The 55516-nt window shown below is 62.2% G+C and carries 57 protein-coding genes and 1 other RNA gene (2 of these 58 only partly in view); 19 read left to right on the plus strand and 39 right to left on the minus strand.

Going from position 1 to position 55516, the window contains the following annotated elements; all coding sequences use genetic code 11:
- The 3 genes from rsmH to rnpB all read right to left on the minus strand — a co-directional run.
- Positions 1-721, minus strand: the 5' portion of a protein-coding gene (gene rsmH / locus JAB6_RS26360) for a 16S rRNA (cytosine(1402)-N(4))-methyltransferase RsmH (RefSeq protein ID WP_070305671.1). Its footprint begins 257 nt before the window's first position; only the first 721 of its 978 coding nucleotides appear in the window; its start codon is at positions 719-721; the stop codon falls past the left edge of the window.
- A gap of 9 nt (positions 722-730) precedes the next feature.
- Complete coding sequence (mraZ, locus tag JAB6_RS26365; RefSeq protein WP_034748899.1) at positions 731-1159, minus strand: division/cell wall cluster transcriptional repressor MraZ; 429 nt, start codon at positions 1157-1159, stop codon at positions 731-733.
- A gap of 662 nt (positions 1160-1821) precedes the next feature.
- An RNA gene (gene rnpB, locus JAB6_RS26370) (RNase P RNA component class A) lies at positions 1822-2161 on the minus strand.
- Positions 2162-2359: 198 nt separating this feature from the next.
- On the opposite strand from rnpB, the gene JAB6_RS26375 reads away from it, so the two are divergent.
- Entirely contained in the window at positions 2360-4063 is a 1704-nt protein-coding gene (locus tag JAB6_RS26375) for a thiamine pyrophosphate-binding protein (RefSeq protein WP_070305673.1), read from the plus strand.
- A gap of 73 nt (positions 4064-4136) precedes the next feature.
- Here JAB6_RS26375 and JAB6_RS26380 read toward each other — a convergent pair whose 3' ends face one another.
- The 10 genes from JAB6_RS26380 to JAB6_RS26425 form a co-directional block, all read right to left on the minus strand.
- The gene (locus tag JAB6_RS26380; protein WP_070305675.1) at positions 4137-4679 is read right to left on the minus strand and encodes a hypothetical protein; all 543 of its coding nucleotides are present in this window, start codon (positions 4677-4679) and stop codon (positions 4137-4139) included.
- A gap of 151 nt (positions 4680-4830) precedes the next feature.
- Positions 4831-5895 carry a porin gene (locus JAB6_RS26385; protein ID WP_034748905.1) on the minus strand — a complete coding sequence of 355 codons (1065 nt, stop codon included), beginning with the start codon at positions 5893-5895 and terminating at the stop codon, positions 4831-4833.
- Positions 5896-6869: 974 nt separating this feature from the next.
- On the minus strand, positions 6870-7328 hold the full coding sequence (locus JAB6_RS26390; protein WP_139143507.1) for a nuclear transport factor 2 family protein: 459 nt from the start codon (positions 7326-7328) through the stop codon (positions 6870-6872).
- Entirely contained in the window at positions 7325-8092 is a 768-nt protein-coding gene (locus tag JAB6_RS26395; RefSeq protein WP_034748911.1) for an SDR family oxidoreductase, read from the minus strand. The genes JAB6_RS26390 and JAB6_RS26395 overlap by 4 nt, the downstream gene beginning before the upstream one ends.
- Positions 8089-8649, minus strand: coding sequence for a DUF3833 domain-containing protein (locus tag JAB6_RS26400; protein WP_175444619.1), 561 nt, complete (start codon positions 8647-8649; stop codon positions 8089-8091). Before JAB6_RS26400 ends, JAB6_RS26395 begins: the two co-directional genes overlap by 4 nt.
- Positions 8640-9920: an MFS transporter gene (locus tag JAB6_RS26405; protein ID WP_070305679.1), complete on the minus strand. Its 1281-nt coding sequence runs from the start codon at positions 9918-9920 to the stop codon at positions 8640-8642. Before JAB6_RS26405 ends, JAB6_RS26400 begins: the two co-directional genes overlap by 10 nt.
- Positions 9917-10465, minus strand: coding sequence for a chalcone isomerase family protein (locus JAB6_RS26410; protein ID WP_070305681.1), 549 nt, complete (start codon positions 10463-10465; stop codon positions 9917-9919). The genes JAB6_RS26405 and JAB6_RS26410 overlap by 4 nt, the downstream gene beginning before the upstream one ends.
- Before the next feature lie 2 nt (positions 10466-10467).
- Entirely contained in the window at positions 10468-11715 is a 1248-nt protein-coding gene (locus JAB6_RS26415) for a cyclopropane-fatty-acyl-phospholipid synthase family protein (RefSeq protein WP_254671810.1), read from the minus strand.
- A complete protein-coding gene (locus tag JAB6_RS26420) occupies positions 11712-12509 on the minus strand; it encodes a DUF1365 domain-containing protein (protein ID WP_070305683.1) in 798 nt (265 codons plus the stop codon). The genes JAB6_RS26415 and JAB6_RS26420 overlap by 4 nt, the downstream gene beginning before the upstream one ends.
- The gene (locus JAB6_RS26425) at positions 12499-13809 is read right to left on the minus strand and encodes an NAD(P)/FAD-dependent oxidoreductase (RefSeq protein ID WP_070305684.1); all 1311 of its coding nucleotides are present in this window, start codon (positions 13807-13809) and stop codon (positions 12499-12501) included. The genes JAB6_RS26420 and JAB6_RS26425 overlap by 11 nt, the downstream gene beginning before the upstream one ends.
- A 203-nt stretch (positions 13810-14012) precedes the next feature.
- On the opposite strand from JAB6_RS26425, the gene JAB6_RS26430 reads away from it, so the two are divergent.
- From JAB6_RS26430 to rpoH, 5 genes are all read left to right on the plus strand, one after another.
- Positions 14013-14954 carry a MerR family transcriptional regulator gene (locus tag JAB6_RS26430; RefSeq protein WP_070305686.1) on the plus strand — a complete coding sequence of 314 codons (942 nt, stop codon included), beginning with the start codon at positions 14013-14015 and terminating at the stop codon, positions 14952-14954.
- A gap of 164 nt (positions 14955-15118) precedes the next feature.
- Positions 15119-16186 (plus strand): signal recognition particle-docking protein FtsY, encoded by a 1068-nt coding sequence (ftsY, locus tag JAB6_RS26435; protein ID WP_070305688.1) that lies wholly within the window; start codon positions 15119-15121, stop codon positions 16184-16186.
- Positions 16187-16196: 10 nt separating this feature from the next.
- Positions 16197-16940, plus strand: a complete 744-nt coding sequence (locus tag JAB6_RS26440; protein WP_070305690.1) for a cell division ATP-binding protein FtsE — start codon at positions 16197-16199, stop codon at positions 16938-16940.
- Complete coding sequence (gene ftsX, locus JAB6_RS26445; RefSeq protein ID WP_070305692.1) at positions 16937-17857, plus strand: permease-like cell division protein FtsX; 921 nt, start codon at positions 16937-16939, stop codon at positions 17855-17857. Before JAB6_RS26440 ends, ftsX begins: the two co-directional genes overlap by 4 nt.
- 393 nt (positions 17858-18250) lie before the next feature.
- On the plus strand, positions 18251-19150 hold the full coding sequence (gene rpoH, locus JAB6_RS26450) for an RNA polymerase sigma factor RpoH (protein WP_175444620.1): 900 nt from the start codon (positions 18251-18253) through the stop codon (positions 19148-19150).
- 90 nt (positions 19151-19240) lie between these two features.
- On the opposite strand, the gene JAB6_RS26455 is transcribed toward rpoH, so the two are convergent.
- Positions 19241-19507: a hypothetical protein gene (locus JAB6_RS26455; protein ID WP_070305694.1), complete on the minus strand. Its 267-nt coding sequence runs from the start codon at positions 19505-19507 to the stop codon at positions 19241-19243.
- Between the two features lie 178 nt (positions 19508-19685).
- Here JAB6_RS26455 and JAB6_RS26460 point away from each other — a divergent pair, with 178 nt between their 5' ends.
- On the plus strand, positions 19686-20138 hold the full coding sequence (locus tag JAB6_RS26460) for a hypothetical protein (protein WP_070305695.1): 453 nt from the start codon (positions 19686-19688) through the stop codon (positions 20136-20138).
- 3 nt (positions 20139-20141) lie between these two features.
- Here JAB6_RS26460 and JAB6_RS26465 read toward each other — a convergent pair whose 3' ends face one another.
- The gene (locus JAB6_RS26465) at positions 20142-20489 is read right to left on the minus strand and encodes an antibiotic biosynthesis monooxygenase (protein ID WP_046683373.1); all 348 of its coding nucleotides are present in this window, start codon (positions 20487-20489) and stop codon (positions 20142-20144) included.
- On the minus strand, positions 20486-21589 hold the full coding sequence (locus JAB6_RS26470) for a cytochrome P450 (RefSeq protein WP_070305831.1): 1104 nt from the start codon (positions 21587-21589) through the stop codon (positions 20486-20488). The genes JAB6_RS26465 and JAB6_RS26470 overlap by 4 nt, the downstream gene beginning before the upstream one ends.
- 76 nt (positions 21590-21665) lie before the next feature.
- On the opposite strand from JAB6_RS26470, the gene JAB6_RS26475 reads away from it, so the two are divergent.
- The 4 genes from JAB6_RS26475 to JAB6_RS26490 all read left to right on the plus strand — a co-directional run bounded on the left by JAB6_RS26475 (position 21666) and on the right by JAB6_RS26490 (position 27150).
- Positions 21666-22358, plus strand: coding sequence for a helix-turn-helix transcriptional regulator (locus tag JAB6_RS26475; RefSeq protein ID WP_070305697.1), 693 nt, complete (start codon positions 21666-21668; stop codon positions 22356-22358).
- Between the two features lie 10 nt (positions 22359-22368).
- A complete protein-coding gene (locus JAB6_RS26480) occupies positions 22369-23100 on the plus strand; it encodes an ABC transporter ATP-binding protein (protein WP_070305698.1) in 732 nt (243 codons plus the stop codon).
- Positions 23100-25418 (plus strand): CPBP family intramembrane glutamic endopeptidase, encoded by a 2319-nt coding sequence (locus JAB6_RS26485; RefSeq protein WP_070305701.1) that lies wholly within the window; start codon positions 23100-23102, stop codon positions 25416-25418. Before JAB6_RS26480 ends, JAB6_RS26485 begins: the two co-directional genes overlap by 1 nt.
- A gap of 79 nt (positions 25419-25497) precedes the next feature.
- Complete coding sequence (locus JAB6_RS26490) at positions 25498-27150, plus strand: patatin-like phospholipase family protein (protein WP_070305703.1); 1653 nt, start codon at positions 25498-25500, stop codon at positions 27148-27150.
- A gap of 70 nt (positions 27151-27220) precedes the next feature.
- Here JAB6_RS26490 and JAB6_RS26495 read toward each other — a convergent pair whose 3' ends face one another.
- From JAB6_RS26495 to JAB6_RS26515, 5 genes are all read right to left on the minus strand, one after another.
- Complete coding sequence (locus JAB6_RS26495) at positions 27221-27439, minus strand: hypothetical protein (protein ID WP_034748958.1); 219 nt, start codon at positions 27437-27439, stop codon at positions 27221-27223.
- 80 nt (positions 27440-27519) lie between these two features.
- Positions 27520-28101: a TerD family protein gene (locus JAB6_RS26500; RefSeq protein WP_034748960.1), complete on the minus strand. Its 582-nt coding sequence runs from the start codon at positions 28099-28101 to the stop codon at positions 27520-27522.
- Between the two features lie 39 nt (positions 28102-28140).
- Positions 28141-28836 carry a TIGR00266 family protein gene (locus JAB6_RS26505; protein WP_070305705.1) on the minus strand — a complete coding sequence of 232 codons (696 nt, stop codon included), beginning with the start codon at positions 28834-28836 and terminating at the stop codon, positions 28141-28143.
- 72 nt (positions 28837-28908) lie between these two features.
- Positions 28909-29484, minus strand: a complete 576-nt coding sequence (locus JAB6_RS26510; RefSeq protein ID WP_070305707.1) for a TerD family protein — start codon at positions 29482-29484, stop codon at positions 28909-28911.
- Positions 29485-29631: 147 nt separating this feature from the next.
- The gene (locus tag JAB6_RS26515) at positions 29632-30714 is read right to left on the minus strand and encodes a DUF475 domain-containing protein (RefSeq protein ID WP_034748969.1); all 1083 of its coding nucleotides are present in this window, start codon (positions 30712-30714) and stop codon (positions 29632-29634) included.
- Between the two features lie 117 nt (positions 30715-30831).
- Here JAB6_RS26515 and nhaR point away from each other — a divergent pair, with 117 nt between their 5' ends.
- The 4 genes from nhaR (at position 30832) to JAB6_RS26535 (ending at position 35405) form a co-directional block, all read left to right on the plus strand.
- Complete coding sequence (gene nhaR, locus JAB6_RS26520; protein WP_070305709.1) at positions 30832-31746, plus strand: transcriptional activator NhaR; 915 nt, start codon at positions 30832-30834, stop codon at positions 31744-31746.
- Positions 31747-31869: 123 nt separating this feature from the next.
- Positions 31870-33213, plus strand: a complete 1344-nt coding sequence (locus tag JAB6_RS26525) for an MFS transporter (protein WP_070305711.1) — start codon at positions 31870-31872, stop codon at positions 33211-33213.
- Positions 33214-33299: 86 nt separating this feature from the next.
- Positions 33300-33977 (plus strand): suppressor of fused domain protein, encoded by a 678-nt coding sequence (locus tag JAB6_RS26530; protein ID WP_070305713.1) that lies wholly within the window; start codon positions 33300-33302, stop codon positions 33975-33977.
- Positions 33978-34064: 87 nt separating this feature from the next.
- Complete coding sequence (locus tag JAB6_RS26535; protein ID WP_034749482.1) at positions 34065-35405, plus strand: hemolysin family protein; 1341 nt, start codon at positions 34065-34067, stop codon at positions 35403-35405.
- On the opposite strand, the gene JAB6_RS26540 is transcribed toward JAB6_RS26535, so the two are convergent.
- From JAB6_RS26540 to JAB6_RS26565, 6 genes are read right to left on the minus strand one after another with little or no spacing between them, the layout of a single operon-like run.
- Complete coding sequence (locus JAB6_RS26540) at positions 35406-36482, minus strand: AI-2E family transporter (protein ID WP_034748981.1); 1077 nt, start codon at positions 36480-36482, stop codon at positions 35406-35408. It lies immediately after the preceding gene.
- A 42-nt stretch (positions 36483-36524) separates the two neighbouring features.
- Positions 36525-37118, minus strand: coding sequence for an SCO family protein (locus JAB6_RS26545; RefSeq protein ID WP_070305715.1), 594 nt, complete (start codon positions 37116-37118; stop codon positions 36525-36527).
- On the minus strand, positions 37115-38014 hold the full coding sequence (gene cyoE, locus JAB6_RS26550; protein WP_034748987.1) for a heme o synthase: 900 nt from the start codon (positions 38012-38014) through the stop codon (positions 37115-37117). The genes JAB6_RS26545 and cyoE overlap by 4 nt, the downstream gene beginning before the upstream one ends.
- A complete protein-coding gene (locus JAB6_RS26555; protein WP_070305833.1) occupies positions 38015-39184 on the minus strand; it encodes a heme A synthase in 1170 nt (389 codons plus the stop codon). It lies immediately after the preceding gene.
- Positions 39185-39202: 18 nt separating this feature from the next.
- Positions 39203-39832, minus strand: coding sequence for a cytochrome C oxidase subunit I (locus JAB6_RS26560; protein WP_070305717.1), 630 nt, complete (start codon positions 39830-39832; stop codon positions 39203-39205).
- Positions 39813-40559, minus strand: coding sequence for an SURF1 family protein (locus JAB6_RS26565; RefSeq protein ID WP_070305719.1), 747 nt, complete (start codon positions 40557-40559; stop codon positions 39813-39815). Before JAB6_RS26565 ends, JAB6_RS26560 begins: the two co-directional genes overlap by 20 nt.
- 36 nt (positions 40560-40595) lie before the next feature.
- Between JAB6_RS26565 and JAB6_RS26570 the strand changes: the two genes are divergently transcribed.
- Positions 40596-40796, plus strand: a complete 201-nt coding sequence (locus JAB6_RS26570) for a twin transmembrane helix small protein (protein WP_046683386.1) — start codon at positions 40596-40598, stop codon at positions 40794-40796.
- Positions 40797-40993: 197 nt separating this feature from the next.
- On the opposite strand, the gene JAB6_RS26575 is transcribed toward JAB6_RS26570, so the two are convergent.
- Genes JAB6_RS26575 through coxB form a run of 6 tightly spaced genes read right to left on the minus strand, consistent with a single transcriptional unit; the run spans position 40994 to position 45673 of the window.
- Positions 40994-41854: a cytochrome c oxidase subunit 3 gene (locus tag JAB6_RS26575; protein WP_070305721.1), complete on the minus strand. Its 861-nt coding sequence runs from the start codon at positions 41852-41854 to the stop codon at positions 40994-40996.
- Positions 41855-41894: 40 nt separating this feature from the next.
- Positions 41895-42101 carry a DUF2970 domain-containing protein gene (locus tag JAB6_RS26580; protein WP_034749002.1) on the minus strand — a complete coding sequence of 69 codons (207 nt, stop codon included), beginning with the start codon at positions 42099-42101 and terminating at the stop codon, positions 41895-41897.
- Between the two features lie 9 nt (positions 42102-42110).
- A complete protein-coding gene (locus tag JAB6_RS26585; protein WP_083293044.1) occupies positions 42111-42683 on the minus strand; it encodes a cytochrome c oxidase assembly protein in 573 nt (190 codons plus the stop codon).
- A 1-nt stretch (position 42684) separates the two neighbouring features.
- A complete protein-coding gene (locus tag JAB6_RS29600; protein WP_217494662.1) occupies positions 42685-42801 on the minus strand; it encodes a cytochrome oxidase small assembly protein in 117 nt (38 codons plus the stop codon).
- A gap of 51 nt (positions 42802-42852) precedes the next feature.
- The gene (ctaD, locus tag JAB6_RS26590) at positions 42853-44451 is read right to left on the minus strand and encodes a cytochrome c oxidase subunit I (RefSeq protein WP_034749009.1); all 1599 of its coding nucleotides are present in this window, start codon (positions 44449-44451) and stop codon (positions 42853-42855) included.
- Positions 44452-44464: 13 nt separating this feature from the next.
- Positions 44465-45673 carry a cytochrome c oxidase subunit II gene (gene coxB / locus JAB6_RS26595; protein ID WP_034749012.1) on the minus strand — a complete coding sequence of 403 codons (1209 nt, stop codon included), beginning with the start codon at positions 45671-45673 and terminating at the stop codon, positions 44465-44467.
- A 79-nt stretch (positions 45674-45752) separates the two neighbouring features.
- On the opposite strand from coxB, the gene JAB6_RS29165 reads away from it, so the two are divergent.
- A complete protein-coding gene (locus tag JAB6_RS29165; protein ID WP_128141319.1) occupies positions 45753-45980 on the plus strand; it encodes a hypothetical protein in 228 nt (75 codons plus the stop codon).
- 159 nt (positions 45981-46139) lie between these two features.
- On the opposite strand, the gene JAB6_RS26600 is transcribed toward JAB6_RS29165, so the two are convergent.
- Positions 46140-47063: a methyltransferase domain-containing protein gene (locus JAB6_RS26600; protein WP_254671811.1), complete on the minus strand. Its 924-nt coding sequence runs from the start codon at positions 47061-47063 to the stop codon at positions 46140-46142.
- A gap of 57 nt (positions 47064-47120) precedes the next feature.
- On the opposite strand from JAB6_RS26600, the gene JAB6_RS26605 reads away from it, so the two are divergent.
- Both JAB6_RS26605 and trmL read left to right on the plus strand, forming a co-directional pair.
- The gene (locus JAB6_RS26605) at positions 47121-47870 is read left to right on the plus strand and encodes a ComF family protein (RefSeq protein ID WP_070305725.1); all 750 of its coding nucleotides are present in this window, start codon (positions 47121-47123) and stop codon (positions 47868-47870) included.
- Positions 47871-47894: 24 nt separating this feature from the next.
- Positions 47895-48365: a tRNA (uridine(34)/cytosine(34)/5-carboxymethylaminomethyluridine(34)-2'-O)-methyltransferase TrmL gene (gene trmL, locus JAB6_RS26610; protein ID WP_034749018.1), complete on the plus strand. Its 471-nt coding sequence runs from the start codon at positions 47895-47897 to the stop codon at positions 48363-48365.
- 113 nt (positions 48366-48478) lie between these two features.
- Here the strand turns inward: trmL and JAB6_RS26615 are convergent, their stop codons facing one another.
- The 5 genes in view from JAB6_RS26615 to JAB6_RS26635 are tightly spaced (at most 45 nt apart) and all read right to left on the minus strand, a layout consistent with a single transcriptional unit that may run on beyond the window.
- Positions 48479-49228: a hypothetical protein gene (locus tag JAB6_RS26615; RefSeq protein WP_070305727.1), complete on the minus strand. Its 750-nt coding sequence runs from the start codon at positions 49226-49228 to the stop codon at positions 48479-48481.
- A gap of 16 nt (positions 49229-49244) precedes the next feature.
- Positions 49245-50435, minus strand: coding sequence for a hypothetical protein (locus tag JAB6_RS26620; RefSeq protein ID WP_139143508.1), 1191 nt, complete (start codon positions 50433-50435; stop codon positions 49245-49247).
- A gap of 33 nt (positions 50436-50468) precedes the next feature.
- Positions 50469-54167, minus strand: coding sequence for a tubulin-like doman-containing protein (locus JAB6_RS26625; RefSeq protein ID WP_083293046.1), 3699 nt, complete (start codon positions 54165-54167; stop codon positions 50469-50471).
- A gap of 34 nt (positions 54168-54201) precedes the next feature.
- The gene (locus JAB6_RS26630; protein WP_070305732.1) at positions 54202-54642 is read right to left on the minus strand and encodes a hypothetical protein; all 441 of its coding nucleotides are present in this window, start codon (positions 54640-54642) and stop codon (positions 54202-54204) included.
- A 45-nt stretch (positions 54643-54687) separates the two neighbouring features.
- Positions 54688-55516: the 3' portion of a hypothetical protein gene (locus tag JAB6_RS26635; RefSeq protein WP_070305734.1), read on the minus strand. The gene runs 641 nt beyond the window's last position; 829 of the gene's 1470 nt are visible here — the last part of the coding sequence; the start codon falls outside the window, past its right edge — the gene reads right to left on this strand; its stop codon occupies positions 54688-54690.

Raw genomic sequence — 55516 nt, forward strand, 5'->3', positions numbered from 1 at the left:
GCGCGCCAGGCGCCAGGCAGGCATACGCCTGGTTCAGGCCGATCTCGAGATCCTCGAGCTCTTTGTTAATGAAAATGCGTATGGCCTGAAAGGTGCGGGTAGCGGGGTCCTTACCCTTCTCGCGGGTCTTGACGGCGCCTGCCACGATGCCGGCAAGCTGTCGTGTGCTTGAAATTGGCTGGACTGCCCGGCCAGCAACAATCGCCTTTGCAATCTGAAAAGCAAACCGTTCTTCCCCATAATCGCGTATCACTTTCTCTAAATTCTGCTCGGTTTCCACCGCCAGCCATTCGGCCGCGGAGATGCCGCGCGTGGTATCCATGCGCATGTCCAGCGGTCCGTCGTTGCGGAAGCTGAAACCGCGCGCCGCGTCGTCGACCTGCGGCGACGAGATGCCCAGGTCGAGCAAAATGCCGTCCACCTGCCGCACGCCGCGTTCGGCCAGGCTGGCCGTCATGGTGGCAAAGCTGTCATGGACGATCTGGAAACGGGGGTCGGCGATCTGCTCGGCCGTGGCAATCGCTTGCAAATCCTTGTCGAAACCGATCAGGCGCGCGTCATCGGCCAGGCGCGACAAAATCAAGCGGCTATGGCCGCCGCGGCCAAACGTGCCATCGACGTAAACGCCGTGCGCGCGGTCGCCCGTCAGGTCGAGGGCATCGACCGCTTCATCGAGCAGCACCGTGCGATGCTGAAATTCCGGCACCGTGAGTTGTGTCATTACGGAGCCTTAGAAAGAAAAATTGGAAAGTACATCGGGGGTGCCGGCATCGATCGCCTGCTGTTCTTTGTCGGCCAATTTGGCGGCATCCCATATTTCAAAGTGGCTGCCCATGCCGATCATCATCACTTCGCGCGCCAGCCCGACGGCGTTGCGCAATTCGGGCGAGATCAGCACACGGCCGGCCGAGTCCAGCTCGACGTCGACGGCGTTGCCGAGGAAGATGCGCTGCCAGGCGCGCGCCGACATGGGCCAGGCGGCGATTTGCTGGCGGTGGCTTTCCCACACGGGACGGGGGAAAAACAGCAGGCAGCCATCGGGGTGTTTGGTCAGGGTCAAACGGCCTTCGCATTGAATCGCCAGCGCGTCACGGTGCTTGGCAGGGATAGACATCCTGCCTTTGGCATCGAGATTGATTGCGGACGCGCCTTGAAACACGGAAGACCTTTTTTGAGCTTGGGTTGCGATGCTTGCGCATCACGATAAAAAGGGAAAATTTCCCACAAAAACACACTTTTTCACACAGTTGCCCACTTTAGAGGAAGCAAAGATAGTGGTCAAGCGGTTTCCGATTGGCAAAACAGGAATTTTATTAATGAAATTAAGGACTTAGCGCATATCGTTGAAGGAGTCTCAAATAAAAATATATCGATAAATTAGATACTTATGAAAGATAGTGAATGTGCTACCTCATCTGCACACATGTGTTTTCCTACCGTAAACATCGAAAAAAACGAAATCAAATAATTGAATTTTTTACAGTTAGTTGACACATGACAATAATTTCCTTATCCAGGCACAACAGCAATCCAGCGCAGTGAAAGACTTGGTTTAAAGCAAAAAATAATCGTCCACGGCGCGTACCGGCCCTGTTTTCAGGGGCTGGCCTGACGCGGGAAAACTATTTTTGCAATGCAGCAATTAATTAGAACCAAGAAACTTTAACCAATTGTTCACTTTAGTTGTATATACAACTTTATCTTCCCCGCACTATTTTTAGAAACAAAAAAAGCCCCGTTGCGGGGGCTTTTTGGTTGGCGCGCAGCAGGCAAAGCTGCTGCGTCCGAGATGCCCCCTGGCAGACCAGGGAGCAGGAATTCAAGTGAAGCAGGCCGATAGGCCGGATTTTGTTACGGCGCCTTCCCTTGCAGGTCGGCGCTATGACAGTCATTCCTCTAGGCGCCAGATTACTCGGGCGCTCAAGCTTTCTACCCGCACGCTCCGCGAGCAGCATCATCGCGTGCCTATTTGAAATTGCACCAGGTGGAGGTTACCGCGTTTCACCGTAACTTAATACGCTCGTCTCTGTGGCCCTATTCCTCGCCTTATACCTTGCGGCTTTCAGCGGACGGCCGTTAACCGTCACCCCGCTCTATGGAGTCCGGACCTTCCTCCCGCCAGCGCATTACTGCGCCGGCCAGCGACTGTCTGGCCTGCTTCACCCGCCATTGTACCGCGCCGCAGCATGTTTCTGCAAAAGCGCGCCGCACCGGCCGGGGGATTGTGTAATTCGGTGTCGCCATTTCAAAAGCCGGGCCAAATCGGCTCACATAGAATGAGGCAAGCTGCTTGCATGCAGGCGCATGCGTACCGCTTGCCCCATTTCTTTGCCACCCACTAGAATATAAAGAGCCGAACATGACGCAACAATCCCGTACCGGCGGCCAGATCCTGGTCGATGCCCTGCAGATCCACGGTGTCGACACCGCTTTTGGCGTGCCTGGCGAAAGCTACCTGGACGTGCTCGACGCCCTGCACGACTCGGGCATCCGCTTCATCATCAACCGCCAGGAAGGCGGCGCCGCCTTCATGGCCGAAGCCTACGGCAAGCTGACGGGCAAGCCGGGTATCTGCTTCGTCACGCGCGGACCGGGCGCCACCAATGCCTCGATCGGCGTGCACACGGCTTACCAGGATTCCACGCCGATGATCCTGTTCATCGGCCAGGTGGGCAACGATTTCGTCGACCGCGAAGCGTTCCAGGAAATCGACTACCGCCGCATGTATGGCCAGATGGCCAAGTGGGTGGCGCAGATCGACCGCGCCGAACGCATCCCCGAATACCTGGCGCGCGCCTTCCAGGTGGCCACCAGCGGGCGTCCCGGTCCCGTCGTGCTGGCCCTGCCGGAAGACATGCTGATCTCGCTGGCCACGGTGGCCGACACGCGCGCCTACCAGCCGGTGCAAGCGGCGCCGTCCGGCGCCCAATTGCAGCAGTTGCGCGGCATGCTGGCCACCGCGAAGCAGCCGCTGGTCTTGCTGGGCGGCACCACCTGGACGCCGCAAGCGTGCGCCGACCTGCAGCAGTTCGCGGAAAACAATCAGCTGCCCGTCGCCTGCGCCTTCCGCTTCCAGGACTTGCTCGACAATGCGCACCCGAACTACATCGGCGACGTCGGCATCGGCATCAACCCGAAACTGGCCGCGCGCGTGAAAAATGCCGACCTGGTGATCGCCATCGGCCCGCGCCTGGGCGAGATGACGACGGGCGGCTACACCCTGTTCGATTCGCCCGTGCCGCGCCAGCGCCTCGTGCACATCCATACGGATGCCGAGGAACTGGGCAGCGTCTACCAGGCCGAACTGATGATCAACAGCGGCATGCCGCAAGTGTGCGCCATGCTGGCCGCCATGGCCCCCGTCGATGCTTCCGCATGGAAACATACGCCGGCCGAAGCCAAGGCCGAGCTGGCCGCCTACCAGGAGCAGCCGCCCATCTTCCAGGATGGCCAGGCGCCGCTGAACCTGTGGCAAGTGACGCAAGAGATCATGGCGCAAGTGCCGGCCGACACGATCCTGACGAACGGCGCCGGCAATTACGCTTCGTGGGCCCACCGTTTCTACCGCTACGGCGGCATGCGCACCCAGCTGGCGCCAACCAACGGCGCCATGGGCTACGGCGTGCCATCGGGCGTGGCGGCCAAGATCATCCATCCGGAACGCACCGTGATCACGTTTGCCGGCGATGGCGAATACATGATGAATGGCCAGGAACTGGCCACGGCCGTGCAATACCAGGCGGGCGTGGTCATCATCGTCTTCAATAACCAGATGTTCGGCACCATCCGCATGCACCAGGAGCGCGACTACCCGGGCCGCGTATCGGGCACGACCCTGCACAACCCGGATTTCGCGGCGCTGGCGCAAGCGTACGGCGCGCATGGCGAAGTGGTGAATACGACGGAAGAGTTCGCCCCGGCCCTGCAACGGGCGCTGGCGCACGCCAAGGCGCACAACTTGCCGGCCCTGATCGAGCTGCGCTACGACGGCAACCTGATCACGCCGAATGCGACCCTGGCCACCATCCGCGCCACGGCGGAAAAGGCGCAGGCGGCCAAATAAGCTCCTTGCAACGCTGCAAATAACAAAGGCCCGGTCGATACCGGGCCTTTTTCTTTTTGACAGCGGCAATCGCTCAGGCTGCGGGCACAGTCGCGCTTTCCTCGGCAGGCACTGGCTCGGCCGGCGCTTGCGGCATCGGCGGGCATGGCGTGCAGTTTTTCAGGGGACGGCCGAAATCGCGCACGCGGCTCAGTTTCATCGGCATGCGCACGTTGCCGCCGCAGTAATCGCCTTCCAGGGTCAGGGTCTGGCCATCCTTGGAAAACTTGCCGACGATGGTACGCTCTTCGCTGTCGGCGCCGGCGATGGTGAAGTCGAAAACGCCCGTGGCGGCGTCCAGGTTGACGTCGTTGGCCACGATGGGCCAGCTCAGCGCGCCGGCCGTGAATTCATAGATGACGGAATCGGCCTCGGCAAAGCGGTGCAAGGTGACGCGCTGGCCGCCGATTTCGCCGCTATCCTTTTGCAGGCACAGGTCGGAGTAGACGGCCACGCCGTAGCGCTCCAGTCCGGCCGGCTTCTTGCCCTTGACGGCAGCGGCAGCGGCGCCCGTGGCGCCAGCCAGCAGCAGCGCGGCCAGCATGGCAGCCAGGCGCGGCGATGTGTATGAATACATGGCATTCCTTTACTTGAGTAACGGCGCCATTATAACTGGCGCCGCCAATGCAAAAACGCGCCGCCAGGACTAGCCTGGAGACGCGTTTCCTTGCTTATCAGCATCCCCGAAGGGATGCTGGCAGCGGAACTAAGCTTCGCTTGCGCGAATATTAGAACGAGTGACGAACGCCAACGTTGAAGGCTTTGTCGCCCGTACCAACATTGCTGTTGTTACCAACGGTGTAGCCAGCGTTGTTTTTGTTCGAGATTTTAGCGTACGAAGCGTAGGTGCTGGTGCGCTTCGACAGAGCGTACGAGTAGCCCAGCGAGAACTGGTTAGCATCGGCGTTTGCGCTGTTTTTGTCGTTCACGTGGATGATCGAAGCCATCACGGTGCCTGCTGGACCAACTGGTACCGTTGCGCCGATCAGAGCGGTGGTGCTGTCGGTGCTGAAGCCAGCCGAAGTGTAGTCAAACGCGTTAACGTTGCCGTTGTTGCGGATGGCGCTGTTTTGGCCTTTGTTCACGCCGTATGCGACGTAAGCTTTAGCAACTGCGAAGTCGTAGTTAGCTGCAGCCAACCAGTTACGGCCGCTACCGGTTTCGGTCAGCGCGGTGTCGTTGCTGGTGTTGTTGTAAGCGATACGAGCGTTCAGAGGACCGTTCGAGTAGCCAGCCGACGCGCCGATTTTGCGGCCGATTTTGTTCGACTCAGCGTTTTCGCCGAAGGTGTAAGCCACGTCAGCGTCAAAGCCGTTGAAGTTTGGCGAGGTGTACAGCACGGTGTTGCTGGTGCGGGTGTTCGCTGGGAACAAGTTTTTAGCGGAACCAGCGTAGCCAGCTGCGAATGGATCAGCAACTTTCGACAGGGTGTTGTACCAAGGGGTGTATTGACGACCCAGGGTCAAGGTACCGGTCGTTTTGCTGCTCAGACCAACGTAAGCTTGACGATTGAACAAGGTACCAGCAACGTCTTGTTGACCGTTGTCAACGCCGAAGCCCGATTCCAGAACGAACAGTGCCGACAGGCCGCTGCCCAGATCTTCGGTGCCTTTGAAGCCGATACGGGAAGCCGAAGCAATGCCGCTGTCCAGTTTGTTAACGTTGCCGTTAACACCGCCGCGCTCGCTGACGAAACCAGCGTCAACGGTACCGTAGATGACAACGCTCGATTGAGCTTGGGCTACGCCAGTGGCTGCTGCCAGAACTGCCAGGGTGATCAGAGTTTTTTTCATTGCGATTTCCTTTAATTTTTGAAGCAAAAAGTAATACAGCCTATGCATCTCGAGCTGCGCTCTAGCAGAGCGCTTTTTATGAGTGAGGGCAAGGTCTCCACCTGCCACATTGCTGTTCCGGTCAGGGGAACATTCATATCGGTATCGGCACGCTATTGCACCGATAAGCTTGAAGGCTGCATAACGACCGTCATTCGTGCGCCGGTTCGGTGCTCAAACGGCACCGGAAGCGGCACTATAACGACCGTTTCACATTCCATCAAGTTCCAACATGTTACTTCCGGTACCAGGCCGAGGGCTTTTTCAGGCATCCCGACCATCGCCAACCGTACTACGCGACAGAGCCAGTGCCCCTTGCCAACCAATGCATTGGCCTGATTGACCATTCCATCATAGCGCATGCCTTGTCGACACCCGTTGTATTAGTGCAACAGTATCAGGCGAGTGATTAAAACGTCAACATGCTTTACCCGTCATTTGCCCTCCAAGATTTACGCGACAAAGCGCACAATTTGTCAGGCGATAATGGATAAACGGGACGAAGCATACACGGCATCGCCAATGTTTGCTGCCGAACGCACAAAAATGGGAAATAAAGCGCCCGTTTTTGGTGCGTTGCCGCATTATTCAGGGGCGTAGGCGCTATTTTCGACGTCGGCGCGCGCGTCAGAAAAATAGGCAAAGTAGCAACGAAATTACTGACTTTCCGGTAATTTAAATTGCTCACATAGAAATGTTTTCCGTGTTTTCCGGACTACGCTTCAGTTATCCGATTGGAACGGATGAGGACGACTCTTGCTTGCAAATTGCGCATCACTTGAAACAATTTCTTACAATGTTGCCTTCTCAATATTTTGATATATTTGTGTCTAAAAAACGACACTTTGACCGAAATCAAGTTTTCGCCTGACCCATTCCGCACAATTTACTTTTTCTTTTTTGCATTTTTTGCTTAAAAGCATCAAGAAACCACCTTAGCGCTGGCTTGCCCGCCGCAGCATGCGCATGAAACCGCCCAGCAACGGCAGTTTTTCATACAATTCTTCCGCCGCATCCCAATAATCTCGATGCACGACCACCCGTCCCTGCGTATCGAAACGCACATGGGTTGCGCCACGAATGCACTGTTCGCCAGATACCAGTCGTTTCATGCGGAAGCGAAACTCCCACGTCAGGAATGCTTGCTGCCCCTGCCCCACGCTTTCCAGCACGACAAACCGGGGCGCATCGACTTGCACGAACATGTGCTCGAAGATGGCCAGGATGGCGGCATGCCCCACCACCTCGTTGAACGGGTCCTTGAACTGGGCGCCTGGCGCATACACGGCGCCCAGCTGGGCCAGGCTTTCCAGGCTCAGGTGCTCGTAAAACCCCACCAGGCGCGCCAGCGCCGCTTCCACGCCTTCCGTCGTGTCCAGCATACTTGTGCTCATACGCCCGTCACCTTGCGGATCAGCCAGAAATAGGCGCGGTACGGCAACAGCCGCGCCAGGCGCATGGTATTGGTAAAGCGTTTGGGAAAGTGGATGTGGAACTGGCCCCGCTCGATGCCGTCGAGCATGGCGGCGGCCGCGTCCTGCGCCGTCATCAGAGCTGGCATCGTGAAATCGTTGTCCGCCGTCAAAGGCGTGGCGACAAAACCGGGGTTGATTTGATACACATCAATCCCGCGTGCATGCAGGTCCAGATACAGCGACTCTGTCAGGTTAATCAGCGCCGCCTTGCTGGCGCCGTACGCGAGGGCTTTCGGCAAACCGCCATAACCGGCCACCGAGGCGACGATGCCGATGCCGCCGCTGCCCTGGCGCAATAGCCACGGCAAGGCCTGGTCCAGGCAATTGAAGACGCCGCCCACATTCAGCGCCAGCAAGCCCTGGGCCGCCTCAAGGTCGAAGCTATCGGCGCGCATGGCCTGATAGCCGCCAGCGACGACCAGTATCAGGTCGATATGCGTCCATTGCTGCTGCAATTGCGCGCAGACGGCCCGCAGCTGCGCGTGCTGCGTGATATCGAGCGGCAATGCCTGCGCCAGCGGCTGCCCCTCGCACAGTCGCTCGAGGCTGGCGCGGTGACGTGCCGACAAGGCTACGCTCGCGCCCTGCTCCAGCAGCAAGGTCGCGCACGCGGCGCCGATGCCGCTGGAAGCGCCGATGATCCACACATGCTTGCCGGCCCAGCTGGTGATCTTGCGGTTCATGGGACCGCCTGCGGACGCTTGCTGAACGACAAGGTGACGGCGCCCAGGCTGAAACCGAACTTGCTCATGGCGGCGCGGTTCAGCATGACCTTGTCATCCATCAGGAACATCCAGTCCTCGAAGTCGACGTGGTAGACCGTGCCATCGACGGGCAGCGCCAGCACGTATTGCCAGCGCAGCGCATTGCCGGCCACTTCGCCGACGGCTTCCCCGATCACGTCGGGCGCCGTGCCGATGAAGCGCCCGGGCGCCGTCTTGCGCAAGGTCCACACGCGCCGTTGTTTGCTGCCGTCGGAATACGTGAAATCCTCGTCCAGGGTGCCAATCTCGCCCGTCCAGCTGGCCCGCATCACGACGGTGAAGCGCTTGACCACCTTGCCGGCGCGGTCCTGGAAGATGCCGTGGGCGTCCAGCGTGCCGTTGAAGTACTGCTGCAAGTCCAGCTTGGGTGTTTCCTGCGCGTAGGTGACAGGCGTGGGCGGCGTAGAACAGGCGGCCAGCGCCAGCAGCAAGGCGGCTGCCGTCATGCCGCGCCGGCAACATTTCATCAGATACATGGTCGATACTCCCCGGTTTCACTATATATATGTTGTAGAGGCGCGCGCCACAGCAGCAGCGCGGCCAGCAGTTTCAGGGCGCAGGGCAGCAAGGCATAGGCGGCGGACAGGGCCGGCAAGCCGCCGCGGCTGTTGCCAGGCACATAGCCGAGCCAGGCCAGCAGGGGCAAGGCGATGCCGGCCGCCAGCGCCAGGCTCATCTGTACGCCCCAGTTCCACCAGCCGAAATACGCGGCTTCGTGCCGCCCGGCATGGCCAGCCGCGCCGATCAGTCCTGCCAACAGGGCCGGAGGCAAGGCCAGGTCGGCGCCCAGCGCCAGGCCCGACAGCAGGCAGATCGTGGCAAAACCCCAGGCGGCGCCCGCGCCCAGGCCATACGCCCAGACAAACACGCAAGCTGCCAGCAGCATGGCGCCGCCCCAGGCGCGCGCCTCGCCAAAGCGGCGCGCCAGGGCTACCCACGCGGGCATCGAGGCGGCCGCCGCACAAAAGTAGACGATCAGAAACGGCCCGGCGTAATGGCCGAGGCGCAAGTAGTCGGTGGCAAAGAACAGGAACAGGGTGGCGGGGATGGCGGCCGCCACGCCATTGACGAGCAGGACGGCAAACAGCCAGCGAAACGCGCGCTGGCGAAACGGCAGCTTCCAGCCATTGCCGGAAACCGCTTCTGCGGCGCTGCGCAAGGCGGGACGCGGGGCGCGCGCCAGCAGCAGCGCGCCCGCCGCCAGCAGGCAGACGGCAAAGGCCAGCGACAAGCCGTCATAGCCGAACACCGAAGTGAGCCCCGCCGCCAGGATCACGCCGAACAAGCCGCAGCCTTCGCGCACGGCCGTCACGCGCGCCCGCTGCGCGCGCAGCTGGCTCAGGGCAGCACCCCAGCTCTGGTGCGCGATGCCGGCCAGGCCATAGGCGGTGTAGACGAGCAGCAAGGCAGCCAGGAACCAGGCCAGGGTGGCCGCTTCCCGCATGGCCGGTGGATGGAACAGGGCGCCAAAGCCCAGCAGCAGCAAGGGCAAGGAGGCGCCGACATATACGGCATAGCTGCGCCCGCCACGCGCCATCCAGGCACCGAGGGCAGGATCGATGAAGGCGGCGGCGATGCGGGCCGCCAGCAGCACGGCGCCGATCTGCGCCAGGTCCAGGCTGCTGCGCTGCGCATAAAACGGCGCCACATATATATAGATGGGCAGCGCCAGCATGGCCAGCGGCAAGCCGAACAGGCCATAACTGAACAAGGCTGGCAAGCTCAAGGCGCTGCCCACGGCATTCATGGCAGCGGGGCCGCACTCTGCAGCAAGGCCGCGCGCAGCTTCGGCGCCGTCGTCGACGGCGACAGCCAGATGGCAAAGAACGCGCGCGCAAAGTCGCCATCCGTCACATCCGCCAGCACCTTGCCATCGAGGTAAAAGCGCACGCCGGGCGCGACGCCGGCCCGGTAGACGCCCGCGATGCGCTGGTCTTCTTTGACGTCAGGAAAGATGCGCTGCATGGTGGACAGCCACGCCAGGCGCTGCGCTTCCGTGCCCACGCCCAACTTTTGCATCTGTTCATGACTGGCTTCGGCGATCTTCTTGCCGTCGAGCGCGCGTGCGTAGCGCAGTTCCAGCACAAACGGCGCCGTTTCGGACGCCGCGCCTTGGTAGCCTTGCGGGCCCACCCACAGTTGCGCCCGATAAATACGCATGCCGAACCACGTGTATTCGCCCTCGCCCGCCAGCCGGGCTTCGGGCACGTCGGCAGCGATAAAGGCCGGCGGCGCGGCCGCGGCACCCAACATGGTCAATGACAGCACAATAGTGGCAAGCAGGCGGCGCATGGTCAGTCCTTGATCAGGGTAAATTGCATCACATCCGTGTTGTGCGCCTGGAAAGCGGCCTCGCAATACGCGAGGTAAAACTCCCAGGTCAGCAGGAAACGGCCATCGAAACCCTGCTTTTCCAGCGCCGTGCGCTGGGCCAGGAAGCTGGCGCGCCACTGGCGCAAGGTTTCCGCGTAATCGAGGCCGAAACTGAAGGCGTCTTCCACGCGCAAGCCCTGCGCCTCGGCGGCGCGGCGAAACTCGGCCGGCGACGGCAGCATGCCGCCCGGGAAAATGTACTGTTGAATAAAATCCGTGCTCTTGCTGTAGCGCTCGAACAGTTCATCGGCGATGACGATGGTCTGGATGCAGGCGCGTCCGCCCTGCTTCAGGTTGCGCGCCACGCATTCGAAATAGCCGGGCCAGTAGCTTTGCCCCACGGCTTCGAACATCTCGATCGAGGCGATGGCGTCGTACTGGCCAGCGCTGTCGCGGTAATCGCACAGTTGCAAATCAGCCTGCTGCGCCAGCCCCGCGTCCTGCAGGCGCTGGCGCGCATAGGCAAGTTGCTCCGTAGATAGAGTCAAACCCGTCACGTGGGCGCCGTAGCTGCGCGCCGCCGTTTCCGCAAAGCCGCCCCAGCCGCAGCCGATTTCCAGCACCCTGGCGCCCGGCTGCAGTTGCAGCTGGTCGGCGATGCGCCGGTATTTCGCACCTTGCGCCTGCTCCAGGCTGGCGCCTTCGCTGAACAGCGCGCTCGAATACGTCATCGACGGATCCAGCCACAACTGATAAAAGGCGTTGCCGATGTCGTAATGGGCGTGGATATTCTTCTTGCTGCCGGCGCGCGAATTGCGGTTGAGTAAATGCCGCAGCTTGTAGACGAGGTTGCCCCACCAGTTGCCGTAGATCAGCGATTCAATCTGCGCGCGGTTGCGTATCATCAGTTCAATCAAGCCGGGCAGATTATCCGTGCGCCAGTCGCCGGCAATAAACGTTTCCGCAAAGCCGATGTCGCCCGAACGCAACACGGCCGAGCACAAACGCCAGTTGTGCAAGTCCAGGGTGACGGGATGGCTGCCGTCGCCGTACAGCAAGATGCTGCCGTCGGGCGTGCGCAGCCGCAAAGCACCGTATTGCAGTTTTTCCAGCAAGCGCAAGATCACGCGCCCGGAGGCGGGCACGTCCAGGTGCGTGTGATCGGACGTGTGGTCGGGACGGACGCAGGCGCGCGCCTGCAGGCCGGTCGGCAGGGAATCGGAGCTCATCGGGACACCTTTTCTTGTGGTGGAAGGGGTTTGCTGAAAAACGGCACGCGGCGCAGCCACAGGCGCAAGGCTTGCCAATGGATGCGCGCCATCACGCCTAACGTCATCAACGGATAGCGCAGCAGGGCCCAGGCGATGGCGCCATCGCGCAGCGGCTGCGCCGTGCCGGACAAGCTCGTCTGCAGCAGCGGACCGTCGAGGTCGTCGTAATCGACCCGGGCCAGGTGGCGCTCGCTGCCCTGCTCGCCGTTGCGCAAAAAATGGAAACGATAATTTCCCTCCACCTTGCAAAACGGCGATACGTGGAAAATTTTATTGGCGCGCAACTCGCTGCCATACGCGATGGCGCCGCCCTGCTCAAGCAGGTACAGGTGGCGCTCTCCGAAGGTATTGCGCACGTCGCAGACCACGGCGCGCAGCGCGCCGTCCGGGCGGTGGCAAAACCAGAAGCTGACGGGGTTGAAGACATAGCCGAACATGCGCGGCATGGTTTGCAGCCAGATTTCACCGCCCGCATCTGTCACGCCATGCTCACGCAGCAAACCGTCGATCCAGTCCAGCAGCGGCGTCGCGCCATCGCCGTGGTCGCTGTCGCGGAAGGACAGCACATTGGCGCCGTTGCGCGACATCAGCCGCGCAGGAAAATCGCGCGCCCCCATGCTGCGCAAGGGCAGGCGCAGATAAAACATGCCGTAAGCAAAAGCATGCGCGCGTGGGCGCAGCCGCGCATGGCGCACCTGTCCCAGGCACAGCTGGGGCTGCGGCGCCACGGGCGGCGATGGATCACGCGGCATGGCCGAGCTCCGCCGCCGCCATGCCATTGAGTATTTGCGCCACGGCCAGGCCCGACTTCAAGCCATCCTCGTGGAAACCATAGCCCGTCCAGGCGCCCGCGAACCACGTATGCTGCGCGCCCTGGAAACCGGCCAGGCGCGCCTGGGCGGCAATAGCCGCGCCATCGAACACGGGGTGGGCATACGAAAATTCGTCGATGATGCTCGCCGGAGCGGGCTCGTCGAGCGGGTTAAGCGACACGATAACGGGCGTGGTAAAGGGCAAGGGTTGCAGCTGGTTCAGCAAATAATGCACGCACACTTGCGGCGCATCGCCTTGCGCGGCCGGCCTGCCCTGGTAATTCCAGGCCGACCATGCCTTGCGGCGCTGCGGCAGGCAGGACGCATCCGTATGCAGCACAGCTCGATTCGGCTGGTAACGCACGGCTTCGAGCACGGAGCGCTCATCGTCGCGGATATCTCCCAGCAGGGCCAGCGACTGGTCGCTGTGGCAAGCGAGCACGACATGATCGACATGCTCGACGCCGGCGGCCGTATGCAGCTCGACCATGCGCGCGCCACCGTGCGGCTGGCGGCGCACGGCCAGCACGGGGCAAGCGAGGCGCTGCTGCGGGATGCCGGCCAGCAGTTTTTCCACGTACACGCGCGATCCGCCCCGCACCGTGCGCCATTGCGGACGGTCACTCACTTGCAGCAAGCCATGGTTGTGGCAGAAACGGATGAACGTGGCCAAGGGAAAAGCCAGCATCTGGCGCGCCGGGCACGACCAGATGCAGGCGGCCATCGGCAGCAGATACCAGTGGCGGAACTCGTCGCCATAGTTGTGCAGGTCAAGGTATTCGCCCAGCGACATGGCCGGCGCCGGCACGCTGGCCGTGGCCAGGGCGCTGGCCTGGCGGTTGAAGCGCACAATGTCGCGCAGCATGCGCAAAAAGGCGGGGCGCAGCAGATTGCTGCGCTGGGTAAACACGGTATCGAGATTGGCGCCCGCCCATTCCAGCACGCGCGCATCGGATGCCGTGCCCAGCGGCATTTTGACGGAAAACGACATATCGCTGTCGGCCGCCTCGACACCGAGTTCGTCAAACAGCTGCACCAGGTTCGGGTAGGTGGCGTGGTTAAACACGAGAAAACCCGTGTCGACGCCATGCGTGACGCCATCGAGCGTGACGTCCACCGTATGGCTGTGGCCGCCAAAATAGTCGCCCGCCTCGTACAAGGTGACGTCCTGGCCCGCTTGCGCCAGGCGATAGGCACACGACAATCCTGCGATTCCTGCTCCGACGACGGCAATTTTCATGAGTGCACCTGTGTTAAGTTTGTCCTGGACAAATAAGCCTCATGGATAATCGATGAAATATTGATTTATGTCAATGAGCGCTCTCAGCCGTTCAGAAACTTATACGTCGGCAATTTTCAATCGGATTCAGCTATTTGGTCCGGGGCGGCGGAAGGCGTAAAATGCACTCCACGTTCTTTTGGCATGCGAGCAAGCCCCCTGGTATGGATACTGACCTGCAACCTACTTCCGCCTTCAGCATCAGCGATGTCGAGCGCGATACCGGGCTGGCCAAGGAAACCTTGCGTGTGTGGGAGCGCCGCTACGCCTTTCCCCAGCCCCAGCGCGACGCCTTTGGCGAACGCAGCTATCCGGCCGAGCAAGTGCAGAAGTTGCGCATGGTTAAGCGCCTGCTGGACCTCGGATTTCGTCCGGGAAAAATCATGCAACACAGCACCGTGCAACTGCAGCAGCTGGCCAGCGCCGGCAGTGCGGCGCCGTCAACGCCCGCACCCCAGCTCGAACACTACCTGTCGCTGTGCCGTGGCCACCAGATGGCGGAACTGGGCGACGCCCTGCGCCAGGCGCTGGCCGTGCTGGGCTTGAAAGCGTTCACCATCGACGTCATCGCCCCCCTCACGGGCATGGTGGGCGAAGCGTGGGCTTGCGGCGACCTGGCCGTATATGAAGAGCATCTGTATAGCGAAACCTTGCAAACGGTGATGCGCCACGCCATCTTTTCCTTGCCGCAAGCAAGCAGCCCGTCCACGCGCACGCCGCGCATCGTCCTCAGCACCTTGCCGCAGGAGCGCCATGGCCTGGGGCTGCTGATGGCCGAGGCGCTGTGCGCGGCGGCCGGCGCCCATTGCATGTCGCTGGGCGTGGAAACGCCGCTGACGGACATCGTCGCGGCCGCCCGCGCGCAGCGGGCCGACATCGTCGCGCTGTCGTTTTCCAGCGCCAGCAAGCAACGGCAGACGCGCGACAGCCTGCAGCAGCTGCATGCAAACTTGCCGCCAGAGATGGAATTGTGGGCCGGCGGACGTAGTCCCGTGCTGTACAAGCAGCCGCCACCGTTTTTGCATGTGCTGGACTTGCGGCAAGTCGACGAAAGCATCGCCGACTGGCGCCGCCGCCATCAGGCGCTCGCCCTGCAAACCCACTGAACCGGCTGGAAAGCGCGGCAACTGCGGCGATCTCCGTGGATAGCCGCGCAATGTTGCCAATCGAACAGTAAAGCATGAAGGGCCGGGCGCGCTCTGGTAGAATAGCCGGATCAACAGTGTCCGGCGCCGCCGGGCCTTAGGTCAGCACCCGCCACCACACATCCATGTTTAGTTTCTTCAAGAAAAAACCCATCGCTCCCGAGGCTGCGCCAGCCGAGCCCCTCGTCCTTCCCGCCGCCACGCCGCCTGCCGCGCCAGCAGCAGCCCCGTCCGCTGCACCGCTGAGCGGCGCGCCGGCCGAGCTCGTGCCCGTGATCGTGGCCGCCGAATCCGAGAAAAAATCGTGGATGACGCGCCTGAAGGCCGGCCTGTCGAAAACCTCGAACACCTTGTCCGTGCTGTTCGTCGGCGCAAAGATCGACGACGCCCTGTACGAAGAGCTGGAAGCGGCGCTGCTGATGTCCGACGCGGGCATCGACGCCACGGAATTCCTGCTGACGGAATTGAAGAAAAAGGTCAAGGAAGACAAGCTGCTCGACGCCGCCGCCGTCAAGGCCGCGCTGAAAGTGCTGCTGATCGAGCTGCTCTCGCCACTGGAAAAGCGCTTCGAGCTGGGCCGTCACAAGCCGCTCGTGATGATGATTTCCGGCGTGAATGGCGCCGGCAAGACCACCACCATCGGCAAGCTGGCCAAGCACATGCAGTCGAACAACCAGTCCGTGCTGCTGGCTGCGGGCGACACCTTCCGCGCCGCCGCGCGCGAACAGCTGATGGTCTGGGGCGAGCGCAATAACGTCACCGTGATTTCGCAGGAATCGGGCGACCCGGCCGCCGTGGCCTACGACTCCGTGCAATCGGCGAAGGCGCGCGGCATCGACGTGGTGATGGTCGACACGGCAGGCCGCTTGCCGACGCAGTTGCACCTGATGGAAGAATTGAAGAAAATCAAGCGCGTGATCGGCAAGGGCATGGATGGCGCGCCGCATGAAACCCTGCTCGTCATCGACGGCAACACAGGCCAGAACGCCCTCACGCAAGTGAAGGCGTTCGACGATGCCCTGCAGTTAAGCGGCCTGGTGATCACCAAGCTGGACGGCACCGCCAAGGGCGGCGTGCTGGCGGCGATTGCCCGCGTGCGTCCCGTGCCCGTGTATTTCATCGGCATCGGTGAGAAAATTGAAGACTTGCAGCCTTTCGTGGCTGCCGAATTTGTCGAAGCGCTGCTCGGATAAGCCTACCTACATGATTGAATTTCAGCACGTCTCCAAGCAATACTCCCCCGATGCCGTGGCGCTCAGCGACATTTCGCTCAGTATTGCCAAGGGCGAGCTGGTGTTCCTGGCCGGCCCGTCCGGCGCCGGCAAATCCACCCTGCTGAAAATGATCGCCGCCATGGAACGCCCCACTTCGGGCAAGCTGATCGTCAATGGCCAGGACATGGCAAAGATCAAGCCGGCCGGCGTGCCCTTCCTGCGTCGCAACATGGGCCTGATCTTCCAGCAGCAAAAGTTATTGAACGACCGCTCCATCCTGGCCAACGTCATGCTGCCGCTGCTCGTCGTGGGCGCCCACAAGGCGGCCGCCGAGCAGCGCGCGCGCGCCGCACTCGACAAGGTGGGCTTGCTGGACCGCGCCATGGCGCGGCCGCTGTCGCTGTCGGGCGGCGAGCAGCAGCGCGTGTCGATCGCGCGCGCCATCGTCAACCGGCCGCAGATCATCCTGGCCGACGAACCGACGGCCAACCTGGACCGCGCCAGCGCCAACAAGGTGCTCGACGCCCTGAAAGCCTTCCACTCGGTGGGCGTGACCTGCCTCATTTCCAGCCATGACGAACAGATGCTCGACGCCGCCGCCCGCGTGATCCACCTGAAAAACGGCCAGCTGGTCGCCATCGACAAGGCCACGCAAGCGCCCGTCTTCGCCCCGCCCGATCCCGATTTTGCACCGTCCCCCGGCCTGGACGACACGCAGGGAGAACAGCCATGAGAGGCTGGTTCCGTCAACACCGCTTCGCGCTGGGCTCGGCGCTGATTCATTTACGCAAGTCGCCAGGCGGCTTTCTGTTGAACGTCGTCGTCGTCGCCATTGCCCTGTCGCTGCCGTTCGCCGGCTTGACCATGCTCGACAATGTGCGCCCGATGTCGGAACAGATGTCGGTCGATCCGGAAATCAGCGTCTTCCTGAAGATCGACACGCCGCGCGAACAAGCCGTGGCCCTGGCCAGTTCCATGCGCAAGATCGTGGGCGAGCAAAAGGCAAAGATCGTCTTCATCCCGCGCGAACAGGCGCTCGATACCCTGAAAAACAAGAATGGCCTGGCCGATGTACTGAGCACCTTGGGCGACAATCCCTTGCCCGACAGCTATGTGCTGAAACTCGACGCCTTCAGCAGCGCCAGCGAAGCGCAGGACGTCGATGCGGTGGCGGAACAGCTGCGCCACTTGCCCGGCGTGGAATCGGCGCAAGTCGATTCTGCCTGGGTCAAGCGCCTGGCGGCCCTGCTGGGCGTGCTGCGCCTGGTGCTGCTGCTGCTGGCCATCACCCTGGGCGTGGCCGTGATCGCCGTGGTCTTCAATACCATCCGCCTGCAAGTGATGCAGCAGCGCGATGAAATCAGCATCTCGAAACTGATCGGCGCGACGGACACCTTCATCCATCGCCCCTTCTATTACACGGGTGCTCTGCTGGGCCTGTGCGCCGGCGCGCTGGCCCTGGGCGCCGTGGCGCTGGCCTTGCAACCGCTGAATACCGCGATTGCCGAGTTTGCGCGCCTGTATGCGTCCGAATTCCAACTGGTGCCGCTGGCGCCGCTGCCGATGGCGGGCTTGCTGGCCGTCAGCGCCGGCCTGGGCCTGATCGGCGCCTTCCTCTGCGTGCAGCGCCACCTGGCGCGCCTGAACTGACCATCCCTTCCATGGCGGCGCCTTCGGTGCCGCCATGCGCGTCACCCTCCCCCGTCTGCTGTTATCTTGATATTAAGCAAGTATTCTTAAGGCTCGCTTCAGCCAGAGGCCGTAGACTAGCTACGTGGTCAAATCGCTGTTCAGAGATATATATCAAGCATTAATCCGCCATAGTATTTAGGCTATCAGGACGATTAAATGTGCTGATTGGCACTCTCAGGCAGAGAGTGCTAATATAGGGACATACCAAAGGCAGTAGCGCCATGGACGCCAGATGAAGATGGTGCCGCGCTCTGCAAAGTGCAAGACCGGATACGCAAAAACGAACAGACAACAGGACCACGTCGCGTGACGTGGCCAACTAGAACAAAGCAAGACTACGAGGGAGAAAACATGACTATGATGTCCGCAACGTCCGCATTGGTTCCGACCAAAAGTAATGCGCTGGGCCTCGGTTTCACTGGCAATCTGGGCAATATCGACGCCTATATTTCGGCCGTGAACCGCCTGCCCATGTTGACCCACGACGAAGAAATTTCGCTGGCGAAACGCCTGCGCGAAAAAAATGACCTGGCCGCCGCGCAAGAGCTGGTGCTGTCGCACCTGCGCCTGGTGGTCTCGATTGCCCGCGGCTATCTGGGCTATGGCTTGCCGCATGCCGACCTGATTCAGGAAGGCAATATCGGCTTGATGAAAGCCGTGAAACGTTTCGATCCGGACCAGGGCGTGCGTCTGGTGTCGTACGCCATGCACTGGGTGAAGGCCGAGATGCATGAGTACATCCTGAAAAACTGGCGCCTGGTCAAGGTAGCGACGACGAAGGCACAGCGCAAGCTGTTCTTCAACCTGCGCAGCCACAAGACGGGCCTAGACGCGATGACGCCGAAGCAGATCGATGCGCTGGCCAAGCTGCTCGACGTAAAGCGCGAAGAAGTGATCGAGATGGAAACGCGTTTGAGCGGCCGCGACATTGCACTGGAATCGCCAACCGACGATGAAGACGACAAGTTTTCGCCGATCGCCTACCTGTCGTCGGAGCAAAGCGAGCCGACCAAGGTGCTGGAAGCGGAACAAGTGACGCGTTTGCAATCGGAAGGCCTGGAAACGGCCTTGAGCAAGCTGGACGCCCGTTCGCGCCGCATCATCGAAGCGCGCTGGCTGGCCAACGACGACGGCTCGGGCGCTACCCTGCACGCGCTGGCAGAAGAGTTCGGCGTATCGGCCGAACGCATCCGCCAGATCGAAGTGGCGGCGCTGAAAAAAATGAAGGGCGCCTTGGCCGCCTGGGTGTAATCGCAAGCAATGCCGCAATGCAAAAGGCGCCGCAAGGCGCCTTTTAGTTTTACAAGTTGATGTTTATCAACAGATAAACATGGCAGCCCATTAAGCTGCGGTCAAGCCCTTGACGAGGACTTCGGCGACCAATTCATTCAGATCCGCACCGCGCTCCTTGGCCAGGGTCTGCAATTGCAAGACCAGATCGCTGTTCAGCTTGACGGCGAATGGCACCAGACCCAGGGCCTGGTCGCGCTTGCGCTGCTCGCGGCGGTCGACGACCACCGCTTCCTTACCGAATGCACCGGCGCCGGGAACATTCATCTTTCCCATCAGTTTCTTGGCATCGCTTTTGGCCAGGTCGGTTTTTTTCATGGTTGTTTCCTGATTTTCAAAACAGCCATTTTACGCAGTAATCGGCGCGCCGCGTGGCCGGCGCGTGAATTCATCGGCAGCACGTCAATAGTGCGCCAGAAAAATATCATTTTGTTACTATCATTTTATCCCACGCGTGCACAGGCACGCCCGGGACGCTCTACCTGAAAGGAAAAACATGCATTCTCTGACCCGCTCTTGCCGCACCATGCTGCTTCCCCTGTTCTTCGCCTGCCTGGCCGTACTGGCCGGCTGCGGCGCGGCCGGCAGCGCCGGCGACGCGGAAAACACGCCGCGCAGCGTCACCCACGTGCTGTCGCCGGGCGAACAGGTCGCCATCACGGCCACCGATACCCTGAAACTCGAGCGCGTCAACGACAGCCGCTGCCGCAAGGGCGCCGTGTGCGTATGGAAAGGCTACGTCAGCTACAGTTTCAGTTTGCTCAACAGTGCGGGCGCCACGGACATCGTCCTGTCCGATTCCATGCCCGGCGCTTCCAGTTCCGTCACCGTCAACCACCTGACGTTTACCTTGCTCGACGTCGATCCGGCCACGCCGCCAGCCCTGAACGCAGAACAGCCCACCTACCGGGTCAAGGTCAAGATCACGCAGGGCGCCCTGCCCCGCTAAGCGCTAGGCATCGTGGCGCTGGCGGCTGTCGGTCGGCGCCTGTTGCCGGTCCAGCATGCCGTAATCGCGCACGACGGCGGCGATGCGCAGCCGGTAATCGTCAAATACGCCCTGCCTGCCAGCCGATTGCGCCGCCCGGTGCGCTTCCAGCTGCCGCCACTGCGCCAGCGCCGCCTCGTCGCGAAAGAACGACAGCGACAGCAATTTGCCCGGCTCGCTCAAGCTGCTGAAGCGCTCGATGGAAATGAAACCATCGACTTCATCAAGCAGGGGACGCAGCGCCGCGGCCAGATCCAGATACTGCTGGCGCCCTTCTGCACTGGGCCACACTTCAAAAATCACGGCGATCATGCGCTCGCTCCTTGCGTAAACACAGGGATGCGGGCGTTCAGCGACGCTTGATAACACCACGCCAGCGGCAAGTCTTCCAGCCTGTCGGCCCACGCTTGCAAACAAGCTGCGGCGATGGCGTGCGCGATGGACTGGCCCGGACAGACGTGGCGGCCATGGCCAAAGCCCGACTCCGCATGGCCGGCGCTGGCCAGCACGACGACGATCATCTGCCCCGCAGGCACGCGCACGCCATCGCATTCCACAACGTCCACCGTGTAGCGGCGCGTGTTATGGATCGAGGGATCATGCCGGCTGACTTCGCGCAGCATGGCCGGCCAGCGCTCAGGCGACGCGCGCAGTTGCGCCAGCAACTCCGGCTGCGCGTGCAAGGCAACGATGGCATTGCCCAGCAAGCCGGCCGTGGCGTCGCACGTCTGCGACAGCAAGCCCACGAGGTTGGCCAGCAGGCCGCTCCCCATGGCATCGGTCTCTGTCGCGATACTGGCCAGCAGGCTGCCCGGCCTCGCGTTGCCCTCGCGCAGCAAGTGGCCCAAACCTTGCAGCAGGGAATCGGCAGCCTCCTGCGCGCCAGCCAGTTGTTCACCATTGCTCAGCGGCGACAGGCAAGCAACAAAATCGCGCGTCCATTCGGCCAGCGCCGGCCATTGCGCTGGCGCAAAGCCCAGCAAGTGGGCCATGACGAACAGCGGCAGTTGAAAAATCGCCTCGTTCAGCTGGGCGGCGCTGGCGGGAACGCGGTCACCAGCGAGATGTGCGACCTGCCGCTGCAGCCGCGCCAGGTCCACCTGGGCCAAGGCGCGCGCCAGCACCTGTTTCGGCACGGCATGCCGCTCGCCATCGTTCATGCGCACCAGTTCGGCAAAAATCGCACCGCACGGCGTGCCTGCCAGATTCTGCGGCACGCCCAAGCCCGGCGGGCGCACGCGGCAAGCGGGATGCTCGAGCACGGCCTGCACGCCGGCCGCGCCCGTCGCCAGCCAGCAATCGAGTGCCGCATCGAAACGCAGCGGCGGGCCGTCCGCCAGGCGGCGATAGTAGTCATACGGCGCCATGTGGGTGACGGCTGAAAAAGGGTCGGCGGGGTCGGCGAGATGCATGCGCATTCCATTGCAGTGAGGTGGGGACACGAGTATGCTGGTCCTTCCACCACAACACTTCGCCAGCAAACGAATCATGGATGACAAACTTCCGTCGGCCGACATGGGCCTGGCGCAACTGGCCGGCGCCATCGCCGAACCGGCCCGCGCGCGCATGCTGTGCAGCCTGCTTGATGGCCATGCGCGCACGGCCACGGAATTGGCCACGCTGGCCGAAGTGGGCGCCTCGACGGCCAGCGCCCATCTGGCGCGCTTGCGCGACGATGGCTTGCTGTCAATGGTGGCGCAGGGCAAGCACCGCTACTACCGCCTGGCCAGCGCGGAAGTGGGCCAAGCCCTCGAAGCGCTGCTGGTGGTGGCCGGCGTGCCGGCAACGCCATTTACCCCCTCCACCCCGGACCGCCTGCGCCATGCGCGCACCTGTTACGACCACATGGCCGGCACCGTCGCCGTCGCCCTGCACGACCAGTTGCACGCGCAGGGCTGGCTACTCGACGACGGCGGAGAATATCGTCTGTCGGAAGCGGGCGCGGCCGGCATGGCGGCCCTGGGCATCGACGTGCCGCAATTGCAGCGCCAGCGCCGCCGCTTCGCCTGTGCCTGCCTGGACTGGAGCGAACGGCGCGCCCACCTGGGCGGCGCGCTGGGAGCCGCCCTGCTGCAACTGGCCCTGCGCCAACGCTGGGCCGAGCGCGAACTCGACAGCCGCGCCCTGCGCATCACGCCGGCCGGCGAGCGGAGCCTGCTGGCCGCCTTCGGCGCTTGCTGAGGGACACACGATGATCGCGTTCCAGGACCTGGCCAAACAGTACGGCAGCTTCGAAGCCGTCAAGCCGCTGACCTTGCAAGTGGGCAAAGGAGAAGTCTTCGGCTTCCTGGGCCCGAACGGGGCGGGAAAGACCACCACCATCCGCATGCTGATGGGCATCCTCGTGCCCAGCAGCGGGCGCGTACTGGTCGATGGTCTCGATTGCCACCGCGACGGCGCCGCCGTCAAGCGCAAGGTGGGCTATTTGCCCGACAATCCCATCTTTTACGACTATTTGCGGGGCCGTGAAATCCTGCAATTCGTCGCCGAAATGCATGGTTTTTCGCGCACGGAAGCGGCCGCCCGCGCCGCACGCCTGCTCACGGAATTCGGGCTCGATGAAGCGAGCGAGGATTTCGCCGTCAATTACTCGCTGGGCATGAAGAAAAAACTGGGCCTGGCGTGCGCGCTGATCCACGACCCGGCCGTGCTGATCCTCGACGAACCGATCAACGGCCTCGACCCGCGTGCCTCGCGCGACGTGCAGGAACGCTTGCTGCGCATCGCCGCGGCCGGCACCACCATCTTCGTTTCCACGCATCTGCTCGATATGGCGCAAAAGCTGTGCAGCAGGGTTGCCATCATCCACCGGGGCGCCCTGGCGGCCACGGGCAGCCTCGACGATATCCGCCAGCAGCTGTCCAGCGACGGCAGCCTGGAAGACATCTTTTTACAGCTCACCGACGAAACGGCTGCCGCGTGATGCCCGCGCCACCAGGCGCCTGGCGCGCCGTCTGGCTGCTGACCCGCTTGCGCCTGCAGCGCCTGCTCAACGTCAGCGGCAGGGGCTTTTCCTTCAAGAAAAACAATAAAAGCCGCCCCGCCACGCCGGGCAAGCGTGGCGGGCGCTGGCTGCTGGGCGCGCTGCTCTTGCTGCCCATGCTGCTGTCCTTCGGCAGCATCGCCCACCATAGCGTACTGAACATGCATTGCCTGCTGGACCAGGTCGCCGCCTGCCAGGCGCGCGGCAGCCTGCACACGGGCAGCCACCTGCTCGATCCCGTCATCGCGCAATTGATGGCCACGCCCTTTAGCGCGGCGCTGATCGGCGGGCTGACCCTGCAGTTGGCGCTGCTGTGGCTGGTCAGTGTCCTGCTGCCGCTGGGCATGGGAGAACTGTCGAAGCCGGACTGGGATCTGGAATGGCTGGTCACCCTGCCCGTCGAGAAAAGCACCTTGCTGTGGGCGCGCGTGCTCGAACGCACGCTCGTCAATCCGGCGGGCTTGCTGGCCCTGTGGCCCAGCACGACAGTGATCGCCTGGTATTCGGGCCAGGGCTGGATGTCCCCTTTGTCCGGCCTGCTTGCCAGCCTGGTCCTGCTGGCCCTGGCCGCCATGCTGCGCACCCTCATCGACACGGGCTTGCGCATGTCGCTCACGCCATCCCGGCTGGGCAACCTGCAGGCGGTGATTTCTCTGGCGGGCCTGTTGCCCATGTATATGGGCATGTCGTTTGGCATGGGTACGGGCGGCTTCGCGTATGCGTGGGCGGCCGCCATGCCCGCCTGGAGCAGCTGGACGCCGCCGGGCCTGTTGCTGCGCGTGCTCAATGCCGATGGCATGGCCGCCTTGCTGCCCGCCGCTCTGCTGCTGGTGCAAATGCTGCTGCTGATGTGGCTGGGCATGGCCATCCTGCGCCGCCAGTTGCGCCACGGCGTGGTGGGCCAGGGACAGCGCGAAGGCGCGCGCAAGCCGGCGGCGGCGCCATTGCCTACACGCCGGTGGCGCCTGCGCATCGGCACGGCGATCCAGCGGCGCGAACTGACGTTGCTGCTGCGCGACCGCAATTTTCTCGTGCAGACCCTGCTGATGCCCTTGCTGATCTTCGGCGGCCAGGCCCTGTTTACAGGCCAGGCGCGCGACCTGCACGCGCTGTTGGACAATCCCGTCCTGCTGGCCTCGACGGGCTTCTTCCTCGGCACCTATGTGCTGCTGATGTCGGCCTTCCAGACCCTGAACAAGGAAGGCGGCGCGCTGTGGCTGCTGTACACGTTTCCCGTTTCCGTCGAACAGGCACTGCGGCAAAAGGCCCAGCTGTGGGCCGCGCTAGCCCTGCTGTATCCATTGATACTGTTCGGCGCGGCGCTGGCCTGGCAAGACGCCTGGCGCTGGGAAATGGCGGGTTTGATGCTGCTGGCGCTGGCCGGCATCCCCCTGTATTCGCTGATCGCCGTGGCGCTGGGCGTGTTTGCCAGCGATCCTCTGGCGACCGAGGCGACGTCAAAAATACGGCCGGCCTGCACGTATCTGTACCTGCTGCTGACCGGCCTGTACATCACCGCGCTGGCGGCCGGCAGCCTGGCGCAGCAGCTGGCCTTCGTCGTGCTGACGGCGGCACTGGCTGTGGCCCTGTGGCAAAAGGCACGCGACGCTCTGCCCTACCTGCTCGATCCCGCCGCCTCACCGCCAGCCAGCGTGTCCGCGTCGGATGGCCTGATCGCCGCCATGCTGTTCTTCACCTTGCAAACCCTGGCCTTGCTCCTGCTCAAAGGCAAGGTGGCCGAGCCGATGGCGCAAGTGGCCATCGCCTTCGGCGGCGCTGGCGCGCTCACGTATGCGCTGGTGCGCCTGGTCTACTGGCGCAGCAGGACGGCCGGCGTGCCGCGCATGGCAACAGGCCGCCAGCCATGGCGCTGGGGAAGCGCAGGTGCCCTGGTCGCGACGCTGTTCGGCCTCGGCTACGTGGCCCTGTTGCCGCCACCATCATCACCATTGATGCATATCAATGGCAACGGGCTGTGGCTGCTGGCCCTGGGCGTGCTGGCCGCGCCCCTGTGCGAGGAATTCATCTTCCGCGGCTTGCTGCAGGGCGGCCTGCGCCGCTCGCTGCCGGCCTGGCAGGCGGTCACTGTCGCCGCCGCGCTGTTTGCCATCGTGCATCCACCGGCCGCCATGCTGCCCGCCTTCGCGCTGGGCCTGTGCACGGGCATCGCATACGAGCGCAGCGGCGCGCTGCTGGCGCCCATGCTGGTGCATGCCGGCTACAACGCCGCCCTCCTCGCGTACCAGTTGCAAGGATAGATACAGGCACAGACAAGTTTGCTAGAATCGCACACGATTTCCGTCCGTATCCCAACCAATGACTACGCACAGATCACGCATGAATCCACGCCTGTTTGCACCATGTATCCTCGTTGCGCTGCTGAGCGGCTGCACGGTACTCGCCCTGCGCCCCAACAGCGGCGTCGAAAACCGCACGTTCACCGTGCAGGAAACCCCGCGCCTGCGCATCGACGCGCCCAAGGCGCGCATCCAGAATCCCATGCCCAACGACCACTTCATCGGCATCGCCCTGTCCGGCGGGGGCAGCCGCGCAGCCAATTTCTCGGCCGCCTCCTTGGAGCAGCTGGAACAGTTCGGCCTCGTCAGCGGCGCCTCGGCCATCTCCGGCGTCTCGGGCGGCGCCATCGCGGGCGGCTACTATGCGCTGCATGGCAAGCAAACGGATTGGCCCTTGCTGCGCAGCAAGCTGAAAACGGATTTCTTCGGCCAGACCATTTTGAAACCGGCCAACCTGACGACGATGTTGTTGACGAACAAGACGCGTACCTCGTTCCTGTCCGACGTGTTTGACGATGTGCTGTACGACAAGAAAACCTACGAGGACTTGCCGCACGACGGCCCCATCTTCCTGGCCAACGCGACGGACGCCACCGATGGCGGCAAGCGCGTGGTGTTTTCCTACGAGTATTTTTACGGCACCCTGCATTCGCCGATCCAGGATATCCGCCTGGCCACGGCCGTGGCCACCTCGGCCGCCTTTCCCGGCGTGTTCGATTCCGTCACCTTCGAGCGTTTCCGCCCGAAAAACACCTTCGTGCCGGAGCTCGGTTCCGAGTCGCGCGAATCGCCGTCGTACGTGCACCTGTTCGATGGCGGCGCGGCCGACAACCTGGGCGTGGAAACCTTGTGGGACGTGGCCCTGACGCAGCTGTACGGCAACGACATGGCCGTCGTGCCGCCGCGCCTGAACAGCAAGCCCTTCATCCTCATTTCCATCGATGCCAACGCGCCCAATTCCAGTGCCGTCTTCGAAAAGATGTCGGACGAGCGCCAGCCGCTGGACCGCATCTTCAACAAGAATATCTACGATGCCGTCGATGCCCTGTTTTCGCGCCAGCGCAAGGAAAACCTCGTCAAGATGGGCTTTGGGCAAGCCCGCTTCGATACCATCACGCATGAAAATTTTGGCGACCTGAGCCAGAAATTCGTCAAGGGCAAACGTACCTCGGCCTTTGCCATCCCCGTGCTGTGCCGTCCCCATCTGGGCCAGTACCGCTGCGAAGTCGACGCGGCCGATCCACTGCCGGGCCAGATCCGCACGCGGCTCGAAGGCTTTGCCTGGCATATTTCCATCGACCAGATCGCCTCGCTGGCGCTGCGCCTGGCCAGCGGCGATGCGCAAGTCGACAGTGCCCGCAAGGAAGAACGCGCCGCCCTCGTCAAGCTGCAACGCCTGGCCACGCAGACGAAAACCCATCTGAAGCTGACAGGCCCGGAAAATTGCAGCCCGGAAGTGCTGCAATCGGCGCTGTACAGCGCGGCGCGTGTGCTGATCCTCGACGACGAGGAATCGCGCTTCGCCCTGTGCGACTACATGCTGGCGGGCCAGCTGATCAATGACGACACCGTCTGCAAGCAGCGCTATGTGCATGCCGTGCCCCGCTTTGCCATCGAAAGCGAAGATTTGCAGTACCGCAACTTGAGTTCGGACGGCAATTCCGTGAACGTACCGATACGCTGCAAGAAGTGAGCGGGCACGAAAAAGCCCGCACGATCGCTCGTGCGGGCTTTAGCGCAAGGATACCAAGCGCCCGGTTGATTTAGATCAACCGACTACGCCTGCGCATGTAGCTGCGGCTTAACGCACCTTCCAGTTCCTGCTCCGATTTATGCTGGTTCACCGTGTACAGGGCCCACAGGGCCGCCGGCACCCAGCCGATCACAGTGCACTGCAAGATCAAGGCGGCGGCACCGGCCAGCGGGCGCCCCAGCATGAAAAACGTGAGACACGGAAGTAGCAAGGCTATCAGCAATCGCATCACGACATACTCTCCTTCAAAATAGAGCAGCGGACAAGGGCCGGTATCCGGTCCGTCCCCCGCCCGCTGCGTACTGCTCCTTATAGATGCACGGCAATTTGCGGCATCAGGTCGTCAAACGTGCGACCGTTGCCGTTTTCGCCGATGGCGTGCATCTTCCATTCGCCGTTATGGCGGTACAGCTTGGCCATGATCTGTGCCGTGTGGGTACCTTGCACAGACAGGTTGAAACGCGCGACTTCCTGATTATTGCTGGCATTCAAGATGCGGCAATAGGCGTTTTCCACCTGCGAGAAGTTCTGGCCAGTAAAGCTGTTGACGGTAAAGACCAGGCTTTTCACGTGCGCCGGCACTTTCGACAGATCGACATTGATCTGTTCGTCGTCGCCATCGCCCGCGCCCGTACGGTTGTCGCCCGTGTGGACGATGCTGCCGTCCTTGCTTTTCAGCTGGCGGAACCAGACGATGTCGGACGTGCTCTTGTTTTCATCGAACATGACGCACGACGCGTCCAGGTCGACGGCTTCCGTCTTCGAACCGAAACCGAGGAAACCCTTGGTCTTGGCCGCATCCCAGCCCAGGCCCATGGTGATACGGGTCAGGGTGGTACCAGCTTCTTTGTCCAGAGAAATCTTCTGGCCTTTGCTCAAATTGACAGACATACGCATAGCTCCTGTTTGCTTGGTTACATCAAATATTAGTTACGCCGGCTTGCTTTGGGTCCAGGCGAGGAAGGCCGCGCGGTTGCGCGAGCACACGAGGATTTTTCCCGTGCCTGAAAACTTCAATACCATGCCCTCGCCGCTGGTCTGGCTATTGATCAAATTGCCCAGAAAGCCGCCGCTGCTGCCGGTCGTCATGGAAATTTCGTATTGCAGGCGGTTATCCCAGCACACGACGTGCGAGTTATCGATCACCACGTCCTTGCCAGGTGTCACTTCCAGTATCGACATCGCGCCAAAACCGGACACCGCCAACTGGCCGCTGCCTGCCGTCTCGGTAATGAAAAAACCACCGCTCTGGGCAAACAGCGCGTTGCCAAGGCTCTGCGTGCGCACCTTCAATTCCACGCCAGAACTGGCCGCCACGAAGGCGCCGTCGCTGATCATGTATTGCTGGGCACCCACCTCGAGCACCCGCATCGCGCCAGGCAGAGTCGGCGACAACAGACAGTCGCCGTCGCCCCGCATGGCTTCGATATGCTGCTGAAAGAACGATTCCCCGTTGGCAAATGTGCGCATCAGCGCGGCGCCTATGCCGCCAGTCATCTTGCCTTTCAGCTCAAGATTGGTTTCCATCATCACCATCGCATTGGATTCGCAATAAATCTTCTCACCCTTGGCAAGCGACACATGCAGGAACGGGTCGACGTCCCCGGTAATAGTAAAAACTGGCATCTGACTGTTCCTTCCTCAACTCGGTAATGATGGGGGCGGTCCACACTGCGGACCGCCTTGACTGCTTACAACTTATACGCCGACGCCGAACGAGGCAGCCAAAGGACCTAAACCGCCTTTATAACCCTGGCCGATGGCCTTGAATTTCCAATCACCGCCATTGCGGTAGATTTCGCCGAAGACCATCGCCGTTTCGGCCGAGCCGTCTTCCGACAGGTCGAAGCGGGCGATTTCCGTGTTGCCGTTGGCGTTCACGCAGCGTACGTACGCCTTCGATACCATACCAAAGTTTTGCTTGCGCGCTTCGGCATCGTGAATCGTGACGCAGACGGCGATCTTGTCGATCTCGGCTGGCACCGTGGCCAGGTCGACCATGACGGTTTCATCATCGCCATCGCCGGCGCCCGTGGTGTTGTCGCCCGAGTGGGTGACGGAGCCGTCGCTCGATTTCAGGTTGTTGTAGAAAATCATGTCGGCGTCGGCGCGTACCTTGCCGTCGGCCTTCAACAGGAATACGGAACCGTCGATGTCGAACGCGGCGCCATCGGTGGCGCGGGCATCCCAGCCCAGGCCGATGATCATCTTCGAGATGCCAGGAGCTTCTTTGCTCAGGTTGACGTTGCCGCCTTTTTGCAGACTGATTGCCATGATGTATTTCTCCTATGTGAAATAAAAGTCCAGCGATAATTAACTTGCAAAACACCTGGCGCCCTCCACCGGCCCGACTCCCCAGGCCGGCGGCGGCGCTTGTTGCATCACGCTGGCAAACGGGTGTAGACGTTTGCCGCGTATCTCTTACGCCTTGGCTGCTGCTTCCAGCTCAGGCTGTTTATCTTCCGTGCCTTCCAGCAAGGCCATGCGTCGCTTGTAACGGATCGACGACCACAGCGAGGCAAGAATGAAGGCCACGCCGATCAGACCCGTGAAGATCTCGGGAATGTGGAACTTCATGCTGACCAACATGATCACGGCCAGGATACCGATCGCATAGTGCGCGCCGTGCTCCAGATAAACGAACTCGTCGAGCGTACCCTTGCGCACTAGGAACACCGTCATCGAACGCACGAACATCGCGCCGATAGCCAGGCCCAGCATGATGATCACGACATCCTTGGTGATGGCAAACGCGCCGATCACGCCGTCAAAGCTGAACGAAGCGTCGAGCACTTCCAGATACAGGAAGCCGCCAATACCGCCGCGCTTGACGATGTCGCCCATGTTGCCGTCGCCGTTATCGCCTTCCAGCAAGCCACTGATCACATCGACGCCCACATAGGTCAGGATACCCCACAGACCGGCCGTCAGGACCACCAGTTTCTGGCCTTCTTCGATCATCGACAGGCTGGCCATCAGGGTGCCCAGCGCGATCATCACGGAAATCGACGATACCTTGCCCAGCGCGCCCAGTTTTTCTTCAATACGGCCCAGCCAGTGCGTTTCTTTTTCGTCGTCCAGCAGGAAGTTCAGGAACACCAGCAGCAGGAAGATGCCGCCGAAAGCCGCCACTTCCGCATGGTGATTCGTCAGGTGCATCGAGTACTGTTCAGGATTGCTCAGTGCCAGATTCCAGACTTCCATCAAGCCCAGGTCCGCCGCTTGCGCCACGATGACCAGCGGGAACAGCAAACGCATGCCGAAGACGGCGATGATGATGCCAACGCCCAGAAACAGGCCCTGCCAGAACTTGTCCCAGTTCTTCAGCACCGAAGCGTTGACCACCGCGTTGTCGAACGACAGCGAGACTTCCATCACGCCCAGGATCACCGCGATACCGAGCGCCGCCAGCATCGTCTGCACGCCACCGTGCGTGTAACCCCACCAGGCGGAAATGCCCAGGCAGATAAATGTCACTAGAAATGACACTCTGAAATGTTTCATCGATAGTTCCCCTTTATCCAAATTCAATGGAACGTAGTATAGGGACGTGTGACACATTTAAAAATAGAAGATAATGGAAGTATTACTTCGCAAAAACAGAAGATAGAGGATGCAGCGATGAAAACCACGGGCTTCAATTACCGCCATTTGTATTTCTTTTGGGTGGTCGCCAAGGAAGGCGGCGTGACGCGCGCAGCTGAACGGCTGGGGCTGGCCGTGCAAACCATCAGCACGCAGCTGGCCCTGCTGGAAAAGGAGCTGGGCAAATCCCTGCTGCAGCCGCAGGGACGGCGCTTGGTGCCGACGGAAGCGGGCCGCCTGGCGCTCGGCTATGCGGACCAGATTTTTTTGCTGGGCGAGCAGATGCAGGACGCGCTGGCCGATGCGGACGCGGAAAAGATGCGCCTGACGGTGGGCATTTCCGATTCGCTGCCGAAACTGATGGCGTATCGCATGCTCGACGCCACGCGCAGCCTGGACCAGCCCATCAAACTCGTGTGCCTGGAAGATGAATTCGAATCCCTGCTGGCCGACTTGGCCCTGCACAAGCTGGATCTGGTGCTGACAGACCGTGCCGTACCGGCCGGCGCCAGCCTGCGCGTGTCCAGCCATCTGTGGGGCGAGAGCGCCATGAAGCTGTTCGGCATCCCCGCGCTGGCGGAACAGTACCGCGACAATTTCCCGCACAGCCTGCACGGCGCGCCGTTCCTGCTGCCGGCGCGCAATAACGCCTTGCGCGGGCGCATCGACGAATGGATGGTGCAGCAAGGCGTGCGTCCCGACGTGGTCGGCGAATTCGAGGACAACGCCATGCTCAACGCATTCGGCCGCAAGGGCCTGGGCCTGTTCTTCGCGTCCGCCAGCCTGGCGGCCGATATCGAAGAGCAATTCGGCGCCGTGCTGGTCGGCGACGCCTCATCCCTGCGCGAACAGTTTTACGTCATCTCGAACGAGCGCAAGATCATGCACCCGGCGCTCGACGTGATCCTGGCGGCCATCCAAGGGACGACAAAGATTCACAAGGAAACCTGATAAATCCATTCGAAAATAACGTTTGAATAATCAATCAAAAGCGATTGTAATAAAGCCTGAGACAAACACGCGCCTGTCCCTCGCCGGAAGGGTGCGATCACCATAAAAAACAGGAGCGGCACCATGTCCACGGCAGGCAAGACGATCGATATTCCCGATCTCATCAATAACAACAAGATCGGCTCCTTCCAGATCGGCATGCTGATCCTGTGCGGGCTGTGCGTCATCATGGATGGCTTCGACGTGCAGGCGATGGGCTATGTGGCCCCGGCCATCATTGCCGACTGGCATGTGAGCAAGGCCAACTTGGGCCCCGTGTTTGGCGCGGGCCTGCTGGGCATGCTGGTCGGCTCGCTCGTCTTCAGCATCACGGCCGACAAATTCGGCCGCCGTCCCGTGCTGATCGGCTCGACCATCTTCTTTTCGCTCTGCATGCTGGTCACGCCGCTGGCAACGACCATCGAGCAATTGCAGCTGATCCGTTTCATCACGGGACTGGGCCTGGGCGCCGTGATGCCGAACGCCATGGCCCTGGCTGGCGAATACAGCCCCCTGCGCAAGAAAGTCACGCTGATGATGCTGGTCTCGTGCGGCTTTACCCTGGGCGCCGTGCTCGGTGGCTTGCTGTCCGCCGCGCTGATTCCCGCCTTCGGCTGGCAATCCGTGTTTTACGTGGGCGGCGTGGTGCCGCTGGTCATCGGCGTGCTGATGTTCTTCCTGCTGCCGGAATCGATGCAATTCCTCGTGCTCAAGAAACGCAAGCTGGACAAGGTCGCCAAGTGGCTCAAACGCATCGACCCGACGGTGACCATCACGGCCGACACGCAATACGTCGTACATGAGAAGGAACACAAGGGCGCGCCCGTGCTGCAATTGTTTACGGGCGGCCGCGCCAAGATGACGATACTGCTGTGGGTCATCAACTTCATGAACTTGCTGAACTTGTATTTCCTGTCGAACTGGCTGCCGACCATCGCCAAGGAAGCGGGCCTATCGACGGCCAACGCCGTGCTGGCCGGCACGGCACTGCAAGTGGGCGGCACCATCGGCACCCTCGTCATGGGCCAGCTGATCGACCGCTCGAGCTTCCGCCGCATCCTGCTGCCGTGCTTCCTGGTCGCCGCCGTGGCCATTACCCTGATCGGCCGTCCGGACGTGTCGCTGGCCTTCCTGTTCATCACGATTTTCATCGCCGGCTTTTGCGTGGTGGGCGGCCAGCCTGCCGTCAATGCCCTGGCGGCCAGCTACTATCCGACCACCCTGCGCTCGACGGGCATCGGCTGGAGCCTGGGCATCGGGCGCATCGGTTCCATCATCGGCCCCGTGCTCGGTGGCGAGCTGATCCGCCTGAACTGGCCCAACAGCACGATTTTCCTCGTCGTCGCCATCCCGGCCATCGTCTCTGCCGTCATGGTCTTTGCCATGCGCGGCGGGCCGCAAACGGCTCCCGCCAAGGTAGCGGCCTGAGGCCGGCGCATCGGCCAGTTGAACCGTACGCCGTCATAAAGTTGCATGTTTTATACTCAAATTCTCATCCATTTCAGTGAACCGACATGACCAACATTCGCAATGACGGCGCCGCAAGCAGCCTTCTGGAAACAGCCTGGGCCCAGCGCGAAGAAACGCTCTATACAGCCCTGTTCGGGGACCTGGGACCGGGCATCTACCCGCTCGACCTGTCCCTGTTCGAACAGCTGTTCAACTGCACGCAAGTCGACCCGCGCTGGCTGCATATCGGCGTGTTCGAATGCCCGCCGACGCCCGAGCGGCCGCACTGGGTCTACGTATCGTCGGGCCTGTCCAACCCATGGGACGACGAACCCGATGCGGAGGAAGAGTGGACGGGACTGGGCCGCGAACTGCTGCTGGAATGCCCGCAGCAGTCGCCATGGGCGCTGGCGCTGGTGCGCAGGTTCGCCGCGTATCAGATGCTGCTGGCGGCTGGCCGCTTCGGTGACCAGGAACCGCTGGACGCCTGGGACCGCATGTCCGTTGGCGGCCCCATCGATGGCCAGCAGTCCGCGCTGAGCGCCATCATCATGGTGCCCAGCGAACATTACCCCGAAGAATATGCACTGGTCTCGGGAAAATTTGCCTTCCTGCAGATTATCGGCCTCAGCGCTGCCGAGCTGGCGCATGGCCGCACGCACGACTTCGAGGACTTGTTGCAGACGCTGGGCGACCAGGGCGCCGCGCCGCTGGTCGACGCCGCACGCCGCAGCATCGTGTAAAACCGCAGGGCCGATTCGCCGGAAATTAGGATACTGCGCCCTTCGTCGTTTAAGATGACGTTTTACCAGCCCATCTTCAGCGCCCCCATGCACAATGTCTTGCTAGTCCTGCTCGCCCTCTTCCTGGTCGCGCTGAACGGTTTTTTTGTTGCCGCCGAGTTTGGCATCGTCACATTGCGGCGCACGCGCATCCGCGCCATCGCCAAGACGCAGGGACTGCGGGGCCGCATCCTGGCCAAGGTGCATGGCCAGCTGGACGCCTACCTGTCCGCCTGCCAGCTGGGCATCACCCTGGCGTCGCTGGGCCTGGGCTGGGTCGGCGAGCCGGCGTTCGCCGGCCTGCTTGAGCCGCTGTTCGGCGCCATCGGCGTCACCTCGCAAGAGCTGATCCATGGCGTCTCCTTCGTCGTCGCCTTCAGCGTGATTTCCTTCCTGCACATCGTCGTGGGCGAACTGGCGCCCAAATCGATGGCCATCCGCAACCCGGAAGCCGTCGGCCTGTGGAGCGCGATTCCCCTGTATGGTTTCTACTGGACCATGTACCCGGCCATCTACCTGCTCAACGCCAGCGCCAACTGGGTGCTGCGCCTGGCGGGCCTGTCCGGCAAGGGCGGCCACGACGCCCATTACTCGTCCGAAGAATTGAAACTGATCCTGCGCACCAGCCAGCCCGGCGAAAAGTTTACGCGCGACGAGCGCAACATCCTGGCGCAGTCGCTCGATTTCGAACAGATGACGGTGTCGGACCTGATGCGCCCGATCAATGAAGTGATCGCCCTGCACGCGTCGAATACCCTGGAAGAAAACCTCGACACGGTGCTGCGTAACCGCTTCAGCCGCTACCCGTATTTCGACACGAATGAAGACGACGTGCTCGGTGTCGTGCACCTGAAGGATCTGTTCTTTGCCCAGCAGGCGGGCAAGCCGATCACCTCGCTCACGCCGTTCCTGCGTCCCGTGGACATCATTTCCGCGCGCACGCCGGCACTGGAACTGTTCCGCCGCTTCCGCGACGGCGCCCCGCACTTCGCCCTGATCGGCGAAAAAGGCAAACGCCCGCTGGGTTTCATTACGCTGGATAACTTGCTCGGCGCCATGGTCGGCGAAATCCGCGATGAATTCCGCCGCAATGAAAACGACTGGCTCAAGCAAAGCGACGGCACCCTGATCGGCAAGGCCAGCCTGCCCATCTTCTCGCTCGAACGCATCCTCGGCATCGATATCGAAAACGAGGAGCTGGGGCTGGACGACGTGGAATCGGTGGGCGGCTTGATCATGGTCAAGCTCGGTGACATTCCCAAGCAGGGTCAGCGCATCACCTTTGTCGACTTCGACATCGTCGTCAAGAAGATGAATGGGCCCCGCATCGTGCTCATTAAAGTGATCCCGAAGCAGGAGCGCGACCTGGATGCGGATTTAAGAGATTAACTACTTCTTGCTCGTCAGGGTATCTTTGCCCTGCGGCACGGTGGTCTCGCCTACCGTCCACGTTTGCAGCAAGCTGTACAGCACCGCCAGCAGGGTCGGCCCGATAAAGATGCCGACGAAGCCGAAGGCCAGCACGCCGCCCAGCACGCCGAGCAGCACCAGCAGGAACGGCAGGCTGCTGCCGCGGCTGATCAGCATGGGTTTCACCACGTTATCCACGCCGCTGATCAGCAAGCCTCCCCACACCAGCATAAAGATGCCCCAGCCCGTCTGGCCGTCATTGAACAGCCAGATGGCCGCGCCGCCCCAGATCAAGGGCGGTCCCACGGGGATCAGCGAAAAGATGAAGGTGGCCACGCCCAAGAGGGCCACGGCCGGCACGCCGGCGATCAAAAAGCCCACCACAGCCACCAGCGCTTGCGCCAGCGCCGTGCCCAGCAAGCCGTACATGACGCCGCGCACGGTGCGGCTGATGGTCAGGCCCACGCCCGGCGCGCTGTCGCCGATGATGCGGCCGGCGCCCGTCATCAGGGCGCGGCTCAGCTGCTGGCCGTCGCGGTAGAGGAAGAAGCTGACGAAGACGGCCAGGCTGGTCTGCGCCAGGCCCGTACCCAGCAGGATGCCGCCGGAAGCGAGGAAGTGGCGCGCCGGTTCCAGCATCGTCTTGCCTAAATTGAGCAATTCCTCGCGGTCAGCGAGCAGGCGATCCACGTAGCCGGCGATGGTTTCGCCCACCACGGGAATGCTGGCCAGCCAGGCCGGTGGATGCAGGCTGCCCGTTTCCAGTGCCGCGCGCAGCTGTTCATAGATGCGCGACACATTGTCGGCCAGGTTGTAGGTGACGAGGGCCAGTGGCAGCACGATGACGAGCAGCAGCGACAGGGTCATGATGGCGGCCGCCCAGTTGCGCCGGCCTTTCAGGCGTTCGAGCAGCAGCAGGTACAAAGGCCAGCTGGAAATGCCCACGCAGGCGGCAAACAGCATGGCAGCGAGGAAGGGCCGCAAGACGAAAAAGCAGCCGATCAACAGGAAGATGATGGCTGCCAGGCGGGCGTGGGGCTCGAAACGTTTGTCCATGTACTGCATGTCCTGAAGATGGCGCCTAGCGGCGCGACCGGATCAGGATAGCAGAAGTTTAAGATCGTGCGCGATGGCGGCGGGCTTTTCGCCGTGGCGCACGAACAGGCGGATCTTGCCTTCGCGGTCGAACACATAGGTGCCGGCCGTGTGGTCGACCGTGTAGCTGCTGTCCGTCTCGCCCTCGACCTTGGCGTAATACACCTTGAATTCCTTGGCCACCCTGGCCGTCGCGGCCGCGTCGCCATACAGGCCGACGAAACGCTTGTCGAAGGCCGGCACATATTGCGCCAGCAAGGCTTGCGTGTCGCGCTCGGGGTCGACGGTGACAAACAGCACTTGCACTTTATCCGCCTGCGGGCCCATCTCCCGCATCACCTGGGCCATGTCGGCCATGGTGGTAGGGCACACGTCCGGGCATTGCGTGTAGCCGAAGAACACCAGCACCAGCTTGCCCTTGTAGTCGGCCAGGGTGCGCGGGTGGCCCGTGTGGTCCGTCAGCGCGAACTCGCGCGCATAGCCGAGGCCCGTCACGTCCGTGTTCTTGAATGCCAGCTTGGTCGCGGCAGGCTTGCCGCAGCCGGCCAGGACGGCGACCAGCGCGGCCGCCAACAACAGGGTCAGGTATTTTTTCATGTGCCGATAGGAATGTAGTGGTCAACCAGCAAGGCCGCGAACAGCAAGGCCAGGTAGATGATGGAAAACGTAAACGCCTTGCGCGCGATCAAATCAGTGTAGTGGCGGTACATCTTCCACGCGTAGTACAGGAAGCCGGCGTTGAGCACCACGGCCGAAGCCAGGTAGATCAGGCCGCTCATGCGCACGGCGTACGGCAGCAAGGTGGTGGCGGCCAGAGCGATCGAGTACAGCCAGACGTGGAATTGCGTGAATTTCAAGCCGTGCGTGACGGGCAGCATGGGCAGGCCCGAGCGCGCGTAATCGTCGCGGCGGTACATGGCCAGGGCCCAGAAATGCGGCGGCGTCCAGACGAAAATGATCAGGACCAGCAGCCACGCCTGCATCGGCACGTCGTTGGCGACGGCCGCCCAGCCCAGCGCGGGCGGCATGGCGCCGGACAGGCCGCCGATGACGATGTTTTGCGGGGTGGCGGGCTTGAGCACCATGGTGTAGATCAGCGCGTAGCCGACAAAGGTGACAAAGGTCAGCCACATGGTCAGCGGATTGACGAGGTGATACAAAATCGCCATGCCCAGGCCGCCGATCACCAGCGCGAATACCACCGTCTGTTTCACCGTGATGTCGCCCATGGCCATCGGACGGCGCGCCGTGCGGGCCATGCGCGCATCGATCTCGCGCTCGGCCAGGCAATTGACGGCAAACGCGGCGCCGGCCAGCAGCCAGATGCCGATGGTGCCGAACACCACCGCGTGCCAGTCCGGCAACTCCTCGCTGGCCAGGAACATGCCGATGACGGCGCAAAACACGGCCAGTTGCGTCACGCGGGGCTTGGTCAGCGCCCAATATTGGGCGATGCGGGGGGATGGTTTACGGCTGATGGTCTGAGTAGTCATTTATGCGATACGGGAAGGACTGGCTGGTGCCGAGGGCACTGGCGCGGAGGCGGAAGCAGATTTCCGCGCTACATCGAGTTGGAATTTAGCCTTGTAGTTTAACATGGTCAGCAATAACACGAGCAGCGCCGCCCCGCCGTTATGCATGACGGCAATCGACAATGGCCAGCTCAGGTAGATCGTCGCCAGGCCCGTGGCCGCCTGCAGAACCAGCACCAGCGCCACCCAGCGTGCCGTGCCGCGCAAGGACGGCAGTTTCCACGCGCGAAACACCGTATAGCCGATGCCAGCCAGCACGATGAAGGCGAAATTGCGGTGCACCCAGTGGATGGCCGTCAGCGCGGAAAACGGTAAATAATGGCCGGCGGCCGTCTTGCCCAGTTCGCGCCACAGATGGAAACCATGCTCGAAATCCATTTCCGGAATGACCTTGCCGCCGCACAGGGGGAAATCCGTGCAGGCCAGGGTGGCGTAGTTGGTGCTCACCCAGCCGCCCAGCGCGATCTGCACGGTCAACAGCACCAGCGAAAAGATGGCCAGCGCGCGCACAGGGCGCAGCACGGCAGCGTCCGCATCGGCGCGCAGCAGGGGTTGGACGGCATGGTCCTGGCGCCCGCCCAGCCATGTCAGCATGGCCAGCAAGCCCATGCCCAGCAGCAAGTGGATGGTGACGATCACGGGCTGCAGTTTCAGGGTCACGGTCCAGGCCCCGAACGCGCCCTGCAGGCAGACGAACAGGAACAGCGCCGTGGGCAGCGCGGGCGCAAATTCCTCGCGTTTGCTTTTCTTCCACTGGCGCCACGCCTGCACCATCATCGCCACGATCAAGACGCCTATGGCCATGGCCAGGTAGCGGTGGGTCATTTCGATCCAGGCCTTGACCACCGTCACGGGGCCCGTCGGCATCAGCGTTTCCGCCGCCACGATGTGCTCGTGCGCGAGGAAAGGATTGGCCGAGCCATAGCAGCCGGGCCAGTCCGGGCAACCGAGGCCGGAATCGGACAGGCGCGTAAAGCCGCCAAACATGATCAGGTCGACCGTCAAAAAGACGGCGATCCACACGAGCTTGCGGTATTTATTGGCGTCCGCGGACACCCAGACCATGGTCAGCGGCAGCAGCGCCACCAGCAGACCCGTCAAGCCCAGCTGGGCCAGCGCGGAGAGATGCATCGTCGGCATGCAGACCCCTCAACCGATCGCCGAAGCTTTGAGCAGCTTGGCGATGTCTTTCTTGATCTTGTTCGGGTCCGCGTCTTTCGGGAAGCGCATCATCAGATTGCCCAGCGGATCGATCAGGTAGAAATGGTCGCTGGTCTTGCCGCCCGGCTCCACGGGCAGCCATGCTTTCAAGGCGTCGCTATTGACGCGCAGCATGCTGGTGCCGTCGAATTCGCGCATCACGAGCGTATCGAGCGGCTGGGCATCCGTCACCAGCCAGACCCGTTCCAGGCGTTCGCGTTCCTTGCCCTGCATGAGGCGCAGTTGTTGCATGTCAAACAATTGCTTCTTGCATGTTTCCTGGCAATCGGACGGCCCTGTCTGCAGCAGCACCCACTTGCCCTTGAATTGCGCCAGCGGCGACGCCTTGCCGTCCAGTTCCGTCACCTGCAGCGCTGCCTCGGGTATCGGGTACAAACGCGGGTCGATCAGGGCGCCGTAATTGTTGCGGCCCGTGGGCTTGATGATGTAATACGTGAAATACGAGGCGATGATGGGAAACGCGCATACGGCCACGACGGCCAGCAGTTTCCACCGTCCCGTATTCTGTGCCTGTTTATTGCTGCTGTCTTGCGTTGCTTCAGGGTTGTTTGTTTGCACGTCGAAATCCTGTAAAGACAAAAAATAGAAAAGCCATCAGTGCCAGTGCGTACCACTGGAATGCATAGCCGCGGTGCTTGTCGGCGCCCAAGTCCGGCGCCGGCCAGTCGCGCACGGGAAGCTGGCTGGACGCTGGCGCCGCTGCTGGGTCGACTGTTTGTTCGAGAATGAATGGTTGCAAGGCCAGGCCACTGGCCTGGGCCAGCTGGCCGATATTGGCATTTTGCACGATGGCGTGCGGCGCCAGGGCCGGCGCCGTGCCCAGCTCCATCACATGGCCTGCGTTCAGGCGCGCGATGCCGGAAATCGTCACCGTGCCGGCCGGTGTCGTGTAATCGGGCATGCGCGTGCGCTCGGCATTGTTGCGCGGCAGCCAGCCTTGCGCCACGAGAACGTGCATGGCTGAACCGTCGATCTGGAATGGCGTGAGCACATGAAAACCGGCCTGGCCCTTGTAGGGGCGGTTGTTCAGGTAGACCGTCCAGGCGGGCACGAAATGGCCCGTGACGGTGACCCTGCGGTATTCGATCGCTTGCGCATCGGCCGGCAGCATCGGCGCGGCCGTCAAGGACAGCGGCGCGGCCTGGTTGCCCGCTTCCAGCCTGGCGGCGCGCGCGACTTTCTCGTCGCCACGGCGCTGCTGCCATTGCGCCAGCGACACGCCCAGGGCCACCAGTAGCAGCATTACAACAAATGGAATCCATCTAAAATGGAAGCGGATACGCATTACAATGAAACCTCCTCAAGCCTGGCGCTACCATCCATGAAAATCCTCGTTGCCATCGCCTTCATCCTGATCCTGGGCAGCCTGGGCTCGGCCCTGTTCTTCCTCATGCGCGACAAGGGCAAGAGCAACCGCACCGTGCAGGCGCTGGCCCTGCGCGTGGGCTTGTCGATCACTCTGTTCCTGCTGATCCTGCTGGCGCATCATCTGGGCTATATCCAGCCGACGGGCATACACTAAATGCTGGGGTCAGACCCGCGGGGGAATGCGCCTCAATGGGGCGGATTCCGATCCCGCAGGGCCTGACCCCGGTGCTAACGACGTTGCTTGGTTAGCAAAATTCTTAAACTAAGAAAAAAGCCGTACCCAGGATGTCCCGGTACGGCTTTTTTTATGGTGCCGGCGCACGCATCAACGACGCGTGCCCTGCCCCGCCATTATAACCAATACACGACCACGTACAGGCCCAGCCAGACAACGTCGACAAAGTGCCAGTACCAGGCGGCGCCTTCGAAACCGAAGTGGTGTTCCGGCGTGAAATGGCCTTTCAGCACGCGGTACAGGATGACGGACAGCATGATGGCGCCCAGGGTCACGTGGAAGCCGTGGAAGCCCGTCAGCATGAAGAAGGTGGCGCCGTAGATGCCGGACGTCAATTTCAAGTTCAGTTCGCTGTAGGCGTGCATGTATTCGTAGACCTGGAAGCCCATGAAGATGGCGCCCAGCAAGATCGTGGCGAACAGGAACAGGGCCGTCATGCCGCGGTGGCCGGCGCGCAGCGCGTGGTGCGAGATGGTCAGGGTGACGCCCGACAGCAGCAGCAAGGCCGTATTGATGGTCGGAATCCAGAACGGCGTCATGGTGGTGAATTCCTGCACCGTGCCGGCCGGGCCCGTATTGCCCCATTGAGCGGCGAAATCGGGCCAGATCACCTTGTGGTCGAGGTCGGCCAGCCATGGCATCGAGATGCTGCGCGCATAGAACAGGGCGCCAAAGAAGGCGGCGAAGAACATGACTTCGGAAAAGATGAACCAGCTCATGCTCCAGCGGAACGAGTGGTCGATGCGCTCGCTGTACAGGCCCTGCTCCGATTCGCTGATGGCGTCGCCGAACCAGAAATACAGCACCAGCAGGATGCCGGCCAGGCCCAGGTAATTGACGTACGGCCCCCAGGAGACGTCGTTGACCCAGGCCGAGGCGCCGATCATGGTCAGCAGCAGGCTGGCGCCGCCCAGCATGGGCCAGCGCGACGGGCCGGGCACGAAATAATAAGGTACGGCGGCGTGGTTGGAACTCATCATCATCTCCTCAAAAACTTATAGGGTGGTTTTTTATAATTTATAAAACGACGAATTTAACAATTGAAATCAGGATGCCGATCAGGCAAGCCACCACCAGGAAGCCGGCGATGACAATGTGCACGGGATTGAGCTTGGCCGAATCCGTGTCGAAATCGCTCTTGCGGCGCAAGCCCGTGAACGACCACACGACGGCGCGCAGCGAATACAGGAACGACGCTTTTTCAGGCTGCTTGGATTCGCCCATGCCACTCTCCTATTGGACGGCCGGCGTCTGAGCCTGGCTCAGACCGGCAATCTCGAAAAACGTGTACGACAGCGTGATGGTTTTGACCTCTTTCGGCAGGGCCGGATCGAGGAAGAACACCACCGGCATCTGCCGCGCTTCCTTGGCCTTCAGGGTCTGCTGCTTGAAGCAGAAGCATTCGACCTTCTTGAAATGCGGCGTGGCGCTCTGCGGCGCGTAGCTGGGGATCGCTTGCGCGTTGACGACGCGGTTTTGCGTGTTGACCACTTCATACATGACGGTCACCAGTTCGCCCGGATGCACCTGCATGCTCGACACGGTCGGGCGGAAGCGCCATGGCCCCTGCGCATTGCCGTCGAACTCGACGGTGATGCTGCGCGTCGTGTCGACCTGCGTATTGTTGTCGTAAGCCACCGTGCCATCTTTTTGCGTCAGCACGTTGATGCCCATCACTTCGCAAATCTGCTTGTAGACGGGAATCAGGGCATAGCCAAAACCGAACATCAGCACGGCAATGACAAGCAGCTTGCCCAGCATCTTGCGGTTCAGGCCGCGTGTTTCCTGTTGATGGGGCGTCGTCACGTCAGAGCCACATGCGCTTGACGAACACGGACAGGAAGAAGAAGGCCGCCAGGCCCCCCAGTATCAGTCCGGTACGCAGGTTGTTCGGTTTTTTACGCTCAGTTTTCACTTCGGTCATGACAGGCACTTTATTCAAGACGGGCCGCGCAACACGCCGGCCCGGAATACCTTATTTCACGGTCGGCGGCGTTTCAAACGTGTGGAAAGGCGCCGGGCTCGGCACGGTCCATTCCAGGCCTTCCGCGCCTTCCCATGGTTTCGCTGGCGCAGCCTTGCCGCCGCGGATAGTCGGCAAGACCACGAAGAACAGGAAGTACACCTGCATCAGGCCGAAACCGAAGCCGCCGATCGAGGCGATCATGTTGAAGTCCGTGAACTGCGCCGGATAGTCGGCGTAGCGGCGCGGCATGCCGGCCAGGCCCAGGAAGTGCATCGGGAAGAAGGTCACGTTGAACGTGATCAGGGACAGCCAGAAGTGGATCTTGCCGCGCGTTTCGTTGTACATATGGCCCGTCCATTTCGGCGACCAGTAGTAGAAGCCGGCGAACAGGGCAAACAGCGAACCGGCCACCAGCACGTAGTGGAAATGCGCCACCACATAATAGGTATCCTGCAGCTGGATGTCGATCGGCGTGACAGCCAGGATCAGGCCCGTGAAGCCGCCCATGGTAAACACGAAGATGAAACCGACCGAGAACAGCATCGGCGTCTCGAACGTCATCGAGCCCTTCCACATCGTGGCGATCCAGTTGAACACTTTCACGCCCGTCGGCACGGCGATCAGCATGGTCGCGTACATGAAGAACAGCTGGCTCGTCACCGGCATGCCGGTGGTAAACATATGGTGCGCCCAAACGATGAAGGACAGGATCGCGATCGAGGCTGTGGCATACACCATCGACGCGTAGCCGAACAAGGGCTTGCGGGCAAACGCGGGCAGTATCTGCGAGACGATGCCGAAGGCCGGCAGAATCATGATGTAGACCTCTGGGTGGCCGAAGAACCAGAAGATGTGCTGGTACATGACGGGGTCGCCGCCGCCTGCCGCATTAAAGAACGAGGTGCCGAAATGGCGGTCCGTCAGCGTCATGGTAATGGCGCCGGCCAGCACGGGCATGACGGCGATCAGCAGATAGGCGGTAATGAGCCAGGTCCAGCAGAACATTGGCATTTTCATCAGGGTCATGCCCGGCGCGCGCATGTTCAGGATGGTAACGATGATGTTGATCGAGCCCATGATGGACGAGGCGCCCATCAGGTGCATGGCGAAAATGGCCATGTCCATGCCAGGGCCCATCTGCGTCGACAGCGGCGCATACAGGGTCCAGCCGGCAGCCGTGGCGCCGCCCGGCACGAGGAAGGACGTGGCCAGCAGCAGCGCGGCCGGCGGCAGCAGCCAGAACGAGAAGTTGTTCATGCGGGCAAACGCCATGTCGGACGCGCCCACTTGCAGCGGGATCATCCAGTTGGCGTAGCCGACGAAGGCCGGCATGATGGCGCCAAACACCATCACCAGGCCGTGCATGGTGGTCAGCTGGTTGAAGAATTCTGGGTGGAAGAATTGCAGGCCTGGGTGAAACAGTTCCGTACGGATCATCAGGGCCAGCACGCCGCCCGACAGCAGCATGATGAACGAGAACCACAGGTACAGGGTACCGATATCCTTGTGGTTGGTGGCAAACAGCCAGCGGCGGTAGCCGGTGGGGTGGTCGTGGGCATGGTCGTGATCGTGACCGGCGTGGTCCAAGGTGCTCGTGCTAGTACTCATATGCGGCTCCTAATTACTTGCGTGCAGCCACGATTTCGGCTGGTTGAACGATGTTCTCTGCGGCCTTGTTCGACCAGGTATTGCGCGTGTAAGTGATCACTGCGGCAATTTCCGTGTCGGACAGCTGTTTCCAGGCTGGCATTTCAGCGGGATACTTGCCGCTCTTTTGCCCGTTCAGCAAGACGTGGATCTGATCCGCTTTCGGACCGTTCACCACCGCCGAGCCGTCCAGTGGCGCAAACGCACCGGGCACGCCCTTGCCTGTCGCCTGGTGGCAGACCACGCAGTTGGCCGCATACACTTTCTCGCCCTTGACTTTCAATTCGTCGATGGTCCACACCTTGCTAGGATCATCAGCCAATGCCGCCATTTCCTTTTGTTTTACATCAACCCAAGCCTTGTAGTCATCGGCTGATACGACCTTGACGACGATGGGCATGAACGCGTGTTCCTTGCCGCACAGCTCGGCGCAATTGCCGCGGAAGGTGCCGATATGGTCAGACTTGAACCAGGTGTCGCGCACGAAACCGGGAATCGCATCCTGCTTGACGCCAAAGGCTGGCACGGACCAGGCGTGAATGACGTCGTTGGCCGTCAGCACCACGCGGATTTTCTTGTTGACCGGCACGACGACTTCGTTATCGACTTCGATCAGGTAGTTTTCGCCGCGTTTTTCCGTCGGTGGCGCGCCTGGCGCACCCACTTGCGAGCGCGGCGTGGCCAGGTTGGAGAGAAAGGAAATGCCTTCGCCCTCGCCTTTCAGGTAGTCATAGCCCCATTTCCACTGCATGCCAGTGGCCTTGATGGTGATGTCGGCGTTCGACGTATCCTTCATGCCGACGACGGTGCGCGTGGCAGGCAGGGCCATGCCGATGACGATCAGGAAAGGCACGACGGTCCAGGCGATCTCGACGGTGGTGCTTTCGTGGAAAGTGGCCGGTTTGTGGCCCAGGGACTTGCGGTGCTTGAAGATGGAATAAAACATGACGCCGAACACGGCCACGAAGATCACCAGGCAGATGATCATCATCAGGGTGTGCAAATCGTAGATTTCATGGGCGATCTGTGTCGCCGGCGGTTGCAGATTCATTTCGAACGGCACGGGACCGCCGGTGCCGGGATAGGTGCCGGCAGCCGGTGCCGCCGTGGCCCATCGCCCGATGCCAAACGCTGTCAAAGACAGCCCGAGCAGCAACGATTGAAGTCGCTTTGCATGTGTCATGTTTTCCCCAACCACCCAAAAAATAATGATATTTTAAACGGCTGCGGACTTCTCCGTACTGGACCGCTGCCGCTCCTCCATGAAAGCAACACGGCCAGAATGCGGCCATGTGCGTCAAGCACCAGCGAATTCCATGCTGGCTGCCGCAGCAAAAACGGCGGCGCGCAACCATGCTGGAACCCTGTTTTTCTTCCCCACATCGAAATGGCCTCGTGTGGAAGATGGTTACTATACTAATGCAGTAACTTCGAATTCGTCTCGCTTTGTTTTTTTTATTTTGTATGCAGCCCTTGTTTTTTCTACTTAACAAGCTGACAAACAATCAACGATTATAATCAAGTAAACTTGAATCCATCAAGCAATAATCGGCTTTGTGCGCGCCCTTCTCCCGGCCGCCGCGCGCTTTGCAACGCTTGCTGCAACATTAACGCGCGGATGCCGACCAAGTGTCGGTTTCTTTACGCTTTTATTTGGGTTTGCGCGGCAAGTCGAATCGAATGATGGCTTCCCCGTTGCGCGTCACGCGCGGTGCGGGACGGAAGGCGTGGCCATAGATCACCTCGAAACTCAGGCCCAGCTTGCCGTCGGGGCGGCGTGTTTTTTCCAGCGCGGCCAGCATGCGCTGCCAGGCCGTCTTGCCCATCAGGCCGCGCCGGCGCGTGGTCAGCGGGTTGCCGCCAAAGGCACGCACGTCCGCCAGCAGTTTTTCCGCCGTGTCGTAGGTCACCGTGATGATCTCCATATCCAGCACGGGCGTGGAAAAACCCGTCTCGACGAGCATGTCGCCAAAGTCGTGCATGTCGACAAAGGGCAAGGCGTGCGGATACAAGTCCGCCTCGGCAAAGGCGTCGCGCACTTCGCGGAAGGTGTCGGGACCGAAACAGGAAAACATCAGCAAGCCGTCTAGGCGCAGCGCGCGCCGCCATTCGGCAAACACGCGGTCGGGCTGGGCATGCCAGTGCAGCGCCAGGTTGGACCACACGAGGTCGATGCTGCCCTGCGCCAGCGGCAAGTCGCCGAGGTCGCCGCACAGCAAATCCACGCCCGCCTTGGCCGGCAAGAGTTTGCTGAGGAACTGGTTCAGACTGGCCAGTTTCGACGCGGGCGCGCGCGCCGCCTGCATCATCGCTTGCGCTGCATCGAGACCGATAATCTGCGCGGCGGGATAATCCTTTTGCAGCTGCGCCAGGTCCGCACCCGGACCGCAGCCGGCGTCAAGCACGCGGTGCGGCGTGATTTTCACCAGCTCCAGGCGCTCGTGCATGCGTGCCGACACTTCGCGGCGCAGGAAGTCCGATGGCGCAACGCGCGCCGGACGGGAAAAGAAATCGCGTACTTGCACCGCATCGATGGGCGCACTCATTTTGGGCGGACTGGTGGGAACTGGCATGTTGAATCGGGTGAGGTGAGATAATGTCGGCAGTGTACATGGAACGACGCCATCGCGATGCGAACCGCCAGCCGGCACCGCCTTGATGCCGCGTGGCAGGCGCTGCGCCAGTGGCTGGGCGCCACGGTGTTGCCGGCCCAGTGCGCGCTGTGCGGCATCGGCTGCCCGCAAGTGCTGTGCCCGCCCTGCCGCGCGCAGTATCTGGGGCAACTGCGCCACCGCTGCCGCCAGTGCGCCAATCCGCTCGACGATGTGGCAACACTGTGCGGACGCTGTTTGCGCCAGCGGCCCGCGTATGACGCCACGATCACGGCGTTCGATTATGCGGCGCCCGTCGACCAGTTGCTGCTGCAGCTGAAATTCGGCGCGCGCCTGGCGCTTGCGCCCCTGTTGGCAGAACTGCTGCACGTTGCCATTCAGCAACAACCAGAGTGGGAAGCGCCGCATCTGCTGTGCCCAGTGCCTCTTGGCCCGGCCCGGCTGGCCGAGCGGGGTTTTAACCAGGCGCTGGAAATTGCCCGTCCGCTGGCGCGCCTGCTGGACGTAGCTTTACAGCCCCGCCTGGCGCTGCGGGTACGCGAAACCCGGGCGCAAAGCGGCGTGGCGCCGCAGGAACGGCAAGCCAACCTGGCGCACGCGTTCGCCATCGCGCCCGAACACGCGCCGCTATTGCAAGGGTGTCATGTCGGCATCGTCGACGACGTGATGAGCAGCGGCCATACCGTCAACGCCCTGGCCGCCGCCTGCAAGAGCGAAGGCGCGGCCAGGGTCAGCATATTGGTGGTGGCGCGCACGCCGCCACGCTAGCATCACTTATATAAGGAGAGCATTTTGTTTCACGTTGTTTTGGTAGAACCTGAAATCCCGCCCAATACGGGTAACGTCATCCGCCTGTGCGCGAATACGGGTGCGCAGCTGCACCTGGTCGAACCGCTGGGCTTTCCGCTCGACGATGCCAAGATGAAGCGCGCCGGCCTCGATTACCACGATTACGCCAACATGAAGGTGCACAAGAATTGGGAAGCGTTCCTGGCCGACACCCAGCCCGACCCATCCCGCATGTTCGCCATGACGACGCGCGGCTCGCGCCCGTTCGGCGACGTGGCCTTCCTGCCGGGCGACGTGTTCGTGTTCGGCTCGGAAACAAAAGGCCTGGACCCGGCCCTGCGCGACGGCTTTCCCGCCGAGCAACGCATCCGCCTGCCGATGCGCCCGGACAACCGCAGTTTGAATTTATCGAATACGGTGGCCGTCGTCGTGTATGAAGCGTGGCGCCAGCATGGCTACCAGGGCGGCGCGTAGGTCGGATTAGGCCCAAGGGGCCGTAATCCGACAACATTGTTGGCGTTAGTGGTGTTGTCGGATTACGCGGGGCTTTACCCCGCTAATCCGACCTACCCGTTTGCATACGGCGATCAGCGCAGCGCCAGCTGCGCGTCAACGCGCGTATCCACATCCAGCATCACCAGCTGCGTACGCAGGTCGCGCGTGGCGGCCAGCTTGCCGTTCACGTACAGATTCGTCCTGACGCCATACACGCCTTGCGATACGCCTTCTGGAAAGGTCAGCTGGAACGAGTTTTCAAAGCGCCCGCCCGATTTGTTGTTGCTGGCCAGGGCTTTCGAGCCGGACTTGAATGGCTGGCCTTGCGGATCGAGCACCACCAGCTCTTCGCGCACGTCGTTGACGCTCTGCGCGCTGCCATTGACCAGTTCCACCACCGAATTCACCTTGAACGGCTGGCCGCGCTTGACGGTCGAGGCGCTCAGCTGCGGCGTGTACGACACCACTTGCGGCTCGCGCGGCAGCGCGCCGCGTGTGCGGATGTAGTCGCGGTCCGCCTGCGCCGCCGTCTTGGTCTGGCGCGAATTGACATTGATGGCCAGGCAGCCAGCCGCCGCCAGGCCGCCGCCGATGGCCGCACCTTTCAGCGCGCCATTCTTGCCGCCCGCCAGCGCACCCAGCAATGCCCCCACGGCCGCGCCGGCAGCGGCCGACGTGCCCACGCTGCACGGGTCTTCATCCGTGGCCGCCTGGGCGCCACCTTGCGGATAGGAACTGTCCTGGCGCACGCCGTTCGGGTTCATCGGCGCCGTGGCGCAGCCGGCCAGCATGGCCGCGATGGTCAGCGCAGCGGCGGCGCGCAAGGTGGTGTGGTTCAGCATGGTGGCTCCCAGATAGCTAATTGATCGTTGTTTCCGTCTGCAGCACTTGCCGTTCGCGCTCGCGGATGCGGCGCGACAGATTGTCGATGCGCGCATTGCCCGGATCGACGCGGCGCGCGCTTTCCAGGTAGGTCTTGGCCGCATCGAACTTACCTTCCAGCAAAGAACGCTCGGCATCGCGCAAGAACGATTGCGCCATCTCGTTGCGCATGGCCGCGCCGCTATCGACGGGCGACGTTTCCAGCGGACGACGTTCGGCCACCGCTGAACGTTCGACCGCGCGCACGGGCGCCGGTTCCTGCTGTGCCGGCGCCGGCACAGCAGCCGGGGTTGAAACGGGCGCAGGCGCGGGCGCCGCAGTTGCCGACAGCGCCTGCACGTCAGCCTTCAGCTGAGACAATTCCACCGCTTCGCGGTCGATCGCTTCCAGCCTGGCGATGCCATTGCGTGCCGCCACCGCATCCTTGCCATCGAACGCCTGGCGCACGCCCACCAGCACGGACGCGGCTGCCGCCTGCTGGCGCGCCAGCTGCTTGCGCAAGGAATCCACGCTCGATGCGCCTGCGCAATCGATGTCGAGCCCGGCAATGCCCTTGGCGGCGCTTTGTAATTGATGGCCATCGATCGCGCGCTCGATGGCGCGCACGCTGCGCTGGCAACCGCTGGACGCGGCACCGGCCTTGCCGATGGCCGCCTGCAAATCGTCGGCCTTGGCGCTGGACTTGCCCGTACACACATTCTTCGCCGTCGCCAGCTTCTGGCGGGCGCCGTCCAGGCTGCCATTCGCTACCAGTTTCAAGCCGCTATCGATGGCGTCATTGCACGCCGATTCATTCTTGCCGCCCGGCTTGCCATTCATGTAGACGATCACGGCCGCCAGCACGGCGATGCCGCCCAGCCAGCGCAGCCACTTGCGCGGCGGTGGCGACACGGGTGGCACCGATGGCGGCACGGGCGCGGGCTTGGGCACGGCTTGCGGCTGGGCCGGCTTCGGCGGCGCTGGCGGTGGAACGACAGCCGGTTTCGGCACCGCTTTCGGCGCAGGCGCAGGCGGCGGCTTGGGCGCTACTGGCGGCGGCACTGGCACAGGCAGCGGCGGCGGCACGGCCGCAGCCGGCTGGGTAGCACCAGCCACCACGTGACCGCAATACGGGCAATGGCTGACAACGGTCCACAGACCCGTCTTGCATTTGTTGCAAATATCCAAAACTAATCCTTCATTCCAACGTCATTCCAGCGTTCACAGTGGCGGCGGCATCAACGGTGGCGGCGCGCTGAGGAACAAGGGCGCCAGTTCGGGGAACTGGGCCAGGTCGGCCCAGGCCGGCAAGCCGGCGCGCCACACCTTGGTGGTGCCTGGTGCGACCTGTCCCGCCTGTACGTATTGCACGATCTGCTGGGCCGTGAACGGTCCCTGCTGCTGGCCATTAATACCCAGGAAATACTGGTATTCCACCAGCGGCGGCGGCATGCCGCCCAGCGGTGGCGGCGCCATGCCGAACACGGCTGCCGCCGGGGCAGCGGCCGCGCCGGCCGGGCGCAGCAATTGTTCGAGGCGCCCCGCTTCCAGCATTTCCGCCTTGATCGCATATTTCAAACGGGGCTGGCCGTCCGCTTCCGGCTCGCGCACTTCCCAGTCGTAGGCATCGCTGTCGGAGTCGCCGATGACGTTCGCCCACTCCTTCAGGCGGCCCAGCAGGGTTTGCACCGTGCGGTCGAGCTCATCGCTGGCCATGCCCTTGCGGCGCGCCGATTCGCGCAGGCGCGCGCCCACTTCGGCGGAAATGGCGCTGCCAAAACCGACGTACGGCAGTTGCGAACCATCGGCCTGCGCCACCAGCTTGGGCGCATACACGGTGCGTTCATAGTATTTTGCCAGCGCCGCCATGGCGGCAGTCTGCACGGCGTCAAGCGCCGTCAATTTTTCTTCGATGCGCAGGGCGATATTTTTCTCGTACGAAGCAGGCATGCCGTTCTGGCGGATGGCCCGCTCGTTGCCGATGCGGCGCAAGTCGCCCGGTTCGACGGCAAACTGGTACTGGCCAGGCGGCACGACCCGGCCCGTGTGGCGCGTCAGCACGCCCAGCATGATCGCTTGCAGGAATTCGCCGAAGTCTTCCGCCAGGCGCTTCATCTCGTCCGTGTTCGGCGCGATCGGGTGCGTAAATTGCGTCGGATCGATATGCGTGTGGGTCGGCGCCTTGTCGTTGTCGCCTTCCTTGCGGTAACTGGTGCGCCAGCCTTCCAGGCCCCGCAGCACCGTCATCGGCACGCCGGCCAGTTCGCAATAGCAGACGGCGCGCCCGCGGATGCCCGTTTCGACGATTTCCAGCTGGCTCACCGTGATGCCCACCTGGGTCGGCACGCACGATTCGAGCTCGGCACCGAATTTGGCCTTGAAGGCGGCCGCATTGGCCACGCCGATCACGCACTTGAACTGGTCCGACACGACCGTGAAGTCGCCCGCCATATTGGCGTCGATCCACGGCATCGAGCAGGCCAGCAGCTTGCGGAAGCGGTCCAGGCGTTCGGACACATCCATCTGTTCCAGCGCCTCGAACAGCGGGTCGGGCGTGCTTGTCGCGCCTTCCACCAGGCTCGTCGTGGCGATCATGTTCTCGGCCATGCGCGTGACTTTGGCCAGGATCAAGCCCCGTTGCGCCGGTTCGCCCAGCATGGGGAACAGCGCTTTCGAGCCGCCCATGTCCTTGAACGCTTCATCGGCCCACTGGCGCAAGGTGGCCGCCGACGGCAGCGCGATGTCTTTTTCCGTGACGGGAATGACGATCAGGGTCGCGTGTTCCTTGTCCAGGTCCTTTTGCAGAATCGTATTCGCCGTTTTGAGTTCCGCCAGCATGGCCAGCACGCCTTCGCGGCCCGTTTGCAGCTCGCCCACCAGGCCATTCCACTGCGCGCGGCCTTGCGCGTCGACGCCGACCCGGTTGCCCAGCCAGCGCGACAGTTCGCCCAGCAGGATGACGGACTCGTCCGCCGCCTTGGCGCGCAGATGGAATTTCAGGGCATTCGCCATTTCCGTGCGCAAGTGATCCATCACCACGCCCGCCTGCTTTTCACCATTGCTGAGGAAACCGAAGGTGCTGCGCGTCTGCTCCAGATTGTTCAGCAGGCGCTCGTATTCGCGCGAACGCACGGCTTCCTTGATTTCGCGGTAGCGCTCGGCATTGTTGCCGATCTGCGCCGTCAGTCCGCTGCCCGGCGCCTCGATGCGGTCCTTGATCTGTTCCACCAGCGACAGCACGTATTCGAGGCCGCCGAATTCCTTGTTGTCCAGGTAGCCATACAGCTGGTCGCGCACGACTTTCTTGACGTCTTCCAGCACTTCGCGGCGGCGCTTGCTGATGCGGTCTTCCGTCGTATCGGCCGTGGAATCCTGGTCGCGCACGGCGTCGCGTTCCAGGTGCTTCATGGCGTCGCGCACCTGCGCCGGCCATTCGCTGCGGTCAAAGCCCGTGCGGATATCGTTGATGCGCGTGTTGACCCGGTTTTCCACGCCGGCCAGCAAGTGGCCGTGGCGGTCTTCCAGCAATTCGTCAACGACGCGGAAATCGATGAAGTCGCCGCTCGAGCGCTTCAGTTCGATGCTCTTGTCGGAAAACTCGGGGAAATCGCTGAACGGCGTGCCCTTCAGGAACATATTGGCAGCGAGGAAGTTATCGCGCTGCGTATCCGTAGCCCGGTTGGCGCCCGCATCCGTGCCGCCCACGCCAAAGAACGCTTGCAGCATGGCGCCGGCCCAGCGGTGAGCCCGCTCGTCGCGCGCCGCTTCCTGGCGCGTGTCGAGCACGGCCATGCCGAACGAGGAAAAGCGCTTCGAGAAATACAGCCGCATGTCGCCGAAACGGTCTTGCGGCACGGGCGCGTTGTACAGCGAGTTCTTGTGCTGCGCCTGGTTGACGGCGATCGAACGCTTGGCGCGCGCGAAGTCGGCCGAGGCGAAATCCTCGAACAGCGAATCGGCCACCATGTGGTAGACGTCGCTCACATCCTTGGTGTGCTGCTGGGCCAGATTGCCCGAGTCGATCAGGTAGACCTCGCTGTACGGCTCACGCGTCAGTTCCGGGCGGTCGTACGCATCCCAGCGGCCCACGTAGCCCTTGTTGCCCATCATGGCCGATTCCAGTTCCATCAGCGCGGCATAGCCATTGGCCTCGACCCGGTCCTTGTTGGCCTTGGTGTAGCCGGTCGGCAAGAACAGCATCAGCTCCACGTCGGCCGCGCCCACTTCGCTGCGCGCCAGCCAGCGCGCCAGCAAGCCCATGTCGAGGAAGGAACCAGAACCCGTGCCGCCCGCCACGGAGCCGACGATGACGATACGGAAACGGTTCGTTTCCATGCGCAAGCCCAGCTCGGCCAGCTGGCGCTCGTGCGACAGGCCCGCCTTCAGCGCTTTCAACTTCAAGCGGATCTTGTCGCGGATCTTCGCGTATTTGTCGAAGAAATACAGGCGCGACACGGCGCGGATCTGGCCGGCGCCACTGCTCATGTCGAAACGCAATTCGCGGATGCGCTGCGGCGTCAGCGGCAGCCACTCCTTGATGTGCGGATACTTTTCCAGGGAATCTTCATCACGGCTGTACTTGTCCATGTCGAACGATTCGACCACCTTGTCATCATCCGTGAACTTCACCTGGTCGAACTGCAAGTCCTTCGCCTGCGACTCGCCGCTTTCGATCACGGCGCCATTGTCGAGGTCGAAATGGATGAATTGCGCGATGGGAAAGTCGGCCAATCCTTCGATGCGCGTGCGGTTGCCCGCGCCGCCCCACAGGGTGTTGAGGACGCGCCGGCGCACGCGCATCAGCACCTGCATGCCCGTGCCGCCGATGCCGATGAACAGGGTCGGGCGCAGTTCGATGATCTTGTCCTGCTTGCGCTCGCTGGCGCCGCCGGTGATGGTTTGGTTCAGGTTCTCTGCCATGGTGATTCCTTGGATAAAACGTGTTACGGCGTGCTTAGCGGCGGCTGGAAGTAAAGGTCAACAGTAACGCAACCAGGCCCACCAGCACCAGCGGTCCCATGAACAGTGGCGCGAGGAATTTATGCGCGTTCACGGCCGCCAGCACGACGCCGGTCGCCAGGCTGGCCAGGAAGATGAACAGCCACCAGCCCGAGGCATTGGCCTTGTTCGGCGGCACGCGCTTGGCGACCAGGCCATTCGCATAGGCATTCTTGGCAAAGAAAAAGGCGATGAACAGCAGCAACAGCACGACGCCGCCGATCAGCGTGTCGCGCGACGAGGTGTCGGTCGTGCTGGCAGGATCGAGCGCGGGCGCCGGCTCGATGGTGGCCGTGGTGGCGGCAGCGCCGGCAGCCGGTGCGTCGGCGGCAGGCGGCGCGGACGCCGGAACTGGCAAAGTAAAACCTGCGTTGTCTTTGGGAGTGTCTTGCGCCATGGTATGCCTCTGGTGGATTTGACTAGTTTAAAAAGGAATCTGTGTTCAGGCCAGGCTCAGGGTATGGCCTTCGGCCACGCGCACGACGGCCGGCTTGCCCAGGCCCCGCTTGAGTTCGCCGATATCTCGGCCGTCATCATCGCGGATCTGCACGCTCTTGAAAGGTTTCAACAGCACTTGCCGCTGCACGCCATCGGCCATCACCTTGTAGCGCGTGGCGCGCGTGCCAAGCAAACCCAGCGCCAGCAAGCCCAGCACAAGCGCGAGGACGCCGCCCAGTATTACCAGCACGGGCAGCAGCGGATACTGTATGCGCACCAGCAGCGGTATCGTTGCCTGCGACGCGCGCACGCTGTCGGGCGGCGTAAACATATCCGAGATCGGGTCGCCAGGGAACAGTTCCTGCAAATCCTTGCCAAAGCTGGACGCCAGCGCCAGCCGCTGTTCCGACAGGCCCACTTGCGCCTGCATGGGCAGCATCACCTGCTTGCCCATGGCGGCGATCGCCTGCCCCGACCACGGCGATGGAATCTGCGCCATCGGCAGCGCGAACTGTACCTGCACGGACTGGCTGGCGCCCGGTTGCAGCTGGCGGATTTGATCTGGCGCAACGTGCAGCGGCGCGTTCTGTCCCGCCAGGTTAGCGTGCACTTTGGCGCTATCGATTACGTACGGGAAAAACATGTTTTGCAGCGACGCCTGCAGCACCACTTGCGGCACCAGGTTCGCCGCATCGACGTCGAGCACGATGGTGCGCCCGTCGCGGCCCAGGCTGGCGTGCACATTGGCGCTGTTCTTGACGGACTGGGGCACGATGCGCACGGCATCCTGGTCCACCGGTTTCAGGCGCGCGGGCGGGCGCGTCAGCACTTGC

This window comes from Janthinobacterium sp. HH104 (assembly GCF_001758715.1).
Lineage (GTDB): Bacteria > Pseudomonadota > Gammaproteobacteria > Burkholderiales > Burkholderiaceae_D > Janthinobacterium > Janthinobacterium aestuarii.

What these genes read in the sequence shown, in the direction of transcription:
- JAB6_RS26375 (WP_070305673.1), top strand. Translation starts at nt 2,360, where the DNA reads ATGACGCAACAATCCCGTACCGGCGGCCAGATCCTGGTCGATGCCCTG.
- JAB6_RS26380 (WP_070305675.1), bottom strand. Translation starts at nt 4,679, where the DNA reads ATGTATTCATACACATCGCCGCGCCTGGCTGCCATGCTGGCCGCGCTG.
- JAB6_RS26385 (WP_034748905.1), bottom strand. Translation starts at nt 5,895, where the DNA reads ATGAAAAAAACTCTGATCACCCTGGCAGTTCTGGCAGCAGCCACTGGC.
- JAB6_RS26390 (WP_139143507.1), bottom strand. Translation starts at nt 7,328, where the DNA reads ATGAGCACAAGTATGCTGGACACGACGGAAGGCGTGGAAGCGGCGCTG.
- JAB6_RS26395 (WP_034748911.1), bottom strand. Translation starts at nt 8,092, where the DNA reads ATGAACCGCAAGATCACCAGCTGGGCCGGCAAGCATGTGTGGATCATC.
- JAB6_RS26400 (WP_175444619.1), bottom strand. Translation starts at nt 8,649, where the DNA reads ATGTATCTGATGAAATGTTGCCGGCGCGGCATGACGGCAGCCGCCTTG.
- JAB6_RS26405 (WP_070305679.1), bottom strand. Translation starts at nt 9,920, where the DNA reads ATGAATGCCGTGGGCAGCGCCTTGAGCTTGCCAGCCTTGTTCAGTTAT.
- JAB6_RS26410 (WP_070305681.1), bottom strand. Translation starts at nt 10,465, where the DNA reads ATGCGCCGCCTGCTTGCCACTATTGTGCTGTCATTGACCATGTTGGGT.
- JAB6_RS26415 (WP_254671810.1), bottom strand. Translation starts at nt 11,715, where the DNA reads ATGAGCTCCGATTCCCTGCCGACCGGCCTGCAGGCGCGCGCCTGCGTC.
- JAB6_RS26420 (WP_070305683.1), bottom strand. Translation starts at nt 12,509, where the DNA reads ATGCCGCGTGATCCATCGCCGCCCGTGGCGCCGCAGCCCCAGCTGTGC.
- JAB6_RS26425 (WP_070305684.1), bottom strand. Translation starts at nt 13,809, where the DNA reads ATGAAAATTGCCGTCGTCGGAGCAGGAATCGCAGGATTGTCGTGTGCC.
- JAB6_RS26430 (WP_070305686.1), top strand. Translation starts at nt 14,013, where the DNA reads ATGGATACTGACCTGCAACCTACTTCCGCCTTCAGCATCAGCGATGTC.
- ftsY (WP_070305688.1), top strand. Translation starts at nt 15,119, where the DNA reads ATGTTTAGTTTCTTCAAGAAAAAACCCATCGCTCCCGAGGCTGCGCCA.
- JAB6_RS26440 (WP_070305690.1), top strand. Translation starts at nt 16,197, where the DNA reads ATGATTGAATTTCAGCACGTCTCCAAGCAATACTCCCCCGATGCCGTG.
- ftsX (WP_070305692.1), top strand. Translation starts at nt 16,937, where the DNA reads ATGAGAGGCTGGTTCCGTCAACACCGCTTCGCGCTGGGCTCGGCGCTG.
- rpoH (WP_175444620.1), top strand. Translation starts at nt 18,251, where the DNA reads ATGACTATGATGTCCGCAACGTCCGCATTGGTTCCGACCAAAAGTAAT.
- JAB6_RS26455 (WP_070305694.1), bottom strand. Translation starts at nt 19,507, where the DNA reads ATGAAAAAAACCGACCTGGCCAAAAGCGATGCCAAGAAACTGATGGGA.
- JAB6_RS26460 (WP_070305695.1), top strand. Translation starts at nt 19,686, where the DNA reads ATGCATTCTCTGACCCGCTCTTGCCGCACCATGCTGCTTCCCCTGTTC.
- JAB6_RS26465 (WP_046683373.1), bottom strand. Translation starts at nt 20,489, where the DNA reads ATGATCGCCGTGATTTTTGAAGTGTGGCCCAGTGCAGAAGGGCGCCAG.
- JAB6_RS26470 (WP_070305831.1), bottom strand. Translation starts at nt 21,589, where the DNA reads ATGCATCTCGCCGACCCCGCCGACCCTTTTTCAGCCGTCACCCACATG.
- JAB6_RS26475 (WP_070305697.1), top strand. Translation starts at nt 21,666, where the DNA reads ATGGATGACAAACTTCCGTCGGCCGACATGGGCCTGGCGCAACTGGCC.
- JAB6_RS26480 (WP_070305698.1), top strand. Translation starts at nt 22,369, where the DNA reads ATGATCGCGTTCCAGGACCTGGCCAAACAGTACGGCAGCTTCGAAGCC.
- JAB6_RS26485 (WP_070305701.1), top strand. Translation starts at nt 23,100, where the DNA reads ATGCCCGCGCCACCAGGCGCCTGGCGCGCCGTCTGGCTGCTGACCCGC.
- JAB6_RS26490 (WP_070305703.1), top strand. Translation starts at nt 25,498, where the DNA reads ATGAATCCACGCCTGTTTGCACCATGTATCCTCGTTGCGCTGCTGAGC.
- JAB6_RS26495 (WP_034748958.1), bottom strand. Translation starts at nt 27,439, where the DNA reads ATGCGATTGCTGATAGCCTTGCTACTTCCGTGTCTCACGTTTTTCATG.
- JAB6_RS26500 (WP_034748960.1), bottom strand. Translation starts at nt 28,101, where the DNA reads ATGTCTGTCAATTTGAGCAAAGGCCAGAAGATTTCTCTGGACAAAGAA.
- JAB6_RS26505 (WP_070305705.1), bottom strand. Translation starts at nt 28,836, where the DNA reads ATGCCAGTTTTTACTATTACCGGGGACGTCGACCCGTTCCTGCATGTG.
- JAB6_RS26510 (WP_070305707.1), bottom strand. Translation starts at nt 29,484, where the DNA reads ATGGCAATCAGTCTGCAAAAAGGCGGCAACGTCAACCTGAGCAAAGAA.
- JAB6_RS26515 (WP_034748969.1), bottom strand. Translation starts at nt 30,714, where the DNA reads ATGAAACATTTCAGAGTGTCATTTCTAGTGACATTTATCTGCCTGGGC.
- nhaR (WP_070305709.1), top strand. Translation starts at nt 30,832, where the DNA reads ATGAAAACCACGGGCTTCAATTACCGCCATTTGTATTTCTTTTGGGTG.
- JAB6_RS26525 (WP_070305711.1), top strand. Translation starts at nt 31,870, where the DNA reads ATGTCCACGGCAGGCAAGACGATCGATATTCCCGATCTCATCAATAAC.
- JAB6_RS26530 (WP_070305713.1), top strand. Translation starts at nt 33,300, where the DNA reads ATGACCAACATTCGCAATGACGGCGCCGCAAGCAGCCTTCTGGAAACA.
- JAB6_RS26535 (WP_034749482.1), top strand. Translation starts at nt 34,065, where the DNA reads ATGCACAATGTCTTGCTAGTCCTGCTCGCCCTCTTCCTGGTCGCGCTG.
- JAB6_RS26540 (WP_034748981.1), bottom strand. Translation starts at nt 36,482, where the DNA reads ATGGACAAACGTTTCGAGCCCCACGCCCGCCTGGCAGCCATCATCTTC.
- JAB6_RS26545 (WP_070305715.1), bottom strand. Translation starts at nt 37,118, where the DNA reads ATGAAAAAATACCTGACCCTGTTGTTGGCGGCCGCGCTGGTCGCCGTC.
- cyoE (WP_034748987.1), bottom strand. Translation starts at nt 38,014, where the DNA reads ATGACTACTCAGACCATCAGCCGTAAACCATCCCCCCGCATCGCCCAA.
- JAB6_RS26555 (WP_070305833.1), bottom strand. Translation starts at nt 39,184, where the DNA reads ATGCATCTCTCCGCGCTGGCCCAGCTGGGCTTGACGGGTCTGCTGGTG.
- JAB6_RS26565 (WP_070305719.1), bottom strand. Translation starts at nt 40,559, where the DNA reads ATGCGTATCCGCTTCCATTTTAGATGGATTCCATTTGTTGTAATGCTG.
- JAB6_RS26570 (WP_046683386.1), top strand. Translation starts at nt 40,596, where the DNA reads ATGAAAATCCTCGTTGCCATCGCCTTCATCCTGATCCTGGGCAGCCTG.
- JAB6_RS26575 (WP_070305721.1), bottom strand. Translation starts at nt 41,854, where the DNA reads ATGAGTTCCAACCACGCCGCCGTACCTTATTATTTCGTGCCCGGCCCG.
- JAB6_RS26580 (WP_034749002.1), bottom strand. Translation starts at nt 42,101, where the DNA reads ATGGGCGAATCCAAGCAGCCTGAAAAAGCGTCGTTCCTGTATTCGCTG.
- JAB6_RS29600 (WP_217494662.1), bottom strand. Translation starts at nt 42,801, where the DNA reads ATGACCGAAGTGAAAACTGAGCGTAAAAAACCGAACAACCTGCGTACC.
- ctaD (WP_034749009.1), bottom strand. Translation starts at nt 44,451, where the DNA reads ATGAGTACTAGCACGAGCACCTTGGACCACGCCGGTCACGATCACGAC.
- coxB (WP_034749012.1), bottom strand. Translation starts at nt 45,673, where the DNA reads ATGACACATGCAAAGCGACTTCAATCGTTGCTGCTCGGGCTGTCTTTG.
- JAB6_RS29165 (WP_128141319.1), top strand. Translation starts at nt 45,753, where the DNA reads ATGAAAGCAACACGGCCAGAATGCGGCCATGTGCGTCAAGCACCAGCG.
- JAB6_RS26600 (WP_254671811.1), bottom strand. Translation starts at nt 47,063, where the DNA reads ATGCCAGTTCCCACCAGTCCGCCCAAAATGAGTGCGCCCATCGATGCG.
- JAB6_RS26605 (WP_070305725.1), top strand. Translation starts at nt 47,121, where the DNA reads ATGCGAACCGCCAGCCGGCACCGCCTTGATGCCGCGTGGCAGGCGCTG.
- JAB6_RS26615 (WP_070305727.1), bottom strand. Translation starts at nt 49,228, where the DNA reads ATGCTGAACCACACCACCTTGCGCGCCGCCGCTGCGCTGACCATCGCG.
- JAB6_RS26625 (WP_083293046.1), bottom strand. Translation starts at nt 54,167, where the DNA reads ATGGCAGAGAACCTGAACCAAACCATCACCGGCGGCGCCAGCGAGCGC.
- JAB6_RS26630 (WP_070305732.1), bottom strand. Translation starts at nt 54,642, where the DNA reads ATGGCGCAAGACACTCCCAAAGACAACGCAGGTTTTACTTTGCCAGTT.